The organism is Croceivirga sp. JEA036 (assembly GCF_011882165.1).
Lineage (GTDB): Bacteria > Bacteroidota > Bacteroidia > Flavobacteriales > Flavobacteriaceae > Croceivirga.
The window spans coordinates 519,044-576,714 of the sequence record NZ_JAATON010000001.1; the positions used below are offsets into that span (position 1 = coordinate 519,044).

Genomic DNA, 57,671 nt, shown 5'->3' on the forward strand with positions numbered 1-57,671 from the left:
GGATGCAGGGTTAGGCATAAAAGAATTAAACGTAGATTATAATTTTGCACCCCTTTCTAGGGTGCGGCTGTTTAACCAATCCTTTGCTTTTGAAGATATACAATTAACAGATGTAGCGGAGAACACAAAAGGCACACTAAATGGTACAATTAGCCATAAAGAATTTGCAGATTGGACTTTAGACCTAAACGTGGATACCAATGGTGACCGCCTACTGATTCTAAATACAGATTTTGAAGAAGACGCCTTGTATTACGGTACGGGTTTTGTAAATGGTAAAGGAAGTATTTACGGTCCTACCAATGCCTTAAATATTGAGTTTGATGGCGCTACCGCAAGAGGTACTGTTTTAAAAATTCCGTTGAGTGATGTCACAAGTGTTGGGGATTATTCCTTTATCAATTTTATAGAAGAAAATAATGGTAAACGGGTAGAGCAAGATAAGGCTATAAGTGATTTTCAGGGTATAGAAATGATGTTCGATTTGGCGGTGACACCAGATGCGGAAGTTGAAATTATTGTAGACCAACAAAATGGAAGTTTGCTAAGAGGTACAGGAGAAGGTCTTTTACTGATGGAGATTAACACCAATGGTAAATTTAATATGTATGGGGAATTTGTTGTGGTTACAGGTGAATATCATTACAAATATGGCGGACTCATAGATAAACGTTTTAGTGTGAAGCCTGGTGGGACCATTAGGTGGGAACAAGATCCCTTAGCTGCTGTATTGAGTTTAGAGGCAATTTATGCGTTAAATGCCAATCCAGCTCCTCTATTAGATGGAGCAGGGTATACACGTAACATACCTACGGAAGTTTTGGTAAGCCTAACGGGCGAGTTGGAGAATCCGAATATTGATTTTAATATTGATTTTCCTGGGACCAACTCCGTAGTAAAATCGGAATTGGAATATAAGTTGCAGGATCCAACAATTGAACGTAACAATGCTTTTTCTTTAATGGCACAAGGTTCTTTTGTGAACGAAAGTTTTGGCATAAATCAGCAAGCAGTAACAGGGAATCTAATACAGACAGCTTCGGGTATCTTAAATTCTGTTTTAGGGAGTAGTAATGATAAACTAAATTTTGGTTTGTCTTACGAGCAAGGTTATCAAGATATTAATGCGGGTATAGATACAGAAGATAGGATAGGGCTATCTGTAACTACAAAAATATCTGACCGTGTGTTGGTGAATGGTAAAGTTGGGGTGCCTGTAAGCGGTGTTTCAGAAACTGTAGTTGCTGGTAATGTGGAAGTTCAATTTTTGTTAAATGAAGAAGGAACGCTTAGTGCTAAGATATTTAATAGAGAAAACGAGATCTATCAGTTTCTATCAGATGTACAGGGCTATACACAGGGAGTTGGCTTGTCTTATCAGGTAGATTTTAATACGTTTAGAGAATTAATGCAAAAAATATTTCAGAAAAAACCAGAAGAAGCACCACAACCAGAACAACCAAATCAAGAAGGAACTTTGGGAGAAAATGGACTCATCAAATTCCGAACAAAATCGGCTGTTTCCAATAAATAATTCATAATAATTTTAAGAAAATGTGATTAATTTTCAACGAAATCGTTTGAAAAACATATTCTTGATAATTTAGGGTGGTTAGTCCTTTTTTACTTTATTGAAGTTTGCTAGTTTTGGTCTTTCAATTTTTAAAATGGCCGATAAAATCAACAAAATCGCTGTGCTTACTTCTGGTGGTGATTCCCCAGGTATGAATGCAGCAATCCGCTCCGTTGTAAGAACCTGCGCCTTCATGAAATTGGAATGCGTTGCAATTTACAGGGGGTATCAAGGAATGATAGAAGGGGATTTCAAAGAAATGAATGCCCGTAGTGTAAATAACATAATTAATAAAGGAGGAACCATCCTTAAATCTGCACGTTGTGAGGAGTTCCGTACCCCAGAGGGTAGAAAAAAAGCGCACGCCCAACTTATGAAAAACAACATAGATGCTGTTGTGGTTATTGGGGGTAATGGAAGCTTTACTGGGGCGCTAAAACTTAACGACGAATTTAATTTTCCGGTGATTGGTATTCCTGGAACCATAGATAATGATATTCTAGGAACTACATACACACTAGGCTTTGATACTGCTATTAATACCGTTGTAGAAGCTATAGATAAGATTAGAGACACTGCAAGTAGCCATAATCGCTTATTCTTTGTAGAAGTAATGGGTAGAGACGTGGGCCACATAGCCTTAAATGCTGGTGTAGGTGCTGGAGCAGAAGAAATCTTAATTCCTGAACAAAACTTAGGTTTAGAGCGTTTGTTAGAATCGCTTAAGCGTAGTAAGGCTTCTGGTAAATCTTCTAGTATTGTAATTGTTGCAGAAGGTGATAAGACAGGTAAAAATGTTTTTGAGCTTAAGGAGTATGTAGAAGAGCATTTACCTATTTATGATGTACGTGTTTCTGTATTAGGGCACATGCAACGTGGTGGTAATCCTACCTGTTTTGATAGGGTTTTGGCAAGTAGAATGGGGGTAAAGGCAGTAGAATCTCTTGTAGAAGGTAAAACCAATTATATGGTAGGTATCCGTGATAATAAGTTAATTTTAACTCCTATCAGCGAAGCAATTAAAGCACATACGGCAATAGACGAGGAACTTATACGAGTTTCTGATATAATGACAACATAATATAAATACATAAACATGGCAAAAGTTAAAATTGGTATAAACGGATTTGGTAGAATCGGTAGATTAGTTTTTAGAGCTACCGTTAAAAGAGGTGACATACAGGTTGTTGCAATCAACGATTTGTTAGATGTAGAGCACCTAGCCTATTTGTTGAAATATGACTCTGTTCACGGTAAATTTGACGGTGAAGTAGAAGTTAAAGATGGGAACTTAGTTGTAAACGGTAATACAATCAGAATTACAGCAGAGAAAGATCCTAAAGGGTTAAAGTGGGACGAGGCTGGTGCAGAAGTTGTTGCAGAATGTACAGGTATCTTTACCACCTTAGAAACTGCACAATACCATATAGATGGTGGTGCAAAAAAAGTAGTTATTTCTGCGCCTTCTAAAGATGCTCCTATGTTTGTAATGGGGGTTAACCATAAAGAGGTTAAAGCATCAGATAAGATTGTTTCTAATGCATCTTGTACTACAAACTGTTTAGCACCTTTAGCTAAGGTTGTAAATGATAACTTTGGTATAGAAGAGGCTTTGATGACTACTGTACACGCTACTACTGCTACGCAATTAACGGTAGATGGTCCTTCTAGAAAAGACTATAGAGGTGGTCGTTCCGCGTTGTTAAATATTATACCTGCTTCTACAGGTGCAGCAAAAGCGGTAGGTAAAGTAATTCCAGAATTAGATGGAAAGCTTACGGGTATGGCATTTAGGGTGCCAACGGCAGACGTTTCTGTAGTCGATTTAACCGTTAAAACGGTAAAAGAAACCTCTTACGAAGAAATTAAAAAGGCTTTTAAAGCAGCTTCTGAAGGAGAACTTAAAGGTATTTTAGGATATACAGAAGAAGATGTAGTGTCTCAAGATTTTGTTTCAGATATTCACACGAGTACGTTTGATGCTGGTGCGGGTATTGAGCTGAATTCAAAATTCTTCAAGTTGATTTCTTGGTACGACAACGAAGCTGGTTTCTCTAACAAGATGTGCGATTTAATGTTGCACGTAAACAGTTTATAAATTTAAACCTATTCCTAAAAACGGATTTTATCCGTTTTTAGGAATACTTTTTCTCATATGATACTAATTGTAGATAGTGGTGCAACCAAATCTGATTGGATTGCATTGGATAGCAATGGGGAACAACTGTTCATGACCCAAACATTAGGGCTTAGTCCAGAAGTGTTAACTAGAGAAGTAATTTGGGACCGTTTGGCTAATAATTTTGAATTGGCTAAGAACAGGGATAAGGTTACTCAGTTACATTTTTATGGTGCAGGTTGTGGAACAGAACGTATGAAGACCTTTTTAAGAGATATCTTTAAAGACTTCTTTCCGCAAGCAAAAGCAGATGTAAGAGAAGATACTTACGCAGCTATCTATGCTACTACAAAAATAGGGGAACAGGGTATTGTATGTATTCTAGGTACAGGTTCTAACTGTAGCTATTACGATGGTCACCAACTGTTCCAGAAAGTAACAGCTCTTGGTTATATATTAATGGACGATGGTAGTGGTAACTTTTTTGGCAGAAAGTTGTTGCGAGACTATTATTACCATAAAATGCCGCAAGATTTGGGCATAAAATTCGCTAAAGAATACAATTTAGAGGCGGATCATATTAAAGAGCATTTATACAAACAACCCAATCCAAATACCTACTTAGCAACATTTGCTCGTTTTATTATAGAAAACAAGGAGCATCCATACTGCAAAGGTGTTATAGATAAAGGACTGCAGCAGTTTGTAAATAACAATATTATGCAGTTTGAGTTGGCTACAAAAGTACCAATCCACTTTGTAGGTAGCATTTCGCACTTTTTAGAAGAAGAATTGACAACTGTTTTAGAGCGAAATGACCTAATTAAAGGCGTCGTTAGAAGACGCCCTATTGATGGCCTGGTGGAATTTCACCGCAGTACTATTTAACAGCAATCAAAGAAATCTCTACATTAACGAACTTGGGTAAGTTCGCTACCTCTACTGTTTCCCTTGCAGGAGCAGTATCTGGATTAAAGTAATTGCCATACACTTCATTAATTTGTGTAAATTGATGCATGTCTTTTATGAATATAGTGGCCTTTACTACATGCTCAAAAGTCATATCTGCAGCAGCAAGAATGGCTTTTAAATTTTCCATAGATTGTTTTGTTTCCGCCTGTATATCACCAGAAATCAATTCTCCAGTTTTAGGGTCAATAGGTATTTGTCCAGAAACGTAAAGCGTGTCTTTAATTAATGTAGCTTGGTTGTAAGGGCCTATAGGTGCTGGGGCATTGGGCGTATTGATAATTTTTTTCATGCTTTGTCATGTTGTATATTGCTATTAAAAGTAAGTACAACACATTGGAATAAAAAATTACCAGGTTAATTTTATTGTTGTGGTGTGCTACCTACGTAGCACGCGCTGGCTACGCTTATCATATTTAAGGTCGCTAAGGATAGAGCTACTAATACCAATAAAGAAATCCCATCGTTCATTACTGCCAAAAGGCACCCAATTAAACCTAAGATCAAAACTTTTTAATTGTCTAGAGAATCTAAATTGTGTTTGAGCAAATCCCTTGCCTACAAAGTCGTATCCAGAAGATACGCCTAAATCCCAGCGGGGAGCCAGCTGTACATTGCCACTAAACATTAAAGACGCAGTATTAAATTGATTTTGACGGTTTGAGTTTAAGTAACCCGCAGCAAATTGCAAACTAAAATCCCAAGGAATTTTAGTGCCATACACAGGATTTTCTATATCACCATCGGTTTCTTTTTGTTGGTACCTGCTTTGATCAAAACCAGCACCGAATAAATCATCTGTTCTACCACCACTGGCTGCACGGTAGTAATCGCTAGCTTCTTCTGCAGGGTCATCTTCGTCATCTTTTTTTCTATCCTTGCCAAACATATCACTACTTATAGAATAGCGCATATTTAATGAAGCGCGGGTAAGTCTAAATAAACTACCCCCATTTTTAACGTTTAAGGTATTTATCCTTCTTCCATTATTATCAATGGTATATGGGTCCAAGCTACCAGAAAAATTTAAGGTCAATTTTTTGTCTAAAAAAGAGGTGCCTCCATTAAGGCTCACCGGAGCTAATTTTAAACTATCGGCCTCAAAATTATAAGACGTAGAAAAATTTAAATTGCTAAGGATTGGAATTTTCTTGGGCTCTAATTTAGTACTGTCTTTATCTCTTACTTTAGCTTCTAAGGTATTCTGCAAAGAAAAAGTAACAGAGTTTGCTTTATTTAAACTGGGTGCACCATTTAATGTACCTTCAAATCTACTGTACAATACTTCTTCACCATTATTGTCGGTGTAAGAATCATAAAATTGTTCAAAAGATGGCGTATAGGCCCAACCAATCTGGGGTCTAACTACATGGCGAATGGCTTGTATTTTCTTGTCTTCGCCAAAATTGAAGGTGCCGTATAGTGTAGTTCCTACACTGGCAGATAAACCGTATCTGTTGTAACGGTCAAAACCAGAAATAGTATCCAGAACTACTTCTGTATTACTGTCAGGATTCTCTGGGTCTAAACCTCTTTGGTAGGTTTCTAGAGACCAAACATCTTCATAATTACCACCAACGGTAACGCTAAAGTACTTCGCTACTTTAAAGTTGGTGCTTATGGGTAGCGTGTGTCTTGCTCCAACCCGTGCATCATCAAACATTCCTGGTCTAAACATCAAGGAATCTGTTGTCCTAATTCGGTTCTCTGCTCTTACATTGTATTGAAAATTTACATTCTGTATAATCCCTTTTTTTATGCCATCGCGCTTCGCAAAAGGAAAAATACGTTCCATACTTGCTTGTAGGGTGGGTAAGGTTAAATTGACCTCTTGACTTCTGGTATTTTGATTGTGAGATGCCGTTAAATTTACATTTACAGAAGGATATTCTGGAAATGTCTTGCTATAAGTTATGGAAGAGGATAAATTGTTATTTTGAGTATTCTGTATATTGATTTGGTTAAAAGAATTGGTGTAATATTGACTACTACCTAGGTTTACAGAAGCTGAAAATCTGGAATTAGGATTGGCCTTTGCATCTTGTGAATGCGAAATTTGTAAATTGTATAAAGTACTCCGGCTATAATCACTAAACCCCTTTTGACTGGTAATTTGATTCTCAAATCTAAAATTTATATTTCCCCTAAACCGATATCTTTTGGCGTACATGGATTGCATGCGTATGCCATAACTACCATTAGTAAAGAAATCGCCCATCATGCTAATATCTGCATAATCGCTAATAGGCAAGTAATATCCTCCATTTTGTAAAGAGAAACCTCGGTTGGGGTCTTGTGTGAACGTAGGGAAAATTAAACCAGCAGAACGGCCACTCGTCAAGGGAAAATAAGCAAATGGTAATGCAATTGGTGTGGGTACATCTACCAGATACATGTTACTAAACCCTGCAATTATTTTTTTGCCAGGGACAAACTTTGCTTTACTAATTTTTATATAGTAATCTGGGTCAACAGTATCTTTAGCGGTTGTCATTTTACCATCTTTTAAAAAGTAAACAGAATCATTTTCTTTTTTAGTGATGGCTGCTAGTACTTTCATAGCATCGCTACCTATAGAACCCAGCCCCGCTTGCTGTTCGGTTCTAGAGTTCCAAATTAATGCTTTTTGGGTGTCAAAATTAAAACGGATAGAATCTGGAATAACTACGTTTTCTCCTTGCTTAAAATAGGGGTTTTGGGTGTAGACACCGGTGCTATCTTTAATTCTACCAGCATAAACTTCGTTTTTTATGTAATCCATTACAATAATACCAGCTTTTAATTCGGTGTCTTGGTAATAGATTTCAGCCTCATTATAGAGGTATATTTTTTGGTCTTTCTGACTCAGTTTTACGTAATCTTTTGCCTTGTACTCAATTACATCTAACAGTAAAGGCTTTTTATTGTTGGTAGAATCTAGGGCAAGCGTATCTACCACCAAAATAGAATCATTTAAAATATTAGGTGGTAATAAGGGGGCGGTAATAGAGTCTTGTGTACTCTTAATTGGTAAGGGTACAATAGGCAATTCCTGAGCCTTTGCAAAGATGCCGACAAACGCAAGCAGAATAAAGAAAAGTAGCGGGTGTTTATTTGTTTGCAAGATGATTAATCCTATTTTTGTCGAAGTTTGGCTTAATTTTTGGAAGTCAAACTTACATATATTTTTTATTCTGATGAGGAGGTGTTACCATAAATTTAACCTCTAAGGGATATTAAAAAACGAGTATTCTTATGAATAGAAACCGGTTAGTTTTTACCATAGTCTTCGGATTTGTTTTATTACTTTTTTCATTCCGCAAAAATAATACCGAAAAACAAAATGACGATAAGTTTATTATAGTTTTAGATGCGGGGCATGGAGGGCATGACCCTGGCAATCTTGGTAACGGATATTTGGAAAAAAATATAGCTTTAGATATTGTGTTAGAAACTGGGCGTATTCTCTCTCAGCATCCAGATATAAAGGTAATTTACACTAGGAAAGATGATACCTTTGTTAATTTATATGAACGAGGACAAATTGCAAATAGGGCAAATGCAGATTTATTTGTTTCTGTACATTGTGATTCTCATACATCAGACGCCCATGGTGCAGGTACCTTTGTCTTAGGATTGCATGCCAATAAGCAGAATTTTGAGGTAGCTAAAAAGGAGAACTCCGTAATCTATCTAGAAGATAATTATGAGCAAACCTATGATAAATACGATATTAATTCTCCCGAGTCTGTTATAGGTATGACTGTGATGCAAGAAGAATTTTTAGAACAAAGCATCGCGTTAGCTAAACTTTTACAAGACAATTTTGTAAATCAATTAAAACGTAAAGACAGAAAGGTGAAACAAGCTGGTTTTATTGTTTTGCACCAGACATTTATGCCAAGTGTTTTAGTAGAAACTGGATTTCTGACTAATAAAAGTGAAGGAGCTTTTTTAAATAGTGATAAGGGTAAAAAGTTGATGGGTAGTGCTATCGCCAAAGCCGTATTAAATTATAAAAATGGTGTGGATAGTAGTTTAGAAGAGGTTACCCCCATAATAGAACAACCTATAGAAAAAGCTAATGAGGAAATTGTAACAAGTACAAAACAACCAGAGGTTAATGAAATTACCCCGCCTAAAAAAGAAGTGGTGTCAACACCAAAGGAGCCAGAAGCGGTTGTAGATCAACCAAAGGCAACGGAAGAAGTTGCTGTAGAAGGGGTGACTTTTAAAGTGCAATTAATGGCCAGTTCTAAGGTAATTCCTCTAAAAGCCGAGAATTTTAAAGGTTTATCAGAATTATCTAAGGAACCAGTTAAAAACATGTATCGTTATATGTATGGTAGTACACCTTCTTACTTAAAGGCTAAATTGTTGAAATCCAATGCGGATGCTAAAGGCTACACCACATCTTATATTGTAGCTTATAAGAATGGTACACGTATAACCATGGCAGAAGCGTTAAAAACTGTGTCAAAAGAGTAGGTTATCCTTAAAAATTTATTGCTAATTTTGTTTAGAACCGAAAAAGATATCTTTTGAAATTATCTAGGGAAGTAAAGACGGGTATTTTAGTCCTTTTAGGAATTCTTGCCGTTGTAATGGGATTTAGCTACTTAAAATCCTCCTCAGTTTTTGATAATTCGCGCACTTTTTACGCCGTTTATGACCACGTAGGCGGTTTACAAAATGGAACTCAAGTTATGCTTAATGGCTTGGTAGTGGGTAGTGTTACCAATATTAAGTTTAAAGACGAAAGCGGTAAATTATTGGTAACTTTTAATGTTAACAATGATTTTGACTTCTCTAATAATAGTAAAGTAGAGCTTTTTGATACTGGTATTATAGGCGGTAAAGGCTTACAAATTATACCCACTTTTGATAATGCTCCACGCGCCAAATCTGGAGATACTTTAAACGCAGCCTCTAAACCTGGTTTAACAGAATTAGTACAGCAAAAATTAACCCCCTTACAGATGAAGGTAGAAGGAGCGGTCTCTGGAGCGGATTCTCTACTTACTAATATTAATGAAATTTTAGATGACCCTACCAAAAAACAATTGCAGCAAACTATTGTGGGTTTAAACCAATTGGTAGCATCTTTCCAAGGTAGTGCCAACAAATTAGATCAACTGCTAGACCAAAATAAAGGGCAGTTAGATAATTCTATTAAAAATATAGACCACATAACTAGCAACTTTTCCAAATTATCAGACTCACTTTCTAATGCAGGATTAGCAAAAACTGTTAAAGAATTGCAAAATACTGTCAAAAATTTAAATATATTGCTGGCCAATATTGAAAATGGAGAAGGAACTCTAGGCAAAATGGCAAAAAATGATGAGTTGTACAATAACTTATCTGATGCCTCTAGAGAACTGGACTTATTATTGCAGGATTTTCGTCTGAATCCAAAACGTTATGTAAATGTATCCGTTTTTGGAAAAAAGCAAAAAGAGTACGAGTTGCCAGAAGATGATCCTGCTGCAGAGAAGAAGAAGATTAACTAAACTATGCAGTACATACCTAATATTTTATTTGCCTTAGCCCTTGGTTTTGGGGTCTGGTTTTTCTACAACAATGTTCGTAAATTAATTAGAAACATTAAACTTGGTCACGACGCTGATGTAAGCGGGGATTCCGCGCAGCGTTGGAAGAACATGGCTCGGATAGCTCTAGGTCAAACCAAAATGGTGGTAAGACCAATAGCTGGTATTCTACATATAATTGTCTATGTAGGCTTTATTATCATTAATATAGAAGTTTTAGAAATCATCCTAGATGGTTTACTAGGTACACATAGGCTATTTGCTTTTTTGGGTGGTGCTTATGACTTTTTAATCGGGTCTTTTGAGATTTTAGCCTTTTTGGTCATTGTTGCGGTTGTAATTTTTTGGCTTAGACGAAACGTAATTCGTTTAAAAAGATTTTTAAAGCCAGAAATGGAAGGTTGGCCAAAAAAGGATGGTAACCTTATTCTATACATAGAATTGGTGTTAATGGTACTATTCTTAACCATGAATGGTGCAGACTACCAATTACAACAGATGGGTGCTGAACATTATGTAGAAGCTGGTTCATTTCCAATAAGTCAATTTTTAGCGCCTATATTTCAAGGAATGTCAGAAGGTACGCTAATAGCTATAGAACGTGGCGCTTGGTGGATACATATCCTAGGAATATTATTCTTTCTAAATTACCTTTATTATTCCAAGCATTTACACATTTTATTAGCCTTTCCAAATACTTTTTATGGTAGAGTAAAGCCACAAGGTCAGTTTGATAATTTAGAAGCAGTAACCAAGGAGGTAAAGTTAATGATGGATCCAAACGCAGACCCATTTGCAGCAGATGCTGGTGGTGACGATGCTGCTGAGCCTGGTAAATTTGGTGCCTCTGACGTGATGGATTTAAATTGGGTGCAATTAATGAACGCGTACACTTGTACGGAGTGTGGAAGGTGCACATCAGAATGCCCGGCAAATCAAACCGGAAAAAAATTAAGCCCAAGAAAAATAATGATGGATACCCGTGACCGTTTAGAAGAGGTGGGTAAAAATATAGATGCCAACAAAGGAACCTTTGTGCCAGATGGCAAACAATTGTTAGATGATTACATTACTAAAGAAGAACTTTGGGCATGTACTACGTGTAATGCCTGTGTACAAGCCTGCCCGGTAAGTATTGACCCGTTATCTATTATTGTAGAAATGCGTAGGTATCTGGTAATGGAACAATCTGCCGCACCTACGGAGCTGAATAATATGATGTCTAATATCGAGAACAACGGAGCTCCTTGGCCTTACAATCAAATGGACCGTTTAAATTGGGTAAACGAATAAATGTAGTATTATGAGTGAGCAGCTTAAGGTAAAAACCCTGGAACAATTCATGGCTGAAGGTAAACAGCCAGAGATTTTATTTTGGGTAGGTTCTGCCGGTAGTTATGATGATAGAGCCAAAAAAATAACAAGAGCATTTGTTAAGTTATTAAATAAAGCCGAGGTAGATTTCGCCGTTTTGGGCCCAGAAGAAAGTTCTACAGGAGATGTAGCTAAGCGTGCAGGGAACGAATTTTTGTTTCAAATGCAAGCCATGATGAATATTGAAGTATTAAATGGGTACGAGATAAAGCGAATTGTCACCTGTGATCCACATTCTTACAATACCTTTAAAAATGAATATCCTAGTCTAGGTGGGAAGTATGATGTTATCCATCATACGCAGTACCTAAAAGAGTTGATAGATAAGGGCCGTTTAACCATAACGGGGCAAGAATACAAAGGAAAACGTATTACTTTTCATGATCCTTGTTACTTAGGTAGGGCCAATCAAGTTTTTGATGCACCAAGAAGTGTATTAGGAAAAACCAACGCAGAGTTGGTAGAGATGAAGCGCAATAAAAATGGTGCTTTATGTTGTGGTGCTGGTGGTGCACAAATGTTCAAAGAACCAGAAAAAGGGGATATGGATATTAATGTGATGCGTACGAAGGATGCTTTAGAAACAAATCCTAATATTATTGCAACAGGTTGTCCTTATTGTAATACTATGATGACAGATGGTATTAAAGCACATGAAAAAGAAGACAGTGTTACGGTTTTAGACGTTGCAGAACTTTTAGCCAATTCGCTTTAGTATGTTAGTAGATTTTGAATCTTTGCCAGATGAGGCGCGAGTGTGGATTTATCAATGTAACCGGACGATAACAGACAACGAACTTTCTGAAATAAAGGCTAAAACCGAAGCTTTTTTAACGCAATGGACTGCACATGGTGCCGAATTGAAAGCTGGATTTACCATGCCTTATAATAGATTTATTGTTATTGGCCTTGACCAAGCCGCTAATGCTGCTTCTGGTTGTTCTATTGATGCATCTGTGCATTTTATACAAGCTTTAGAAAAAGAATATCAAATAGATTTGCTAGATAAGATGAACGTTTCTTACAAGCAAGGAGAATACATAGCCTACAAACCCTTAGCAGATTTTAGAAAAATGGCGAAGCAAAAAGCGGTTTCTAAAAATACGGTAGTATTTAACAATTTAGTGGCTACAAAGGCGGAATTTCTAGAACATTGGGAAGTGCCTGCATCAGAAAGTTGGCATGCACGTTTTATGTAGTATGCATTAATTTTTCATAAATTTTATCAGTTTTTCCTTAGTTTCATCGGTGAAATACAATAATTTTAATCGCTTTAAGTTCATTTCTTAAGACGATTTATGAAGCAGATTCTAGTATTTTATACCCTAACCCTTTTATATACTTACATTTCTTTTGCCCAAATAGACCCACTGTCGGCTAAAGATACGTTGGCACAAAAAGCATGGGTTAATACCAAGTATAATGCCATGAGTTTAGAAGAGCGCATAGGGCAGCTATTTATGGTTAGTGTAGCTTCTGACCAAAACAAGACCTCTACGGATAAAATAAAGCAACAGATAGAACAATATCATATTGGAGGTGTTATATTTTCTAAAGGAGGACCGGTACAACAAGCCATTCTTACCAATCAATATCAAGCAGCTTCTAATTTACCGCTACTCATTGGCCAAGATGCAGAGTGGGGTTTAGCTATGCGGTTAGATTCTACATTTGCGTACCCTTGGAACATGACCTTAGGTGCTATACAAAAAGATGATATAGTAGCCCAGGTAGGGAAACGTATTGGGGAACATGCCAAACGTTTAGGGGTGCACATTAATTTTGCTCCCGATTTAGATGTTAATATCAATCCTAAAAACCCCATCATAGGTAATCGTTCTTTTGGGGAACATCGGGTAAATGTAGTACGTAAGGCAGTTGCATTTAACAAAGGAATGGAGTCTGTTGGCGTACTGGCATCTGGCAAGCATTTTCCTGGTCACGGCGATACGGCTACAGATTCGCATAAATCACTTCCTTTTCTTGATTTTAGTAAAGAGCGTTTGGATAGTATTGAGTTGTATCCTTTTAAAAAAATGATAGATACTGGCATCAGCTCTATCATGGTTGCACACTTAAACATTCCAGCATTAGAACCCAAAGAGGGACTACCTTCTTCCTTATCAAAAAAAATAATTAAAGAATACCTTAAGGGAGCATTGCAATATAAAGGTTTGGTGTTTACAGATGCTTTGAATATGAAAGCGGTCTCTGAATTTGCACCTAAAGGCGAGGTAGAATTAAGTGCTTTTTTAGCTGGTAACGATATGCTTTTAATGCCGGTAGATGTGGCAAGTGCTCATGCTAAAATGGTGGAAGCTTACCATTCTGGTCGTATTTCTGAAGCGCGATTAGAAAGTTCTGTAAAAAAAATATTAAAAGCGAAGTATAAGGTAGGGTTAAATACGTATCGTCCTGTGGTTGTAGCAGGGTTAGTCAATGATTTGCATACCATTGAGGATGATTTGCTTTACGAGAAAGCGATAGAAAACGCCATTACGGTAGTGAAAAACAATTTTTCCATACTACCAGTTCGCCGATTGGATAATAAAAAAATTGCTTATGTTAAATTTGGTGATGCACCTGGAGATACGTTTTTAAATACCTTAAAAACATATGTAGACGTAGATGTGATACATGCCAAAGATATTGCGGAATATAGAGAGCAACTACGTAATTATAATCTAGTAGTAATAGGCTTTCATAAAAGTAATGCCAGTCCATGGAAAGCGTCTAAGTTTTCTGAAAACGAAAAGTATTGGGTTCAAGAAATAGCCAGAATGCGCTCAAATAATACCATTTTGAGTGTTTTTACCAAGCCCTATGCACTTTTAGATATACAAGACTGGTCTGCCATGGATGGTATTGTCATGGCCTATCAAAATAGTGCAATAGCTCAAGAAAAGGCGGCGGAAGTTATTTTTGGTGCTATTGGTGCCAAAGGTAAATTGCCTGTAACCGCCCATCCTTCGTTTAAAGTAGGAACAGGAATTAACACAAAACCTATTGCAAGATTGGGTTTTAGTATGCCAGAAAGAGTAGGTTTTGACCGTACCAAACTAAAAGAAGTGGATAAGTTGGTACAGGCAGGTTTAGACTCGTTAATGTATCCTGGAGCACAAGTGTTGATTGCTAGAAAAGGAAAAGTAATTTATAATAAAAGCTTTGGCAAACCCATTTATGAAACCAATGATAGTATTACCAATAACCATTTGTTTGATTTGGCTTCAGTAACTAAAATACTAGGCACACTGCCTTTGGTTATGAAAATGGAAGAAGAAGGTAAAATTGAATTGGATAATACTTTTCAAGAATTAATACCTGCCTACAAAGAGTCCGAATTAAAAGATGTTACCGTTCTAAAGGCGTTATCCCATTACGGTAGATTACCGGCATGGATAGCGTTCTATGTAAGTACATTGGATGATAACAGAAAACCTTCGGACTTTTTTTATAGAAGGGAACCTTCCCCAGACTATTCTACCAAAGTTTTTGATGGTATGTATTTGTCTAATGCGTATAAGGATTCCATTTACAACAGAATCGGTAGACAAGAATTAAAAAGTAATAAATACCGGTATAGTGACGTAGCTTATTACGTGATGAAACATTACATAGAAGACACTTATGGCGAGCGGTTAGATGCACTTCTAAATCGGTTTTTACTGAGACCTATAGGAGCAACACATATGGCTTATAATCCTATAGAACAGTTTCCTAGAGCTCAAATAGTACCGACAGAAGAAGACAATTACTACAGGTTTAAAAGAGTACAAGGCTATGTACACGATATGGGAGCGGCCATGCAAGGTGGTGTAGGTGGCCATGCAGGTTTATTTAGCAATGCTTTAGATGTGGCTAAGATTATGCAAATGTATTTGCAAGGCGGATACTACGGTGGTCATCGGTTTTTTAATGAGCGAACAGTAAAGAAATTTAATACCTGCTATTTCTGTGATGAAGATGTAAGAAGAGGAGTAGGGTTTGATAAACCACAATTAAAAAATAGTGGTCCTACCTGCGGATGTGTTTCTAGAGAAAGTTTTGGACATAGCGGATTTACAGGTACTTATACATGGGCAGACCCAGAAGAAGAACTCGTTTACGTCTTTCTGTCTAATAGAACCTACCCAACAATGACCAATAACCTATTGGTAAAATCTGGCTTACGCACACGTATACAGCAAGCTATTTATGATTCTCTTATCAATTAGGTTTTAAATAAAGACCTAATTTAGGCGCATGAAAATTGCAATAGTATGTTACCCTACCTTTGGGGGTAGTGGTGTAGTAGCCACGGAACTAGGTATAGCCTTGGCAGAAAGAGGACACGAGGTTCATTTTATCACCTATCAGCAACCCGTGCGTTTAGGACTTTTAAATAATAATATTCATTTTCATGAAGTTCACGTTCCCAAATATCCTTTGTTTCAATACCAACCGTACGAACTTGCTTTATCTAGCAAGTTGGTAGATACTATTAAACAATACGGAATAGAGCTTTTGCACGTGCACTACGCAATTCCACATGCATATGCTGGATATATGGCAAAAAAAATGCTGAAAGAAGAGGATATTTATATTCCAATGATAACCACTTTGCATGGTACTGATATTACTTTAGTAGGGAAGCATCCGTTTTATAAAACTGCAGTTACCTTTAGTATCAATAAATCTGATGTAGTAACCTCTGTATCTGAAGATTTAAAGCAAAAAACTTTAGCAATTTTTGATGTAGAAAACGATATTGAAGTAATTCCGAATTTCATCGATTCTAGCAAATACCATAATGGTTTTACAGATTGCCAACGGAGTTTAATGGCTAAGGACGATGAAAAAATAATCACCCACATTAGTAACTTTAGAGAGGTAAAACGTATACCAGATGTGGTAGATATATTTTACCGAGTACAGCAAAAATTGCCTGCCAAACTCATAATGGTAGGGGAAGGGCCAGCTAAGGAAAAAGCAGAACGCCAGTGCGAAAGATTGGGGATAGAGGACAAAGTATTGTTTTTAGGGAACAGCAATGAGATTGATAGAATTCTTTGTTTCTCAGACTTGTTTTTGCTTCCTTCAGAAACGGAAAGCTTTGGTTTAGCAGCTTTAGAAGCAATGGCTAATAAAGTGGCGGTTGTATCTAGCAACACAGGTGGTATTCCAGAAGTGAATGAACACGGTGTAACCGGGTTTTTAAGTGATGTAGGGAACGTAGAAGAAATGGCAAAGAATGCCCTTTATATTTTAGAAGACGATGCGCGTTTAGAAGAATTTAAAGAGAATGCTTTTAAAGTTTCTAAAAAGTTTCAAATACAGAATATATTACCGTTGTATGAGGAAGTTTACGAAAAAGCGTATAAGTCACGCTACCGCAATTCGTACTAAAACAAGCAGATAGTCGATAGAAAGCAAGCTTTAAAGGGAAATTTTATCCAGTTTGTTTAAAAAAATTAGATTTGCAGCGTAATCCCCAAGTTACACTATGATGAAAAATGTAAAAAATATAAGTCTTGCTTTAGTAATGGTAATGGTATCCACTTGTTTTGTGCAAGCACAAGAAGAAATACCTGTTCTTACCAAAAAAGATACTATCGTTTTAAGTTCTTGGATTGTTGGCGTTGGAATGAATGCTGTAGATGATGCTGGGTCCGAATTTAGTGATGTACTTAATTTTTCTGATAACTGGAATGTGGTACCACACCCGTCTCGTTTAAGTATTGGAAGATACTTCAAAAATGGTTTAGGATTAGAGGCTATTGGTAGTTATAATAAATACCAAGAAGGCAAAGTAGTAGATGGATTGGTAGTTACGGAAGAGTCAGATTATTATGCGGTTGACTTTAGAGTTAATTACGACTTAAATAAGATATTAGGAGAAACGGGTTTCTTTGACCCTTATGTAGGTATTGGCGCTGGTTATACAGAAGCTAATAACCAAGGTAGAGGAACGTACAACGCCAATGTAGGTTTCAGAACTTGGATTTCAGATAACTGGGGATTAGATTTTAGTTCTACTGGTAAATGGACCATGAATAAAGAAAATTCTACCAATCATATTCAACATGCAGCCGGAGTAGTTTATCGTTTTGGAATAGAAAAAGGTTTATCTCTTAAAGGAGAAGAGAAATTGGCCTTAATTAATGAAATGCAAGCGGAGCAACAGCGCCTTAATGATAGTATTGCTGCAGCAGAAAAAGCGAAGAGAGAAGCTAGAGAATTAGCAGAGCGTTTAAAAAGAGAAGAAGAACAAGCAAAACTTGCAGCTGCAGAAAAGGCAAAGCAAGATGCCTTACAAGCTAAAAAAGATGCTTTGCGTAATGCAATTGATGATTTAGGATTGGTCTATTTTAATTTGAATTCTTCCTATCTAAATAGCGAGTCTAAAAGAACTTTAGACAAGTTAGCGGTGCTATTACAAGAAAATCCTTCTTTGGTGCTAGAGGTGAGTTCGTATACCGATGCTCGCGGAACAGATACCTATAATCAATGGTTGTCAGAACGGAGAGTTAAACGTACTACAGATTACTTATTGGCTCAAGGTGTATCAAAAGCCAGTTTAAAAACTCAGGCGTTTGGAGAGCGCCAATTGACTAATGAATGTTCTGATGGTGTGTATTGCCCAGAAAGTAAACACAGAGAAAACAGACGTTCAGAATTTAAGATATTGGAGTTTTAAGTAGAATAAAACGAAAGCTCTTTTATTGATTCAATATAATAATTAGGGAGCTTTTCAGTATCTACATTTTCAAAATCATTGGTGTGGATGTTTTTGCCACTGTCTAAAATCATTATAGTGCACCAATTCAACAAATTAGGTGCTATAAAATCTTTTTTAATGTTATCTCCTACATAAACATATTTGGAAGCAGGTAAGTCTTGCATTATTTTCCTAAAATTGTCTAGATTTGGTTTTGTAGTGCCAATCTCTTGAGAAATGACAATCGAACTAAAAAAATCAGTAATTTTTAGTTGCAGTAATTTATTTCTTTGAGTTGTTGATCTACCATCTGTAATTAGAGCAATTTTCCCGTTTAATTTTTGGATAGATTTGAAAGCCTCCATGACCCCTGCAAATGGGACTATTTCAGGTAAATGATTTCTATATAACGCTAAACTTTTCTCTTTTGGAAATTTATAGTTTTCTTCCAAATAATGAAAAACATTTTCCCCTAGCCTATATTTAGAAAACATGGTTGCATAGATTTTTTTCCAATCGTTCAGATTTATTTTTTTAGAAATCTCTTTGTAGGCAGACCTAAGAAAATCTAGTTCATTGTATAACGTATCATCTAAATCAAAAACAATAACCGTGTCGGAGTTAATTTTTATATTCATGGACTAAAACTTCTGCATCATACCTTAGCATTAATAAATCTGCTTCCCAACAATCAAAAGAATCTGGAATATTTTTATTTAATAAATACTCATCAATAATCCAGCCAGAATAATTAGCTCCCGATAAATAGGAGAGGGGATAGCCACCTCCGAATCTAGGATTTATCTCGATACCATAAATTTTATTAGTATGCTTGTGCATAAAAAACTGAGCTGTAAGACAACCAATTGCTCCATCAACCTTTCTTAATGTATTTCTTAGAAAGATTACAAGCTCATTATTGCAGGTTTTACCTTTATTGACTTCTCCATCCCTCACTTCTATTCTTTTCCTAGGAACAACACATTTAAGTTCGTTAGATTTATCAAAATATAAATCACAAGTAAACTCATCAAATTCATTGTGATCTAAATATTCCAAGAACATGAGTTTGTCATTGTCTAAATGATATTCAGTTAAATCCTCTTCTTTTCTAATAAGATACGTATCTACACTTCTACTACCATCTATTGGTTTTATAAATATTGGTAGCTTAAAATTGTCTTTAGAAAATTCTTTGGCGACGGCTATGTCATGGTCTTCAAAGAACTCATGTATCCTTCTTTTATCGCGGCATTTTTCTATTAAGGCTTGGTCAGATATTATTGGTATGATTCCTTTTTCTTTAAAAAGGTTTTGATGCTTACTTAATAGTAATAATTCCGTATCGATAGTTGGTATTATTAAGCTGATTTTAAGTTCTATACATTTTTTGAGCAAAAAAGTAATATACTCTGAGTGATCTAAACGAGGAACTTTAAAATAGTCATCTGCAACTTGGCATGCAGCAGATAAAACCGGATTGGCATCAGCAGCATATACTTTACTGTTTAGTTGTCTTGTTTTAAGTTCTTTTTGAAAAGATTTTAGTAGAGACACTCGCCTTCCTGCAGATGTTATAAGTACGTTCATTTTTTTAAATTGTAAAAAAGTCTGAATAATTGGGTGAAGGGTATGATCAATTTTTTTCTATTAAAAATAAAAACTAAAAGTTTGTAATCCCATCCATTATAATCTTTACCTAAAAATTTTTTTAACGGGTAAGCATCTATTTTTTCAAACCTTTTTAATAAATCTGGAATTTTGGTAACTGCAATGTCTGATTTCATTAGACGAACTAGTAGAAAAAACACAAAAGATTGCTGTCTTGTTTTTAATCTACGATAAGCCTTGGAATAATTAGGGTGATCTGTAGGAAGTTTTTTTAACAAATCGTAAAAAACTTCTGCGGCATTTGCATTATCGTAAATAACTTTGTTGTAATGCTCAGGACTCTTATTCCGCATAGCCGACGTGGGCAAAATTCTATATCGATGTACATCTATATCCCAATAAGCTATTTTTTGGACGGTGGTAAATAGTTCAGCAGTAAGTATTGCATCCTCCATCCATTTACCTTCGATAAATCTAAAATTGTTGCTTAAAAGGAACTCTCTTTGTATTATGTACCACCAAATTTCATTTTGAAATTTAGACTCTCCAATAAAGGTGAGTCCATCTTTAACTTCTAATTTTTTCTTTATTTGACTTTTATTAGCAGATTCTGTAAGATTGTCATTATATACAGGAGTACTTTTAAAAGCTAAAATTTCCAAATTATAATGTTCTAATTGGGCCAATAGTAAGGGAAGTGTATTTATTGCCAAATAATCATCTGGATCTAAAAAATACACGTAAGTACCCCTCGCATGATCTAAACCAGAGTTTCTTGCAGCACCAACACCAGCATTTTTTTTATCAACTACGGATATATTGGGATGTTTTTGCGCGTAATTATTGGCAATTTGTAATGTTTTATCTTTAGACTCATCATTAACAATAATAATTTCGTAGTCTTCTGGTTTTAAAGATTGCTTTAATAAACTATCTACACATTTAGGTAAATAGATTTCCATATTGTAACATGGAATTACAAAACTAAGTTTCATTGGTTTGGTATGTTAGTTGCCTTCAAAAACTTCCATCGTTGCGCTGGTTGTTGAAGAGATGTCAGATCTTTTTATCACTTTTAATAGGGTCAACCACATAATTTTTATATCTAATTTAAGTGATACATTTTCTACATACCAAACGTCATAAATGAACTTTTGTTGCCAAGAAATAGCATTCCGTCCATTTACTTGCGCCCAGCCTGTTATGCCTGGTTTTACTCTATGTCGTTTTTTTTGTTCTGTGTTGTACAAAGGCAAATATGAGACTAATAAAGGCCGTGGCCCAATTAAACTCATATCTCCTTTTATCACATTAATTAGTTGTGGAATTTCATCTAAAGATGTTTTTCTTACAAAGGCACCAACTTTTGTAATCCTGTCTTCATCAGGAAGTAGATTTCCGCTATTGTCCGTTTTATTATTCATAGAACGGAACTTTATAATCTTAAAGATTTTCTCTTTGTAACCAGGTCGCTGTTGTGTAAAAAAAGGTTCTCCGTTGTTGGCTACAAGTAAAGCTAACGTAACAATTAAAAAAATAGGGCTAAGTAGTACAAAAGCTACAATAGCAATCGTAAAGTCAATAGCTCTTTTTAAAATGTGCTTGTACATTTTAGCAAGGTCTTTTATTAATCATGTCCATATATTTATTTTTTAGCGATGACCATACCCTTTCTTGGTTATAAGTATCTAAAATATAATTCCTAATATCTAGGTTTATTTTGTTAAAATCTGATTGTTTTTGTAAACATCGATTCATTTCATGAATTAGTGATTCTACATTTTTAGGTTCTATTAACCTTCCATTAAAATCTGGAACTATAATTTCATTGGCGCCACTTATATTTGACGCAATACTAAATTTTCCCATTGCACCCGCTTGCAGTAGAACATTAGGGAAACCTTCTCGGTAACTAGGTAAACAAAAAATATTGCATATAGATAAATAAGGACGAACATCATTCTGCCATCCGACCTCAATGATATTCATATTGTTCTTAATTTCCTTAATAGTAGGTTGTGCTATTGGATCAAGGTTATGTTCATAGGGTCCAACAAGTAATAAAGTTGTGTTTGAGTTTTTTGATTGAATATTTTTAAAAGCAGCAACCAATTCTTCTACTCCTTTATCTTTTACCAGTCTACCTACAAATAGAAAAATTAAGTTGTTCTTAGGTATATTCAATGTTTTTCTTAATTCATCATTTTTTGATTTAAACAATTGCGGATTAAAAAAAGTTCCGTCAATACCATTTATATTTCCGTTTGCAATTATTTCTAAGGTTTTATTGGTTACTTTATTTTTAATAAGGTCAGATTTAACACCTTCACCTTCTGGAAAAATATCTGTGGCTAGTTTACAAATTAAACGATCAAGATTCAATAATAAGAACTTTGAAAAACCTGTTTTATACGGAAAAACTAAACCTGTAAAGGTGTGGGCTCTATGGGGAACTCTTGCCAAATAAGCAGCCATCATGCTTAAAAGACCAGCCTTGGGAGTAATAGAATGAACAATACAAGGCTTTTCAGTTTTAAATTTATTATAGAGTTGAATTAAACTTTTTAAGTCTTTTAAAGGAGCAATTCTACGTTCTATTTCTACTACCTCACAACGAACTCCCTCGTATTTTCTAATTTCTTCTATTTGTGGCCCATCGGATGAGACTGTTAGAATATTAAATGACTTATTCAAGAATCTTAGTTGCCCTTTTAAGAGGACAGAAATAGATCCTGCCAATGCCGCTGTTCTTATAATTTTTGGTTTCATTAATAAGGCAATTTATATAACTAAACTCGTAAAACTACTCTTGTTTAAACACTCTTAATTATTTGCAGATATCTATCTATTATTTCTTCTTTTTTAAAATTTTGAATACGAACGGATGTATTTTCTTTGCATTTTTTTAAATAGTCTGGATTATCTAAAAAATAGTTTAATCCCTTTTGCATGAGCGCAACATCTTTTACTGGAGTTAAAATTCCGTATGGTGTAATCATTATATCTTTTTCCGTTTCCTCTTCTGGTAACAAAATTTCGTTTGGACCAGATTTACAGTTAGTTGTTAAAATGGGTAATTTACAAGCTAATGATTCCAACAAAACATTAGGAAAACCTTCATGATTTGAACCAAAAATGAATAAATCTGCTGCTTTTAAATATTTATATGGGTTTGAATCAAAACCTAATAGAAAAACTTGATTTTCTTGATTATTTTCTGCTATCTGCTGCTCTAGTTTTTCTCTTAGGTGGCCTTCACCAAGAATATATAGGCGAATGTGATTAAACTTTTTAATGGAAGATATTAATAGGGAATGATTTTTAACCTCTTGTAGCCTACCTACAGATATCAAATTTATATAATCCTTATTAAAAAAATCTGATATTGGTTTTATACTATTTATACGTTCTAAATCTATAGGGTTGTAAATAGTTTTTATTTTTGTTTTACTTACTCCATAATTATTGACTAAATCAGTACCACTTGCCTTAGCATTACAAATGATTAAATCTGCTTTTGGATATAACTTTTTAACCAACCATTTATTTATTTTACAAGGAAGATTACCATATCCATATTGCTCACTAATAAAATTTCTTTCACTTATTATTAGTTTGAACTTACGTCTACTAAAAATCCTAGATAAAACGTTTATATAGTTAGGTCTTGTTAATAAACTAAAAGAATGCGTGATTTTTAATGTTTTAAGTAATTTGGCATATTTGTAAGCGAGGTAGGGCAGTTTAAACAGTTTTAAAATACCATTTTCATTGGGATGTGAGTTTTCTATAAAATGCAGATTTACGCTTTTTGGTAATTCGTAATCTAAAGTATTATGCATTAATACTAGATGCACATTATAACCTTTAGACTGTATATACGGTACTAAATAGGAAACTACCCTTTCTGCTCCACCCCCACGCAGTGAATATATCAAGATTGAGAAATTCATTTAAGATTAATTTTTTTGATAAGGGTTATCCATCGTTCTCCTACATTATTAATTGAAAATTTTTCAACTGAATTTATAGCATTATAGCCTAATTCATCTCGCTTATCCTTATCTAGTAGAAGATTTTCTAGTTCAATTTTCATTTTCTTAATATTTTGATTCTCAACTAAAATACCAGTTCTACTATTTATAATTATGTCTGAAGGACCAGAAATACAATCATATGCTATACAGCACATGCCTTGAGAAGCAGCTTCAATTAATACCATCGGAAGACCCTCCCACCTAGAGGGTAGAATAAATATTGAGGCTTCTTTCATCAAGACATCTACATCATTCCTGAAACCTTTAAATTTGATTTGGCTTTTAATTTTACTATTTAAAATCATTTTATCTATGACCTCTTTTCCTTCCAAACCGTCACCAATAAAATGGAGTTCCCAAGTCGGATGTTTATCTAGAAGGTTATCCATAATTTTTATCAAATTATCAAAACCTTTATGATGATATTTATTTAAATCTCCGATGGCTAATATCACATCCTTTCTTTCGATTTTTTTTGAAGGAACTATTTTATCAAATGATGCCGGATTTGGCATGATTTCGACAATTTTATTTTTTGATTTAAAAAAATCCCAATCGTAATTTGTTAATATAGTTATGGCATCCGCTAAGGGGTAAAAGTTACGCCATAAGAAAGGTACTAAGGGAATATCTTTTGAAGCAATATGATTGTTGTGTTCAGATACAATGATTTTCATTCCATATAGTTTTGCTATCGGAATTGTTATCAAACCCATTTGATGTATATGAGAACTAATGATGTCTGGTCTGTTATATTTTTTCCTGTAAAATTTTAGAAGATTAACTAATCCTCTAGTTAAAGCTTTATTATAAAATGGAACGCTTTGATGTAAACGTATTCTTTTAACTTTAGGATTCAAATTGTAAGCATCTCCATTGGAGAAAGTTATAATCCTTACTTCATACTGCTTACTTACTAAGTAGTTTGCCAGAGTTGAGACCACTCTTTCAGCACCTCCCCCTCGAAGACTTCCAATTACAAAATCAATTTTCATTTTTCTTTTCTTTAATAGCTCTAATTTTTATTAGTAAAAAAATTGACAGAGTTATGGATTGATAGTTGAAAAAATAAGTGTGACTTGCAGACATGTTTAGTAAAATCACTAAACAAATGTAGAGTAATGTAGCTTCACTTTTGTAGCTTTTTAAACTCCAATATAATAAGTAGATATAAATGGAGATAAAAATTATAAAAGAGATAATGCCTCCTTCACCAAATACCATTAAATAACTATTGTGAGCTCCATGTCTTAAATGACTGAAAACCTGAAATGATTTATATCCGTGACCAAAAAATGGTTTTTCCATAATCAAATCATAATATTGAGCCCATGTTTCGGCTCTAGAATCGTGTTGGATAGTTTCAGTTTTCACGGGACCATCGTCAAAAAAACTTGTCAAAGCATCAAACCTATCACCGGCGAACCTTTTGCTATCTCCAAAGGTCAACATTAAAATAATACCTATTGAACCCAGAACCGGTAGTATGATATTTTTTTTATTTTGTTTTATTGAGAGAACTGTAATTAACAGCCAAATAATAATAAAAGTTCTCGATAAGGTTAACAATCCAGCTATGGTCAAAATAAGTTGCCCTGTAATTCGCCAAAAATCTGACTTTACTTTGTAAGATAAGGCAATACCTAAAAGACATACAATGCCAGCAGTATTGGGATTGATGAAAAATCCACTGTATCTACCTTTTATTAGTCCAAATATTTTATTGGTCTCAGGAAATATTAATCCATTAATTATAATGCTCAAGCCTCCAAGAAGTAATATGTAGAATAATTCTTTATACTTAGTATCGTGTAAAACTTCATTAACACAAAATAAGATTATAAAGAATCTAATTGTCTCCTTAATAAAACTAATTTCATCTTCTATAGTGTTATTTAATCCGGATATTATAAAATAGGTAATTGAAAAAATTAAAAATGGTATTGCTGGTTTACGCCAAGGTTTACTAATCAAAAAATAAACTAAAAGCATAGCAGATGTTAAATAGCTACTAATAGAGCCCATAGTTTCACCGAAATAAACTAAGAGAAATCCTGGTATATTGCACAGTAAAAATAAAAGTATGACGTTTTTTAAAATTTCTTTCAATAACATTACTCAATTCTTACGGTATTTAAATCAACTAACTCACCTAATTTATAATCCCATTCTCTAGGTATAATTGGTTGAGTACCACTATCATGATGAAAGGTGATTTCTCCAAAGTAAATTTTATCTGCTAAAGCGTACCAATCAATCCGTACATATGGAAACGGACTCGATAATTTATTTGAAAGTTCAATCATTAATTTCAAATTATTTGGTTTATCCAAATCATAATCAGCAGGTTTTGTAATATATCCTTCTTTTTTTGATGGCCAAAAAAAAGGACATCTTTTCCAGTCTGGGTAATACCAATTTCTATAATGGTTACAACTATCTCTATCTATGTCAACTTGTATCATATGAGCTTTCCCATTAAAACAATGTACCTTATAGTCCATCGGAATCTTATTCTCCTCAGTCAATAACAATTTTTCTACTAAAATGTTAGGAACTATGTTTTTGTATTGCCATTCTTTGTTTTCTCTGTAATAGTTTCTATTTAGTTTTATTCGTAGTTGTTTTTGGACTTGACTGAAATCTAAATCGGATTTAGAATGTACAATTACCACTCCGCCACTGTCATGATTAGTCTTTATTACACAAGGAAACTCTGGTAAATTATCATACGTTATTTCATTTGGAAATTTGGTGGAAAAAAGTAAAGGTATTAAGTGTTCTTTACCAATTTTACTGGATACGTAGTCTCTAACTGCTAATTTATCAGCACATAAAGTTTGAATTTCTCTACGGTCATATAATTTTAACCAGTTAATTTTTTCGTTTAGAGTTTTTGGATTTTTTAAATTTAATTTCTTACCAAATGATTTATAATAGTTATATCTAACAACCCAGGAATCTGGCCATAATCTATTTTTTATATTATGAAATACAAATATTAATGCATTCCCTAATAGAGTGTTATGATATATTTTTGATAAAATTCTTTGCATGAATTGCTAAATATTTTTGTGTAGTTTTTTTATGTATAAATAGATTAAAAGACTTTTGATAATAATTACAATGGTAGTACAAATTGCTATTCCATAAATACCGAAATACTTAATAAATATGTAATCTAATGCAACATTTAAAATTAATGCTATTAAAGAGACAAATGCCAGAAAGGAATTTTTGTTGATACTTGTTGCAAAATTAACCATTAACATTCCACAGATTTTGAATGGCAAGAAGGCTAAGAATATTTGTTGAATATAAGAAACAACAATTGAATCTTCTTTTGAAAATTTATTTCTTTCAAAAAGAACTTCTATTATAAATGGGGATAAAATTATAGCAATAGTTGATAAAATCATTACAATTAGGAAAGTCCACTTCAAATTTACAAGCAATTTCTCATAGGCTACAATTTTATCTTTTAAAACTTGCTTTGAAAAATATGGTAGAAGGACACTATTAATAGCCATAACTAGTAAAGAGGTTGCAAATGCAGGAATTTTCATTCCATAGTTTAAGGCTGCTACAGAACCAACAATTAATTGGGCTGCAAAGAATTGGTCGACGACATTGTTTAATGAAGTTAAAATACTTGAGCTGATTTTAACTGGTATTTGTTTTATTGTCAAAATTAAGTTTGGAGAAATTGAATCAGGTCTGCCAAGATTTAATGACTTTTTATATTTAGAAATTATTAATAAATAAGTTGCACTGAAGGCAGCTCCCACTAGGGTTGAGTATGCAAGAACAAAATCTGTAGAATTACTAAAATATGAAACACCAATGATTATCGATACTGGTGTGAAAATAGAGTTAAACGAGCTCCATCTATATTCTTCATGAGCATTTAAAATTCCATTAAGAATTGAACTTGTACCCCATAAAGGGATACAGGGTAATAAAATTAATGTTTGATTTTGTACAGATGAATAAAATGCATTTGATTTATTTGGAAATAAAATATTTAAGTAGAAATCAATTGTTAAAAAGGTTATTATTGAAAAAACGATGGCTAATGATAAGGTGATTAATAAGCTGTACGTCTGAAAGGATTTTATCGAATTGTTACTTTTCAATTCGATTATATAATTTGGTATGAATACACTATTGAAAGAACCTAGAAATACGGTATTAATTATACCTGGAATTAGAAGTGCAATAAAAAATGAGTCTAATTCTAACGATAGCCCAAAATTCGCAGCTACCATTGTCTCCTTTAAAAATCCTATACTACTAATTAATAAGGTGACAAGACTTACGTAGGCAAAATTCCTTAAAACCTTATTAGAAAAGTTCTTTTTAAACAGTTTAAGAATAGAAACTTTCATTATCTTATGGTAGAGGCATTTTCTATGATGTTAGTCCACTTTTTTGTGATATTTATTACATTAAGGTGCTCGACTGACTTCCTTGACGCCTCAGATAATCTATTGCAGGTCTCGGGATTTTCCATCATATGTTTAAGTTTATTATAGTATCCGTCAAAATCTCCCATTTCAATTAAATAACCATTGACATTTTCTTTTATTAATTCCGAGGGTCCTGTAGGACAATTAAAGCTAATGCAAGGTAATTTGAAATAAAGGGCTTCAGCCAGAGCATTTGGAAAACCCTCATAATGCGAACTAAAAGCGAAGATACCCGCTTTAGTATAATAATCTTCTACATTCTTTTTTTTACCAAGGAATAAAACATTATTCTCTATATTTAATTTTTTGGATAATTCTTTAAGCGAATTTAAAAGTTCACCTGAACCTATAATTACAAGTCTCCAGTTTAAATTATTTATTTTAGCAAATACTCTTAATAAAAATTCTTGATTTTTTTGTGGTGTTAGGCGTCCAACGGTAAGAATTGTCTTTTCTCTTTTATTTACTAATTCTTCATTAAATTCAGGATTTAGAGGGTTCTGAATTATAATTAGCTTTGAATTTTCTATTTTTTTTAGATAAAAATTTTTAATATCAACAGTTTGTACTACTAAGAAATTACACCAGGGATAAACAAAACGTTTAAGTATTTTCCAGAATTTATTCAATTTCTTAGCTTCTTCAAAGGGATTGTTTCTCTCACTAATAATTATTGGTATTTTACAAAATTTACTCGCAATAATAGATAGTATGTTTGTTTCAGTCATAAAACTTACACATACATCTATCTTATCTTTGTTTAATTGTTTAGTAATATTTTGAATAATTTTTCTATTATTAAAAATAGCAGTCATAATTGAATTACTTTGCTGTAATCCATCTTTTAATAGATTGATATATTTAACGTTTTTATTTAGCTTATAAAAGCTTTGCTTGTTGTCTAAACTATATAAAAAGACATTGTATTTATAAGTTAGGTTGTTCGCTAGAATGGATACTACCCTTTCTGCTCCACCAGGTGTCATTGAACTTATTATAAAAGCAATATTTTTCTTCATTTAATATTGGATTATTTTCTCTTAACGATTTTTAAAAAAAAGTAGTATAAAAAAAGGGACCATTTGCTAATGATCCCTTTTTTCTTTTACTGAAAGTATATTAATGTTTTGTAAGCAAGTAGAAGAAATGTTCTAAATTAGTATATCCATCCCCGTTCATATCTTCATTAGCATCATAAGAGTTATTTTTGTCTAAATTTAGTTGTTCTTCAAAACTATCAGGAATACCGTCCAAGTCTGTATCGTAATTTGACGGTCTAGTTTCTACAGAAGATAAATCGTATCCACCAACGCTAGATTCATTAGTAATGAGACCTCCAGTTTTATTTATAATATCATTTACAATTCTTTTATCGATATTGTCCCTATTTATAGAAGAACCAACATTTGGTAATAATGAATTGCGAATTGACCCTGCACCAAGGATATTCAATGAAGTTACGTTTAAAGCATAATTAAATAATTTAGATTTAGCCAATGGTTGGATGGAAATATCTCTGTTATCATCGATATTTCCATCAACATAAATTTTTGTTTTGAAAATATCTGTACCTATGCCCGTTTCAAGTCTTAAAGTTTCTAAAGACCTGGAGTTATTTGGCCCAGTTATATATTCATTATTAATTATGTCTACCTCATTTCCATAAGCAATCCATGTTCCTCTTTGTAACCCATAAAAAATATTATTTACCATTTCTATTTTTGCATCTTTCGAATTAATGGCAATATTTCTGGAGTTGCAATGTGCAACTACATTTTTTACAAAGGAAATATTGGATACATTTTTATACAGTAAAACACCATATCCTTTATCAATATTTTCGGATAAAATAGAATTTTGAATTGTTACGTTATTTACATAGCCAGAGTTGCCAGTACCTATTTCTAAAATTTCATCTCTAGCCCATGAGATTGAACAATGATCAATAATTACATTGTTAATTTCTGAACCATTCCATGCAACAATTCTCAATCCATCATCTGGTTCGTAGTTAGAACTCGATTCGTTTCCTGCACCCGGATTAAATGCGTGGTATCCAGGCCTAATTTTTAAATATCTTATAATGACATTGGAATCATGAATCCAAACGCTTGAACCTTTAATTGTTATCCCATTACCAGGTGCTGTTTGGCCAGCAATAGTAACATTTCCGTATCCATGTCGTATCTTTAAGGGTTCACTTATATTTATAATCCCACTCACATCAAACACGATAGTCCTATTACCTTGAATCCTTTCCATTGCATGTCTTAAACTACCTTCACCGTCATTGTCCAAATTAGTTACGTGAATTATTTCACCACCTCTACCTCCAGTAGTATTTTTGCCAAATCCTTCTGCACCAGGAAAAGCTAATAATTCACCCAAGTTTTCAATTGTCTCAGATTCAATAACATCACTAGTTTCTTCTTCTATATCTTCACTAATGGCATCATTGTCATTTGGTTGTGACAAATCACCATCACCTTCATTTTTATGATATGTTACTTCTAATTGTATTGAATTTTCTTTAGATTTTTCTTTAGAAGAAAAAGCAACGTCATTACCATTTATTTGTTTTAAAACAATAGTGGTTTCACTATTACTAAACTTCTCAATTGGTAATTCGATTTGATAATTTGAATCTTTGACGTATGTGTCAGAAATACTACCAAGTAATTCTTTTGTTACAAATTGGTTGTCATCTTTTAAATTTTCTTCTGTCCATCCATCTTTTTCAGAAGAGTACACTTCAATAAGCCCATTTCCTTCATCTGAATCTATTTTAAATTTTAAGTTTACGCTTAAAATACTATCAGGAATAATACTTAAATCGTATTTAAGGTATGCCACTCTGTTATCTGGTTCAACACGTATCAAATCAGAATTTTTGACTACGTCACCTTCTATATAAACATCATCAACTGGGAATAAAGAAATTTCACCTCTAATGTTTGAGTTGGATTCTTCCTGTTTGTTTTCCGTATTATTTTCATTTTCAAGATCCGTATCTGTAATTTGAACAATTTCTTCTTCTTCTTCTTCTAATACTGCTAGTAAAAGTTCATCGGGGTCTTCACTGCAAGACAGTAAAACCAAGGCAGATATAAACAAATACATCCGTTTTAATTTAGGGGCTTTAATTTGCATTTGGGGTGTAGATTAAGCTTTTTATTAATTAATTAAACTTGGTTACATAGCTTTGGGACGCTAATTTATTAATTGAGTTAAGATAATTCGGTAAAGAGCACAAATGTTTCGATGAAATGCTTTAATTTTTAACGTTTGTTAAAGATTCAATTGGATTATAACAGGTAAAATTAATTTAATGCTTAATAAATTATGTATGCATGTATATAGCTGTATACCTACTTAATTAATTGCCTATTAAAACTAAAATTTTCAATACTATTTTTAAAATTTTTGAACATACAAGGTTAGATAATAGGCTGAGATTTAACCACAGGATATTAGAATGTTTAGGATTTTTTCCACTAAATATTAGAATATAGTTTAATAAAAAACTGAAAATTAAAGACTTTAAAATATATTATTTCGTGGAAGATTTACAATATAACTATTAATATAATCCTGGTAGATTAAAGCATATAAACTAACAGAAAAATTAAATATTCTGTGGAATTGAAAATCATTATATTTTAACAAGAAAGCCGTTATTTAAACGGCTTTCTTGTTAAAAGGTTGTTACTTATAATAATTTTTATACCACTCAACAAAAGCCATAACGCCCTTGTCTAAGGAGGTGTTAGGTGCATAATCATAGTCTTGGATTAAGGCATCTACATTAGCCCATGTTTTATAAACATCTCCTGGTTGCATGGGCAGTAAGTTTTTTTCCGCAATTTTACCTGTATGCTTTTCTATGGCTTCTATAAAGTCCATTAGTTTCACTGCGTTATTGTTACCAATATTATACAGTTGGTAATTACTACTGTTCTTATCTATTGGTTTTTGTAATACTCTAAATATACCTTCTACAATGTCATCAATGTAGGTGAAATCCCTTTCCATTTTACCGTTATTAAAGACTTTTATAGGTTTATTATTTAAAATGGCATCTGTAAATAAAAATAAAGCCATATCTGGTCTTCCCCAAGGACCGTATACGGTAAAAAAGCGAAGCCCGGTAGTTTTAAAACCGTATAAATGGCTATAGGTGTGCGCCATTAGCTCATTACTTTTCTTACTTGCCGCATAGAGACTAATAGGGTTATCTACCCTGTCATCAACATCAAAAGGTATTTTGTCATTTAGACCGTAAACGCTAGAACTGCTAGCGTACACCAAATGCTCTATTTTATGATGTCTGCAACATTCTAAAATATTTAGAAAACCAACAATATTGCTGTCTACATAAGATTCTGGATTTTCTATACTATATCTGACCCCAGCTTGTGCAGCTAAATTACAGACCTGATCAAAATTCTCTTGTTCAAAAAGTTTTGGTAAAGCTTCGCGGTCTTCTAAATTAAGTCTTATAAATTTAAACAGGTTGTTATGTAGTGTACTAGTAGTGCAATTATTATAAGCTTCTGCTTCTAATTGTTCAATACCTAGTTCTTTTAATCTATCAAACTTAAGTTGTGGATTGTAATAATCATTTACGTTATCGAGACCCACAACAATATGTCCAGAGGCTATTAACTTTTTACTTAAATGATAGCCTATAAAGCCCGCTGCACCTGTTACTAATATTTTCACGCTTCACCTATTTTATAAAACTTAAACCCTGTTTCTTGCATTTTAGTGGCGTCTAGGATTCTTCTACCGTCAAATAAGAAGGCAGGTTTTAACATTTTATCGTAAACAGTTTTCCAATCGTAGTTTTTAAATTCATCCCACTCTGTTAAAATTGCTATAGCATGGGCATTTGCTGCCGCTTGCATTGGGTCATTAACTACGGTAACTAATTTACGGTTTTCTTCTTCGGTTCTTGTTCCTAGATAGTCTAAATCTGCATAGATTGTTTCTGCATTTACCTTAGGATCATAAATGACCAATTCTGCCTTTTCTTCTAATAAGGCATCTGCAACGTAAATGGCTGCAGATTCTCTTGTGTCATTAGTATCTTTTTTAAATGCCCAACCGTAAAATGCAATTTTCTTACCAGAAACGGTATTATAAAGTGTGCTGATAATGTTTTCTGCAAATCTTCTTTTTTGGTAATCATTCATTAGAATTACCTGTTCCCAATAATCTGCAACTTCTGGTAATCCAAAAGACTTAGCAATGTATACTAGATTTAAAATATCTTTTTGAAAACAAGATCCTCCAAAACCAACAGAAGCGTTGAGAAATTTTGATCCTATTCTACTGTCAAAGCCAATTGCTCTAGAAACCTCTGCCACGTTAGCATCTGTTTTTTCACATAATGCGGAGATAGAGTTAATAGAAGATACACGCTGAGCTAAAAATGCGTTTGCCACTAATTTGGATAATTCTGAGGACCAAACGTTTGTCTGTAAAATTTGCTCTTTAGGTAACCAATGTTCATAAACCCAACTTAAGGTATTTCTGGCTTCAATTCCTGACGGAGTTTCATCTCCACCAATTAAAACGCGATCAGCATTTATTAAATCTTCAATGGCTGTACCTTCTGCTAAGAATTCTGGATTAGATAGTATTTCAAATTTAACTCCGTTGCCTGTGTTGTCTAAAATACTTTTGATAGCCTCAGCCGTTCTTACAGGTAGGGTAGATTTTTCTACAACTATTTTATCTGATTTTGCGACTTTAGCTATATTTCTTGCACAAAGTTCTATATATTTTAAGTCAGCAGCTTGTCCTTTACCTTTACCGTAAGTTTTGGTAGGCGTGTTTACAGATATGAATATGATTTCAGCTTCATCAATGGCTTTATCAATTTCAGTTGAAAAAAATAGATTTCTACCTCTTGCTTCTGCCACAACTTCTTTAAGTCCAGGTTCGTAGATAGGTAGTTTGTCTAAATCTTCATGATTCCAAAGGTCAATTCTTTTTTGGTTTAAGTCTACAACAGTAACTTTAATTTCTGGGCACATTTTAGCAATTACGGACATGGTAGGTCCACCAACGTATCCAGCGCCAATACAACAAATGTTCTGTATTTTTTTCATGAATTGTTTTGTTTGGTTACAAATATTATACAAAACCATGAAATAAGGAATTAATTGTGGCAAAAGAAAAAAAAAACCGATTAAAGTATAACCTGACTAAATTGTTCTAATTTTGATACTTAATAAGGGTCGTTAATCGAAATATTAGATTCCTTACCGATAATTGTGCTAAGAGTTTACTGGCATCATATATTTTTGATGTATCAACTTAAACCCCAAACAGATTGAGCGCTAATACTAAAATATGGTTGTCTTCTCCACACATGGGAGGCAATGAAGAAAATTATGTTGCAGAAGCATTTAAAACTAATTGGATAGCCCCTTTGGGGCCTAATTTAACTGGATTTGAAGATTCAATAGAAGAATTTTTAGGGGAATCCAAGAGGGTTGCAGTGTTAAGTTCAGGTACGGCTGCTATTCATTTAGGATTAAAAATTTTAGGGGTTGGCGCTGGTGATGAAGTTATTTGCCAGAGTTTTACTTTTTCTGCTTCTGCTAATCCAATTACATATTTAGGGGCAATACCAATCTTTGTTGATAGCGAGAATTCTACATGGAATTTAGATCCAGAACTTTTAGAAGATTGTATTAAGGAAAGAATTAAATCTGGTAAGACTCCAAAAGCTATTATTGCTGTTGATTTGTATGGTATGCCGTTTATGGCAGATGAAATAAATGCGGTTGCTAATAAATATAACATACCTGTATTAGAGGACAGTGCAGAAGCATTAGGAAGTACATATAAAGGAAAAAAATGTGGAACCTTGACGTCTTTAGGAGTTTTATCTTTTAACGGTAATAAAATAATAACTACATCTGGGGGAGGAGCATTAATTACTGATTCTAAGGAAATTAAAGAAAAAGCTGTTTTTATTGCTTGCCAAGCAAGAGATGAAGCCCCGCACTATCAACATTCAGAGATTGGACATAACTATAGAATGAGTAATGTATTAGCAGGTATAGGGAGAGGGCAAATGGAGGTCTTGCCAGAAAGAGTGGCTGCCAGAAGAGCTAATTATGATTTTTACGTTAAAGAGTTAAGTGATAGCAAGCAAGTCAATTTTTTAGATGAACCAAAGGGTTTACGTTCTAATAGATGGTTAAGTTGTATCGTGCTGCCCAATTTTGAAGTTAGAGAGAAAATTAGGATTGCTCTCTTAAAAGAAAATATTGAGTCTAGACCGTTATGGAAACCTATGCATGAACAACCAGTTTTTAAAAAATCACCTAATTATTTAAATGGGGTATCTTCAGAATTATTTAAGAAAGGTCTTTGTCTTCCAAGTGGTTCTAATCTTAACAGAGAAGACTTAATAAGAATAACCAATATCATTAAAAATAACCTACACCAATGATACGAAACTATTTAAATCTTTTTAGTAAAAAGTACGCTTCTCAATGGATGGTCTTAGCTGTAGATTCTCTAATAGTTGGTTTTGCTTTTGTTTGTGCTTACATCATCAGATTTAATCTCACTTTTGATTTTGAAGTTGAAAATCTAATAATCCAACTGCCTTTAGTAATTGTAATGGGTGCAATTGGTTTTTTAATAACAGGATCTTACAGAGGATTTGTGAGGCATACTGGAATTAAAGATGTGTATAATATCTTCAATGCCATATGTCTGAGTAGTATTCTAACCATTTTTCTAGTGGTTTTTGTAAGAGAAATGGATTTAATGTCAGATTTTACAATTCCACTATCTATAATTATAATACATAGTCTAGTAGCATTTCTTGCACTAACTGCCGCTCGTTACGTTTTTAAGCATTTCTTTCACAATGTGGTTAACAAAATATCTTCTTATAAGAATATTTTAATTTACGGAGCTGGAGAGTCAGGAATTATAACCTATAATGCTATTTCCAATCATGTTTCTAGTCAAGTTAGAGTAGTGGGGTTTATAGATGATGACTATAAAAAAGTAAATAAAAGTATTAATGGTGTAAACGTTTTTCATCGCAAGGATATAAGTCAATCTTTTTTGGAATCTAGAGGTGTTACTGAAATAATTGTAGCAATTCACAAAATAGATAATAATATTCTAAGATTATTAGTAGAGAGCTTGGTGGATTATTCGGTGCAAGTTAAAATAATACCCCCAGTTCAGGACTGGATTAATGGAGAATTGAAGGTTTCTCAAATTAAAAAAGTTCAAATCGAAGATTTGTTAAATAGAGTTCCAATAGAAATAAAAAAATCAAAGGTTTCTAAAGAGTTAAATGATAAGGTAATCATGGTCACAGGGGGAGCTGGTTCAATTGGAAGTGAAATTGTACGCCAAATAGCACATTATGATTATCGGGCACTAATAGTGGTAGATCAAGCAGAGTCAGCTTTATATGATTTGCAACAAGAACTTAAACAAAACGGTCATCATAATTTTGTGCCAATAGTCGCAGATATTAGAGATAAAAATAGATTACAATTATTATTTCAAGAATATAAACCCAATGTCTTGTTTCATGCAGCTGCCTATAAGCATGTGCCATTAATGGAATACAATTCATATGAAGCTATTAAAATAAATGTGGCTGGAACAAAAAATTTGGCAGATTTGGCAATAGCGAATAATGTTGAAAAGTTTGTATTTGTCTCCACAGATAAGGCTGTAAATCCCACCAACGTTATGGGGGCAACAAAACGCATTGCAGAAATGTATATTAGCGCATGTCAGCATCAAGGTAAAACTAAGTTTATTACAACAAGATTTGGTAATGTGCTAGGTTCTAATGGTTCGGTAATTCCGTTATTTAAAAAACAAATTGAAAAGGGAGGTCCTTTAACAGTTACGCATAAAGACATTACTAGATTTTTCATGACAATACCAGAAGCATCTCAGCTAGTTTTGGAAGCAGGCGCTATGGGTAAAGGAGGTGAAATATTTATTTTCGATATGGGTGAGTCTGTAAAGATTTTTGATTTGGCTAAAAATATGATTAAGCTTTCCGGCTTAAATTATCCAGAAGATATAGATATAAAAATTACTGGATTAAGGCCTGGCGAAAAGCTTTATGAAGAACTGTTAGCTAATGGGGAAAATACGCTGCCTACGTATCATAAAAAAATAATGATAAGTAAGGCAAGAGAATTAGATTTTAAGTGGGTAAAATCTAAAATAGATGAACTGTGTATTTCTAACATTTTCTTTAAAGGCTCCGAGTCTATACAATTGATGAAAGAGATTGTTCCAGAATATATTTCTAATAACTCTGAACTTTGTAAATTTGACAAAAAAATTGAAACACCAAATAAAACAACTTCTAAGAATTCATTAATTTCTAGCAATAACTAACACTATTTAACCCTTTAAGGATGAAAAATTATCTTAACTACGTTGCCATAGCAATGGTAATTATTTTGGCCACTTCTTGCGCTACCAAAGAGAATATTGTATACTTTCAAAATTCTAAGAATTTTGAAACGCTCGTAAATGAAGATAGTTTCTCTCCTAAATTTAAAGTGGATGATTTGATTAGTATTCATGTGTCTACCTTAAATGCCGAGGCTAGTGCACCATTTAATTTATACAGAGGAGCTGCAGAGGGAGGCGTGAGACCTGAGCCCGTTGACTACCTCATAGATAAACAAGGAGAAATAGATTTTCCAGTGATAGGCAAGCTGAAAATTGCAGGTCTGTCCCCAGAAGAGGTAAGACTACTTTTACGGGATAAATTGAAAGACTACTTAAAAGATCCTATCATTAACATTAGATTAAATAACTTTACTATAACCGTTTTAGGTGAGGTAAATAGGCCAGGGACATATCCCGTGGAGGGGGAACGCATAACATTGTTAGAGGCTCTTGGTATGGCCGGTGATTTAAGAATTAAAGGAAGAAGGGATAACATTATGGTAATCCGAGATTTTGATGGTACTAAAGTGTATAATAAAGTGGACTTACGAGACAAAAATTTAATGAATTCCCCAGTTTATTATTTGACACAAAATGATGTGGTATATGTTGAGCCAAATAAATCTGCAATAACATCTTCTAATTTGGATCAAAGAGCAAGTTTATACGTATCCGTTGCATCATTATTAATAACTTCAACAGTATTAATTTTAACTAGATCAAACTAAACATATGACTTCCATTGGAAAAAATGCTCTTAAGGAAGAACTAAGACCATACTTAAAAAATTGGTACTGGTTTGTTCTGTCACTTTTGTTATTTATAACCTTAGGTTTTTTTGTAATTCGGTATACAACACCAAAATACAAAGCGCAAGCTAAAGTGCAGATTGTAGATGAGCAAGGTTCTGGTGGATTAGATTTGTTCAAAGAGTTAGATATTTTTTCTGGCTCAAAGAATAAGGTAGAGGATGAAATAGAAATAATAGCATCAAGGTCTAATTTAATTGCGGTTGTAGAAAAACTGAAGTTAAATACAGTAATACAATCACTAGGAAATATTAGAAATACTGAATTATATAAAGACCCGCCAATTAATTTAAATTTGGTTGCCCCAGATTCAATTGTCTCTAAATCACAATTAGAATTCTTTTTTCACTTTAAGAATAAAACAAAGTTTGAATATGCCTTGGAGGAGGGGCAAGCTTTTAAAACACATGCTTTTGGTGAAAAATTAGCAACCGCTATCGGTGATATTGTTGTAACTCCTAATATTTCAGATTTTGATGCTGTAAAGAAGAATGAATATAAAGTTTCTTTTAAGCCTGTTAACTTAGTTGCAGAAAACTATAAAAAGAAAATAAAATTAGGGGTTCCAAGGGAATATTCAAATATAATCACTCTTAGTTTGGAAGATCCAGTAAGAGAAAAGGCGCAAGATATTCTTAATGAATTAATTTTAACTTATAATAATAATGCTATCAAAGATAAACAAGAGATAGCGGATAAGACATCTGAGTTTATTAATGCTAGAATTACTGATATTTCTACAAACTTATCAGATGTTGATCAAAGTGCAGAAGATTTTAAAACTGGTAGGGGAGTTACTGATATATCTTCAGAAGCAAATATTAATTTGAATGTTGGAGCATCAAACAGGCAAGAGTTAGCTAGCGCACAGACGCAGTTGAACATAGCAAGCTCTATGAAGTCTTTAGTGGATCAACAAAATAATTTTGAAGTTTTACCAGCAAACCTGGGTTTGTCAGATGCAACTATTGCTAATACAACCCAACAGTACAATCAGTTGGTTCAAGAGCGCCAAAGATTATTAAAAAGCTCTAACGAGAAAAACCCTGTTATTGTTAACTTAGACCAACAATTGCAAGGTTTAAAAAGAACAATGCAAGCAAGTTTAAATAGCACAGTTAATAACTTGGGTATGCAGGTAAATACTTTGAGCGGACAACAGGCTATTATAAATTCAAAAATTTACTCAGCTCCCAAAAATGAGCGAGCACTAAGAGATATTACCAGAAGACAACAAACAACAGAATCACTTTACCTTTATCTATTGCAAAAAAGAGAAGAGTCGCAAATTGCAGTTGCATCTACAGCGCCAAAGTCCAAAGTTGTAGAGAGCGCATATTACAGTAATATACCAGTAGCTCCAAAAAAGAAAATAATATTTTTAGCTTTTGGAATTATGGGCTTGTTGTTGCCATTTGGGTTTATTTATACCAAGAATCTACTTTCAAATAAAGTAGAGAACATGAACAAGTTAGAAGGCTTAGTAAACAATATTCCTATAATAGGTGAATTGCCTAGAATAACTAAATCTGGTGAAAAATTAGTCAGCAAAAGTGATAGATCAGTTTTGGCTGAATCTTTGAGAATTATCAGAGCAAATCTAGATTATATTTTAAAATCAAAAAAAGGGAATAACAACTTGATTTTTATCTCTTCTGGTATATCCGGAGAAGGAAAAACATTTTTGTCTTTGAATCTTGCATTGACAATGGCGAATACCAATAAAAGAGTGCTATTAATTGGAGCAGATATAAGAAATCCAAAGTTTGAAGAAGTACTTGAGCTAAGGTCTACAGCAAGCTTAAAATCTGGAGGAGGAAATAAAGCTTATGGATTAACAGACTTTTTGAGTGACGAACAATTAGATATTAGAGATGTTATTTCTTCTTTATTAATAAAAGATTCCAAGTTAGATGTGGTTTTTTCTGGTAAGGTGCCACCTAATCCGACAGAACTTCTGATGAACTCTAGAATGGAACGTTTGTTAGAAGAAACCGCATATGCTTATGATTATGTAATTGTAGATACTGCTCCTTTAATGTTGGTGTCAGATACATTGCATTTGGCAAGACTTACAGAGAATTTTATCTATGTTGTAAGGTCTGGAATCACAGAAAAAGATACTATACAATTCCCTATCAAGCTCAAAGAAGAAGGGAAAATTAATGGACTAATGTTTGTTGTTAATGATGTGAAAGAGGCTAATTTAGGTTATGCAGGGAAGTATGGCTATGGTTATGGAGCAAACACTAAGCCCTGGTACAAATTCTGGTAAAGACGTTAAATTAATAATTTTTAAACCGTAGAGAATTTAGTAATAATTTCTTTACGGTTTTTTTTTGCTTAATTAATAAAGTGTCATACATCGATTATAAATTCTAGTTAGCCGAAAAGTCTTACAGCAAAACTATCTGCCGATTTCTTTATGATATCTTTGAATGTTGTAAAGAACTATATAATAATTGTTTATTAAAACCCCCGCCCTTAAAATTTAATAATTTACACTAAATGAAAAATTTTTACGAGAAGAACTATTTTCTAAGACTATTTGTTTTACTGGTGTTCTTTTGTACTAAGATTACCTTAGCACAAAACTGGGATCAAAGTGAATTGAACTTCAATGGTTTAACTGATGTGTCTAGTGGAGTAACGGCAATGGAGTTTGGTCCGGATAACAGGTTATACGTGGCAGAATATCCTGGGTTAATCAAAGTTATGACTATTGAGCGTCAAGATTCTAAGAATTACAATGTTATAGAGGTAGAGGTGTTAAATGGAGTTCAAACTATGGAGGACCATAATGATGATGGAACCATTTATAATAGTATAGAAAGAGAAACTACAGGGCTTACTGTCGGAGGTACGGCTGTGAATCCAGTAATTTACGTAGCTTCTAGTGATTTTAGAATAGGTGCAGGTTCTGGTGGTGGTAATGGCGATGTAGGCTTGGATACAAATTCTGGAGTTATAACAAGATTTACTTGGACGGGAACAGAGTGGAATGTAGTAGATTTAGTTAGAGGTTTACCTCGTTCAGAAGAAAATCATGCAACAAATGGTTTGGAGGTTGCAATCATAAATGGTGTTGAATATCTAATAGTTGCTCAAGGAGGCCATACTAATGGAGGTGCTCCTTCTGAAAACTTTGTTTTTACATGTGAATATGCATTGTCTGGGGCAATTTTAGCAATCAATTTGGATGAGCTAAACGGTATGCCAATTTTAAATGACAATGGTAGAAGTTATATCTATGATTTGCCTACGTTAGATGATCCAACAAGGCCAAATATTAACGGAATTACGGATCCAAATAGCCCAGGTTATGATGGAGTTGACGTAAATGATCCATTTGGAGGTAATGATGGACTTAATCAGGCAGTTGTTGTTCCCGGTGGGCCAGTACAAATTTTGTCGCCTGGATATCGAAATGCATACGATATTGTACTGACCGAAAGTGGGGCTTTATACGTAACTGATAATGGTGCTAATTTAGGGTGGGGTGGATTGCCAGAAGGAGAAGGTACTGCAAATGTTACCAATGCATATAATCCCTTAGAACCAGGAAGCAGTAGTCCTGTAGGAGGAGAAGTTATAGATAATCAGGACCATCTAACAATGATTACCAATAATATTCAAAGCTATTCTTTTAATAGTTTTTATGGGGGTCATCCAAATCCAACACGGGCTAATCCAAATGGAGCAGGTTTATTTACAGAAGACGGTGGAAATTCTGTTTTTAGGACTTTAACTTACGATCCAGATGGGAGTACACCTGGATCTACAACTGATGCTTCAATTGCACTGCCTGCAAATTGGCCACCAGTCACAACAACTAATAGTGTAGAAGGCGATTGGAGAGGACCTTCGGTTCCAAATAATGATGGACCAAATGATGTTTTAACTACTATCTGGGGTACAAACACTAACGCAATTGTAGAATATACCGCTACTAATTTTAATGGTGAGTTACAAGGAGATTTGTTAGCAGGTAGTAATAAAGGTCAGATTAGAAGAGTACAACTCAATAGCAGTGGAGGCTTAGAAAGCCTTGATGAAGTATTCCTCACAGGTTATACTGGTGATGCTTTAGCAATAGCTGCTAACGGGGATAATCAAGTGTTTCCAGGAACTATCTGGTTGGGAACTTTAGGAGGTACAAATACTTATAGTCCTAGTGGTGGCGGTATTTTGATTTATGAGCCATTAGACTTTATAGAATGTATAGCCGAGGGTGAGCCAGGTTATGATCCTTTAGCGGATGGTGATGCAGATGGATATACAAACCAAGATGAAATAGACAACGGCACTGGAGAATGTAATGGAGGATCACAACCAAGTGATTTTGATAAAGCTGCTGGAGCGCCATTCATCTCAAATTTGAATGATATGGATGACGATTCCGATGGTATCCCAGATGCTCAAGATCCATTTCAATTAGGCAATCCTACTCAAGGCGGTAGTGATGCCTTCACACTTCCTGTGTTTAACGATTTTTTTAATAATCAACAAGGTCTAGGAGGATATGCCGGTTTAGGTTTAACAGGATTGATGAATAATGGGGATGTAGGAGCAAATTGGCTTAATTGGATTGATATGGTAGGTCAAGGTCCAAACCCAAATGATGTTATAGGAGGTGCCCCTGGATTAATGACTTCTCATATGTCCTCAGGAACAGCAGCTGGTAATTTAAATACACAAACAAAAGGATACCAGTTAGGGGTACAAGTAGATAATACTACTGGAAAATTTACTGTAATTGGTAAAATGCAAGATTTTAATGAGCCTTTAGGGCTTTATCAGCATCCAGATGCTATAAATCCTGAATTAGGTTTTTATATTGGTGATGGTACACAAAGTAACTATATAGAATTTGTGGTAACTCGTGATGGTTTTAAAGCTTTTCAGGAACTGAACGATGTTATTCAACCGCCTATTACTAAATCAATTTTAGGTACACCTAATTCTGGTATTTTATTTTATTTTATTGTAGATCCTGCAACGGGAATAATTGATTTGGAGTATAAAATTGATGATAATCCAAGAGCCTATTTTACCACTATCACCGCAAGTGGTAGCATTTTAAATGCTATTACCTCAAACACGCAAGATTTAGCTATTGGTTTAATTGGTACTTCTGGTAATGTTGGGTCAGAGGTCATGGGTACTTGGGATTTTATAAATGTTCTAGGGTCTAATCCTATAGTTAAGTTGGATATTCCAAATTTGGATAGAATTGTAGATACGGCAAATGAAAGCATAGACTTACTTAATTATTTTGAGGATGATTTAGGTGCGCAGAATCTTTCTTTTTCAATAGAAAGTAATACTAATACTGCTGTGGGAGCAATTGTAAATGGTTCAAATTTAAATCTTTCTTATCCCTCAACCTCAGAAATTTCAGAAATTACAATAAGAGCTACGGATGTCGATGGTAATTTTGTTGAAGATTCTTTTGTGGTAAATGTGGTAGAATCGTATACCGTATTGTATAGAGTAAATGCAGGTGGTCCAGAAATAGCAGCAATTGACGGTAATATCAACTGGTCAGAAGATACGACTACCAATCCCTCTGAATATCTTTCTTCACTTGGTGGAAACTCTGTCTTTTCAGGTTCGGTAAATACACTAGATTCAAGTATTGATGCTGCTGCGGTTCCTATTCAATTGTTTAACTCAGAAAGGTTCGATAATGATGAAGCGGCTCCAGGATTAAGTTATTCATTTCCTGTCACTAATGCTGGTAATTATGAAGTAAGAATCTATTTAGGCAATGGGTTTTCGGGTACATCTGAACAAGGCGAAAGAGTATTTGATGTTAAAATTGAAGGAAAAGATTTTCCGCTATTAAAAGAATTAGACTTGTCAGGCACTTACGGTAATAACGTAGGTACAATGATTTCTCATATAGTTAAAGTTAATGATGGTAGTGTGGACTTGCAATTTCTGCATTCCATTATAGAAAACCCATTGGTAAATGCAATTGAAATAGTTGATGCCCCAGATACAGACACTCCAATTTATGTGTTTGATATAGATGACCAAATTAGTTTTGTAAATCAACAGTTGGGTGGAAGTTTAGGAGTACAGGCTGTCGGTGGGGATGGAAATCTCACTTACACCGCTACGGGATTCCCTAATGGTGTTTTTATAGAACCTACAAATGGACAGATTGGTGGTGAAATAGAAGAGTCAGCACTAGCTAATAGCCCGTTTAATGTAACTATAACAGTAAATGATTCTGATGGTTTAAATGGAGATGTCGTAACAACTTCGTTTGAATGGAATGTAATTGAGCCAAGTGGTTATAGAGTAAACGTTGGTGGAAGTCAACTTATGGCTTCGGATGATATAATTCCTTTTTGGGAGCCAAATAATGCAAGTGGCCTGTACAACGGTGGTAGTTATACGGTGAACACAGGAACTATTGCTAGCTGGGGAGGTATAGAATATGAGAATAGACATTCCTCCATACCAGCATATATAGATGAAAACACCTTTAATCAAATATTTAACTCTGAAAGATATGATCCTAGTAGTGGTGATGAAATGCAATTTAGTTTTCCGGTAGAAAACGGAGATTATGTTGTAAATCTTTATGTAGGGAATAGTTTTAACGAGGCAAATACAGTTGGGGCTAGAATTTTCGATATTGTTATTGAGGGCAACACAGTTCAAGAGAATTTTGATGTTGTCGACATTTTTGGCGCAGAAGTAGGAGGAATGCTTACTTATCCTATTTCTGTTACAGACAATGAGCTAAATATATTGTTAGAACATGTAGTTGAAAATCCATTATTAAATGCAATAGAAATTTTTAATGTTGATTCTAATTATCCTGAATTTTTATTAGATCCTATTACGAATCAATCAACAGAGATATTACAATCAGTAAATTTAAATAATGCAGTATCTGGTGGTAATCCAGGTGAGGTAGTTTATTACACTATATCAGGGCAACCAGAAGGTATTAGTATTGATAGCGAAACTGGAGTTGTTTCTGGTACTGTTAGTGCTTCAGCTACTGCCGGTGGTCCAAATGATGACGGCATTCATAATGTAATTGTCTCTGCTTTAAAAAAGGGTTCTGCTCCTGCTACAGTTACGTTTCAATGGACGATTACGGCAGATTTAGTTTGGATAGATAAAGATGAAAATGAAAACTACGAGCCAAGACATGAAAACTCTTTTGTACAAGCAGGAGATAAGTTTTTTGTAATGGGTGGTAGAGAAACGGCTAAAGATGTAGATATTTATGATTACACCAGCGATACCTGGATTAAATTGGAAGACTCTGCTCCGTTTGAATTAAACCACTTTCAAGCCGTTTCTTACAAAGGTTTAATTTGGGTCATTGGAGCTTTCCAGTCTAATGCCTTTCCTTCAGAAGTACCTGCTCAACATATTTGGATGTTTAATCCGAGTACCGAAGCATGGATTCAAGGTCCAGAGATTCCAGAAAGTAGAAGAAGAGGTTCTGCAGGCTTAGTAATGCATGAAGATAAGTTTTATGTTGTATGTGGTAATACCATTGGGCACAATGGTGGTTACACTGCTATGTTTGATGTTTATGATCCCATGACGGGAGAATGGACTGCTTTAACAGATGCACCCCACGCAAGAGACCATTTTGCTGCTGTATTAATAGATGATAAAATTTATGCAGCAGGTGGTAGATTATCTGGTGGCCCGGGTGGGGTATGGAATCCTACCATACCAGAAGTTGATGTTTATGATTTAAATACTAGTACGTGGGCAACTTTGCCAAGTAATCAAAATTTACCTACCCCTAGAGGAGGTGCCTCAGCGGTTAATTTTAATAACAAATTAATTGTTATAGGCGGAGAAGTAAAAGATGAAGTGGTAGACGGGGTGTTAACGGATGATGCTTTAAAGATAACAGAACAATATGATCCTATAGCGGCAATATGGAAAAGACTGCCAGATATGAATCACGATAGACATGGAACGCAAGCAATAGTTTCTGGTGGGGGTATTTATATTGCAGGTGGAGCTCAAAATAGAGGTGGAGGTAATCAGCTGAATATGGAGGTGTTAGGTGCAGATAGCCCAAGTGGCACACCTTTGGCCGCAAGTACATTAAGTGCTCCAAGTTCTGTGCTTTTTACTGCAAATACTACAGAATCTGTAGAAATAACGGTTGCAGATGGTAATACTGCTGTTTTTATTAAATCTATTGAAATTACAGGCACTAATGCAAATGATTTTAATTTTGATAATGCGGTAATAAATAATTCAATCTTAGATGCTAATACTGATTATTCTATCCCTATTACGTTTAATAGTGAGGAGGAAAATAGAAATGCATTATTAACAATTACCTATGATGATGGTCAGGTACTAACTACTGTTTTGACGAACAATCCAAATCTTGAATTTGGAGTTGAAAACCCAGGAAATCAATATAATTATGAAGGTGAAGATGTTACATTACAAATTGAAGCATCTAGTCAAAATGGATTGACTTTTAGTGCAACAGGTTTACCGCCAACATTGACTATTAATCCTAACACTGGCATTATAAGCGGAACTATTTCTGATGGTTCTGGTACTGGGTCAGGGTCAGATGCATTTGTAGAAGAAAACGGTTTGGTAATTATAGAGGCGGAAAATACGGATACAGCAGGTTGGGATATTACAAATCTAAATGGTAAAACAGGTATAATTGCAAATACAAATAGTTTTGGTTCACAAAATGGAAGTACCATTGATTATGATATACAAATTAGTACTCCTGGAGTTTATCGATTTAATTGGCATAGTTTTTATACAGGAGAAATTGCATCTGAAGAAAACGATAACTGGCTCAAATTCCCTAATAATAGTAACGTTTGGTTCTTTGGTATAGACGATACATTCGGGAATCCTGGAAGTGAAGCAGACATTATAGCAAACATACAGGGAGCTCAAAATGGAATCGTATTTCCTGGGGGTAGTACTAGGGTAAGTGCAGCCACAACACCAGCAGGTTCTAGTACTAATGGATTTTTTAAAATTTTTAGAAGTGGCGGTGCTTCTCAGCAGTATGATTGGCAAGCAAGAACAAGTGATAATGATTCACATGCCGTATATGTTTATTTCGTGAATCCAGGAACCTATACTATGCAAATTTCAGAACGTTCCGCAGGGCATGCCATTGACCGTATTGCATTGTATAAAGTGGATACGTATGGCTACAATTACAATGCAGATTTACTAACCAATGTACCTGAGTCCAATCAAGGAAGTCAGGGGCCTGGAGCAGCTGATAATAGTCCATATAATGTAGTAATAACTGTAGAAGAATCTGGTAACCCTAACCCAGAAACCATTGATTTTGAATGGATAGTTGGTAATCAAGGTGATTTAATTGCAGTTCCAGAGGCAAATGTTACAGAAGGGTTTGTGCCGCTAACGGTTCAGTTTACTGCCGAAAATTCTAAATCAGGAGGCAATATTACAAATTACCTATGGAATTTTGGAGACGGAAATACTTCCGAAGAAATAACAACTAGTCATACATTCACTGCATTAGGTCAGTATACTGTGAGTTTAACGGTAGAAGATGAAAACAACAACACAGATACTCAAATGCTAACTATTTCAGTAACGGGTACGGGTATTGCTCCTAACGCCATTGCAGCTACAGATATAATTTTAGGAGAATCTCCTCTAGAAGTTCAATTTGATGCAAGTGCCTCGACAGATGATTTAGGCATTGCCTCCTATAGCTGGGATTTTAAAGATGGAATATTGAGTGAAGAAGTAAATCCATTGCACACATTTACAGAAATAGGGATTTACGACGTAGAATTAACCGTTACTGATGTAGAAGGGTTAACTGCAACAACTAATATTTCGGTAACGGTAGATCAGAATCCTACCGCTATTTTAGAAAGTAATATATTATCTGGTACTGCTCCCTTAGAGATTTTATTTACTGGAGATGCTTCTACCGATAATGGTAGTATAACATCTTACATATGGGACTTTGGAGATGGAAATACTTCTATAGAACCAAACCCAAACCACATTTATACGGAGACAGGAGAATACACTGTAACTTTAATTATTACGGATAACGTAGGATTGCAAAACAGTGCAACCACTGTAATTTCAGTTGTGGAAGAAGGAGAAAATTTACCACCAGTTGCTGTAATTACTGCTAATCCTACTTCTGGCCAGGCGCCGTTACCTGTAATATTTAATGCAAACAATTCTACAGATGAGGATGGATTAATTGTTGCGTACGCTTGGGAATTCGGAGATGGTAGAACCTCTACAGAAAGTAATCCAGTTATTACATATAACATACCAGGTAGCTACCAAGTGTCGCTTACAGTTACAGATGATGAAGGAAAACAAAACACGTCTACTATAGAAATTGAAGTGACAGAAGCTATTAATTTAAACCCGATAGCGGATATATCTATTAATACACAGGTTGGTAACGCACCATTAGAAATAGTTTTGTCTGGTGAAGGTTCTACAGATGATAATGATGATATCGTTGGTTATGTGTGGGACTTTGGAGATGGTAATACGGCAACGGGTGTAAATGTAGCTTATACATACCCGCAGGTAGGGGAGTATACTATAACATTAACTGTTGAAGATAGAGCCGGACTAACTGGTACAGCTCAAATAAATGTGGAAGTGCTGCCAGAAGGAGCCAATTTACCTCCAGTAGCTATTATAGAAACCAGCGTTAGCCAAGGAGAAACACCGTTAATCGTAGATTTATCAGCTTTAATGTCTACGGATGATGAAGAAATTGTGAACTATACTTGGAATTTTGGGGATGACTCTACCGGCACTGGGGCAGAGACTACACATACATATAATATTCCAGGAGAATATACGGTAACTTTAACGGTGGAAGATAACCAAGGTTTAACGGCACAAGCAACGGTCTTAATAGTAGTCAATGCACCAACAATGGTAGAACCTGTTGCAGTTATCACATCTAATATATTATCTGGTAGTACACCGTTAACTGTAGAGTTATCTGGTAATTCATCTTCTGATGCAGATGGGGAAATTATAAGCTACACTTGGGATTTTGGTGATGGCAGCGAGCTTGTTCAAGGGACTGAAGTCATGTATACATATACGTTAGCAGGTACCTATACTGTGACCTTAACCGTTACAGATGACGAAGGTTTAACAGGTATAGCAACTGTAATTATAAACGTGAGCCCTGGTTTAGAATCCCTTTCTCTAGACAATCAAGCAGCTATAATACCAAATCCGGCAACAGATGGGTTTACCAATATAGCTTTGGATTTGGATAATGGTAAAAGGGTAACCAAAATCCACATTCACGATTCTTCAGGAAGATTGCAAAAATCTTTGGATGCGAATAATTTAGAATTGAGTCCAGATTTTGTAGGCTATAGAATACCGGTAGATTATTTAAGGGACGAGTTATATTTTGTAACTATAGAGTTTACAATAGGTGACCCTATTTCACTACAATTGCTAGTAAAAAATTAAATAGCTAATCCACATTAATTCTGATAAAAAAAGGAACGATACTTTAAGTGTTGTTCCTTTTTTTATAGTATAATCTTGTTATTAAACACGACAGTAGCCATTCTTTTGTAGAAAACTTCTGTATAGTATTAAAGCTATTAGTGGAATTGGATTAAAATTAAAACAGCCTTATAGATACGTTGTTTATTTGTAAGGCAAGAGGTTATTCCTTAAGATAGCTATAAAGCAAGTAGAATTGCACAAAAAAATAGTATAGAATTTATGTTAACATATCTATACGCTATAGTTTTTTGTGATTGTTTTTATCGTAAGTTTAGATAGTAGATAAAATATGCTAGGAAAGAAAAGATAGATTGCTATCTTCTATTATAAAAACAATTCAATATTATTAGTAATAATTACACTTAATTTATCCACGTATTTTTTAGGAATAACTATTTTCTTTAGTGTTTCTAAGTGTCTACTGTGGTGTAAATCAGAACCTAAAAAGTCTATCAAATTGTGGTCAAGAAGGTAATAGGCTATTTTCTGAATATCTTTGCCATAATACCCCTGTAAAGACAACATGTTCAATTGTAATGCTACCCCCTTATTTTTTATGGTTTGGTAAATTGCTGGTGTTTTATGGTAATATAAATATCGTTCTGGGTGTGCTAAAACAGGAGTATACTGCTTTTGTAAAAGTTGTAAAATAGCATCGTCAAAATTTATACTGGGTTGTAGGTAAGACATTTCTATCAAAACATGTTTTTGGCCTAGTGATAGCACTTCATTTTTACTTAAAAGTGCTTCAAAATTATCATCAATCATGTGCTCAGCGGCAAAAGAAACCTTAGGAGCTTTTTTAATGCCTGCCAAGGCTTTGGTTAAAATTTCATGTGCTTTGGCAATACTATTTTTGTCATTATCATGGTAGTTATGCATAATATGTGGTGTACAGATAAAGTGCCCCACACCAAACTCTTGCATGCCCTTTAAAAGTCTAATAGATTCTTCTACATTTTGTGCACCATCATCAATCCCAGGCAAAATATGGTTGTGTATATCTACAAACCCTTTAAGATAATCTACTAAAAAATATTTTTTTGTAAATAGGTGTATCATAAAAACTACATCTACTACAAAGGTAGTTGTTCTTATGACAAATTAATTTAGAAGTAAAATTACTTTTCTCCTGTTAGCTTCGCATAAAGCAATTGAGTATATAACTTTTGATTTTCGGCTATTATTTCTGAGGTAGATTTATCTAGTGGTATCACATTATCCACGACCCTTTTCTCTAAAGGTTGATTTTTATACCCATTAGCCTTACTTTTAAAATAAGGAGATAACATATTATAATACTGCTCCAAACTTAAAAGTTTTGGTCTTCTCTTAAGTGCTAGGGGGGAGCTAAAAAAGCTTAGTACACTCATCATCATCATTTTTTGTTAGTAAATAACGTTGAGATTAGTGTTTAAGTATTTAAATGATAAGAAAAATCTTACAATTGGTCGTTAGGTCTTTATTTTAAATTGATAAACAAGTTAAGTTAAATTTATGAAACATATAAAATAGCGTTAGTTTTTTATCATATTTATTATTTTCAGTTTAAAAATAACATCTAAATTTCCAGATTAGTAATTAATGCTATAATTTACCATTTCCCCCGACAACCTACATAGTTTAGAATTTTATGACAAAACAATGGTTTATTCTTGTAGTCAAGACAAGAAACGAGATAAAGGTAGCAGAACAGTTAGCTGCTGGGGGATTCACGGTTTACTGCCCTACTAAGAAGGAAGTAAAGTTGTGGAGTGACCGTAAAAAAACAGTAACAACTCCTCTTTTTTCTTCTTATGTTTTTGTACAACTCAAAGAGAAAGAACGGAGTAATGTCTTTACAGTTCCAGGTATTTTGCGCTATTTATTTTGGTTAGGAAAACCTGCTGTGGTACAAGATGCAGAAATGGATTACTTGCAAAAATGGTTGGCAAACGATGCCATAGATGAAGTAAGCGTGGCCAAATTGCATCCGGGAGAAAATATTACTATAAAGCATGGTGTTTTAAAAGATAAAAAAGCTGTGATACAGCAGATTAGCGGTAAAAGAGTTAAACTGGCAATCCAAGGTTTGGGTATTGTGGTCAATATCAAAATGAGAGAATTAGTTAAGTGATGGTATGTAGCACAACTTACCTTTACAGCTCAAGAGATGTCATTTTATTAATTATGAAACTCATAATTTCCACAAGAGAAGTATTATCAAATTAAGAACACCTTCTTTAAAAATGTATTCAATTCATAAAAATTTACAATGTGTTTCTTTTCATTTAGGTTAGTAGATTAGGACGCATTATGTTTGTACTAGAATAGTATCATTTTATTCATCAATACTTAGACCATTTTCTTCTCTCTGTGAGCAACATTACTGTGACTCGCTCTGCGGAGCACGTGGTTCAAAATTAAAATCCCTCACCTTTTTTAATCTTTAAATAACTGTTTATCAAAGCGTAAAAGCTTGTGGTGAATACTGCATAATCCATTAACACTATCAATTATGAAAGTAGCCTTAATTACAGGTGTAACCGGCCAAGACGGTGCCTACTTAAGTGAGTTTTTATTAAAAAAAGGATATCAAGTTCACGGTATCAAAAGAAGAACTTCATTATTTAATACAGATCGTATAGATCACTTGTATCAAGATCCACACGTAGATGATCAAAATTTCTTTCTGCACTATGGGGATATGACGGATTCTACCAACCTTATTCGTCTTATACAAGAAATTCAGCCAGATGAAATTTATAATTTGGCAGCAATGAGTCATGTAAGAGTGTCTTTTGAAATTCCAGAATATACGGGTAATGCAGATGGTTTAGGTACCTTGCGTATTTTGGATGCTGTACGTTTATTGGGCTTAGAGAAAAAGACAAGAATTTATCAAGCTTCCACTTCAGAATTGTACGGTAAGGTGCAAGAGGTACCACAATCAGAAACTACGCCTTTTTATCCACGTAGTCCCTACGCCGTAGCAAAAATGTATGCCTATTGGATTACCGTAAATTATAGAGAAGCTTACGGTATGTACGCGTGTAATGGTATTTTGTTTAATCATGAATCCCCAATTAGAGGGGAAACTTTTGTAACCCGTAAAATTACCAGAGCTGCTGCAAGAATAGGTTTAGGTTTACAAGAAAAATTATACCTAGGGAACCTAGATGCCAAAAGAGACTGGGGGCACGCTAAAGATTACGTACGTATGATGTGGATGATCCTACAAGCAGAAGAAGCAGAAGATTGGGTAATTGCTACCGGTAAGACTACTACAGTTAGGGATTTTGTACGTTTAGCTTTTGGAGAGATTGGCGTGGAGTTAGAATTTAAAGGAGAGGGTATTAATGAAAAAGGCTATGTAGTTTCTTGTAGTAATCCTGAGTTTCAAATAGAAATAGGTAAAGAAGTACTCTCAATAGACCCTAAGTATTTTAGACCAACAGAAGTAGAATTGTTGATAGGTGATGCTACCAAGGCAAACACTAAACTAGGATGGACTCCAGAGTACGAGTTAAAGGATTTAGTAAAAGATATGATGCAAAGTGATGTACGATTAATGCAAAAAGATCAACACTTGCAACATGGCGGGTATGATACTTTTAATTACTACGAATAGAAACAAACAGTCATAATTATTAAAATTTAGCCAATGGATAAGTCAGCCAAGATATATGTAGCTGGGCACCGTGGCCTTGTTGGGAGCGCCATTGTAAAGAATTTGCAAGCAAAAGGCTATACTAATTTAGTATACCGTACGCATGCAGAATTGGACCTTACAGATACAACAGCAGTTGCACAATTCTTTGCTTTAGAAAAGCCTGCCTATGTCATCTTGGCTGCGGCTAAAGTAGGGGGTATCGTAGCTAATAATACCTATAGAGCAGATTTTATACATCAGAACTTGATGATACAGAATAATGTAATACATCAAAGTTATGTGCATGGGGTGCATAAATTATTGTTTTTGGGAAGTACATGCATTTACCCCAAAGCATGTCCGCAACCCATGAAAGAGGATTACCTGCTTACCGATGTTTTAGAATATACCAACGAGCCTTATGCCATTGCAAAGATTGCGGGAATAAAAATGTGCGAGAGTTACAACTTACAATACGGCACTAATTTTATATCGGTGATGCCTACTAATTTATACGGACCAAATGATAATTTTGATTTGGAAAAATCGCACGTATTGCCTGCTTTGATTCGTAAAATGCATTTGGGTAAGGCATTAGAAGAGGGCAATTGGGAAGCCATCCGTGCAGACCTGGATAATTTGCCTATAGAAGGTCTTAACGGTAGTGCGGAAGGGAACGAAATTTTGTCCATCTTAGACAAGTATGGAATCCAAAAAGAAGGGGGGCAAGTGCGTATAGAAATATGGGGCTCTGGCACCCCTATGCGGGAGTTTTTATGGAGTGAGGATATGGCAGATGCTTGTGTTTTTTTAATGGAGCAAAGAGATTTTAAAGATTGCTATCCACCAGATACTAAAGAAATAAGAAATACCCATATTAATATTGGTACAGGTGTAGATATCAGTATTAAAGACTTGGCGTATTTGGTCAAAGAAAAAGTAGGTTTTACAGGAGAACTGTTTTTCAATACAGAAAAACCAGACGGTACCCTTAAAAAGTTGACAGACGTTTCTAAACTGCATGCCTTAGGGTGGCAGCATACTGTTGCCCTAGCGCAGGGGATAGAACAAATATATACCTGGTATAATCCAATACCTGTAGATTAAATAGGAGCAACCCCATTTTTTTAGCAATCAAAAAGTTCTCAAGAACTTTAAGTTTCTTTACGTGAGAAAATCATACTTTATAATTCCGCTCTCTTTTATTGTGCACCTAGGGATTATCAATAGTGTCTTGTATTTATGTACTCCGGATACCTTTAGGCATGGGTACAGCGTGCTGTATTACAATATCGCTTGGCTTTTGGTTACCTATGGTATTAATTTTTATAAGAACGCAAGAAAAAAGGGACTACTCAATAATTTTAAAAATTATGTAAGGCTCTTTTTGGTGTACGGCTTGGTGTTTTTTGCTTCATTTACCTTTTTAGGAGCAAATACATATGCTAATTTTTATTTGTTCTCGGTATATCTTATTATTTGCCTTTTTTTAGTCATATTTAATATCATTTTTTACTTCGCTAGAAAGGCTTACCGCAAAAAAGCAGCTCCCAACAAACGGGTTGTGGTGATAGGTTGGGATAAAAACTTAAAGAAGATTCGTAGAATTTTTGATAACCCAGAGCATGATTATGAATATGTGGGTTTCTTTGATAATAAAGACTCTCAAAGCCCTACCTACTTGGGTAAAATTGCTACCTGTTACGATTATATTTTTAAAGAAAATATAGATGAGCTGTATTGTATTGCTTCGCAATTGTCTAAAGATGAGATTCAGCACATCATGAATATTGCAGACAATACCATGAAACGGGTACGGATTATCCCGGATAACAAAGAATTATTTTCTAGAGCTATGAGTATTGAGTTGTATGATAATGTGCCTGTTCTCAATCTAAGGGCATCCCCTCTAGAACTAGAATATGCCAACTTGGTAAAACGCGTGTTCGATGTTGTTTTTTCCCTTTTTGTTATCGTATGTGTCTTTAGTTGGTTGCTTCCTATTGTAGCCCTCTTAATTAAATTAGATTCTAAAGGGCCTGTTTTCTTTAAACAGTTGCGTCATGGTGTAAACACAGAAACTTTCTGGTGTTTAAAGTTTAGGTCTATGGCTAAGAATAAGGAGAGTGATGCTAAAATGGCATCTAAGAACGATATGCGCATTACCAAGGTGGGGCGCATTCTTAGAAAAACAAGTATAGACGAGCTACCGCAATTTTTTAATGTGTTGATGGGCGATATGAGTGTGGTAGGCCCACGCCCGCATATGGTGGTACAAACAGAAGAATATCAAAAATCAGTAGATAAGTATTTGGTGCGTCACTTTTTAAAACCAGGGATTACTGGCCTAGCGCAGGTAAAAGGCTATAGGGGAGAGGTGATTCAAAAGTCGGATATATTAAACAGAGTCCGGTATGATATTTTTTATATGGAAAAATGGTCTTTAAAGTTAGACCTTCGGATTATATTTTTCACCGTTTTTAATGCCCTAAAAGGCGAAGAAAAAGCGTATTGAGGATCCATGACACAATCTTTGACCAAACAAAAACGTAAGATGTCTTTAGGGAAATGGCTCACCCTATTATTTTTGGTAGTTTCTGTAGGATTTGTTTGTTTTCTGAGTTGGAAAAAGGACCCTGATTTAGGAACGCTTTCATGGATGCCTAGTTTTATAGCAGAATGGGGAGATTTAAGTGAAAATGACACCTTACGTACAGGTGTTCCCTTTATAGGTATGGCGGTAGTTATTGGTATATATTTACTGCGCTACGATAATTTCACCGTTTTTAATGTAGTATTAGCTTGGTTGGCTATGGTGTTACTCATCATTTTTGTAGAACTGGTGCAATATTTTATCCCTACACGCTATTCTGATTTCAGAGATGTTTTGTGGGCTGGCGCTGGTGCTGCTTTTGGATTCCTAATCATCACAATTTTTAAAAATATAATTCCAAATAGACCATAGTTTAAGATTGTATCAAGTGCCGAAGGAAAGAATCTTATATATTGATAGATTAAGGGGAGTTAATATACTATTAGTTGTTATGGGGCACGTGATAACGAATAATGTAATTGACAGTAGTTCTAATTCACTATTGGTTTGGGGGTCTACATTTAGAATGCCTTTGTTTATGTTTTTATGTGGCTACGTGGCATTTAAAATTATAACGCCTAAAATTTTTGAGAATTATTTAAATTTTATAGGTAAAAAAGCAAGGACGCTATTGTTGCCATTTTTAGCATGGCCATTTTTGGTAGAACCATTTTTTTTTAGCGATATAACTGCGGTGGATTTTAAAACTATTCTAGTAGATATAATTTCTGGTGGCGGCCTTTGGTTTTTGTGGTATTTGTTTTGGATAACGCTTATCTATTCCTTTTGGTTATATATAACATCTAAGGCAACCTTAGTGCCGCGTTCCTACGGAGATATGCTCATGTTTATTGGGGTTGTTACTATCTTACTAGGAATATGGACTTATTTTAAAAATCCAGCGTTTAAGCAGTTTATTTTTTACCTATGTTTTTATTTTTTTGGTGTGTTTACTGCTAAATATAAGTACGTTTCTTCCTTGTTATTAAAACCAAGTTCATTTACGGTGGGTATTCTTGTGTTTGTATTGTTGGTAGATAGATATCAATATGGAGCGTCATTTCCACTAAATACGGCGATTAGGCTAGTTTGTGCGTTTTCTGGAATAGCCATTTTTTATTTCGCTATTCGGAAATTGAAATTTTCAGAAAAAGTGGATGAGTATATAAGAGGTTGGGGCGTTAAATCTTTAGCAATCTATGTTACACATAGCTATACGGTGTCAATTATAGGGTATCCGTTTATAAGCAAC

At 34.3% G+C, this 57,671-nt stretch carries 41 protein-coding genes (2 of these 41 running past the window's edge); 23 read left to right on the plus strand and 18 right to left on the minus strand.

Translation table 11 applies throughout. The annotated features are described in order from the left end of the window. The 4 genes from HCO57_RS01955 to HCO57_RS01970 all read left to right on the plus strand — a co-directional run. Window positions 1-1,534, plus strand: the end of a protein-coding gene (locus tag HCO57_RS01955; RefSeq protein WP_167987607.1) for a translocation/assembly module TamB domain-containing protein. Its footprint begins 2,897 nt before the window's first position; only the last 1,534 of its 4,431 coding nucleotides appear in the window; its start codon lies beyond the left edge, outside the window; it ends in the stop codon at window positions 1,532-1,534. 133 nt (window positions 1,535-1,667) lie between these two features. Next, on the plus strand, window positions 1,668-2,654 hold the full coding sequence (gene pfkA, locus HCO57_RS01960; RefSeq protein WP_136951808.1) for a 6-phosphofructokinase: 987 nt from the start codon (window positions 1,668-1,670) through the stop codon (window positions 2,652-2,654). Between the two features lie 15 nt (window positions 2,655-2,669). Continuing rightward, a complete protein-coding gene (gene gap / locus HCO57_RS01965; RefSeq protein WP_167987608.1) occupies window positions 2,670-3,671 on the plus strand; it encodes a type I glyceraldehyde-3-phosphate dehydrogenase in 1,002 nt (333 codons plus the stop codon). 57 nt (window positions 3,672-3,728) lie between these two features. Continuing rightward, entirely contained in the window at window positions 3,729-4,580 is an 852-nt protein-coding gene (locus HCO57_RS01970; protein WP_136951806.1) for an N-acetylglucosamine kinase, read from the plus strand. Here the strand turns inward: HCO57_RS01970 and HCO57_RS01975 are convergent. Both HCO57_RS01975 and HCO57_RS01980 read right to left on the minus strand, forming a co-directional pair. Continuing rightward, window positions 4,573-4,953, minus strand: coding sequence for a RidA family protein (locus HCO57_RS01975; RefSeq protein ID WP_167987609.1), 381 nt, complete (start codon window positions 4,951-4,953; stop codon window positions 4,573-4,575). The genes HCO57_RS01970 and HCO57_RS01975 overlap by 8 nt on opposite strands. An 87-nt stretch (window positions 4,954-5,040) precedes the next feature. After that, window positions 5,041-7,764 (minus strand): putative LPS assembly protein LptD, encoded by a 2,724-nt coding sequence (locus tag HCO57_RS01980; protein WP_167987610.1) that lies wholly within the window; start codon window positions 7,762-7,764, stop codon window positions 5,041-5,043. A 131-nt stretch (window positions 7,765-7,895) separates the two neighbouring features. On the opposite strand from HCO57_RS01980, the gene HCO57_RS01985 reads away from it, so the two are divergent. The 8 genes from HCO57_RS01985 (at window position 7,896) to HCO57_RS02020 (ending at window position 18,242) form a co-directional block, all read left to right on the plus strand. After that, a complete protein-coding gene (locus HCO57_RS01985; protein ID WP_167987611.1) occupies window positions 7,896-9,128 on the plus strand; it encodes an N-acetylmuramoyl-L-alanine amidase in 1,233 nt (410 codons plus the stop codon). A gap of 53 nt (window positions 9,129-9,181) precedes the next feature. Beyond that, window positions 9,182-10,153 (plus strand): MlaD family protein, encoded by a 972-nt coding sequence (locus HCO57_RS01990; RefSeq protein WP_167987612.1) that lies wholly within the window; start codon window positions 9,182-9,184, stop codon window positions 10,151-10,153. A gap of 3 nt (window positions 10,154-10,156) precedes the next feature. Further along, entirely contained in the window at window positions 10,157-11,485 is a 1,329-nt protein-coding gene (locus HCO57_RS01995) for a (Fe-S)-binding protein (RefSeq protein WP_167987613.1), read from the plus strand. 10 nt (window positions 11,486-11,495) lie between these two features. Further along, on the plus strand, window positions 11,496-12,281 hold the full coding sequence (locus HCO57_RS02000) for a (Fe-S)-binding protein (protein WP_167987614.1): 786 nt from the start codon (window positions 11,496-11,498) through the stop codon (window positions 12,279-12,281). A 1-nt stretch (window position 12,282) separates the two neighbouring features. Next, window positions 12,283-12,765: an ABC transporter ATPase gene (locus HCO57_RS02005; RefSeq protein ID WP_167987615.1), complete on the plus strand. Its 483-nt coding sequence runs from the start codon at window positions 12,283-12,285 to the stop codon at window positions 12,763-12,765. A gap of 99 nt (window positions 12,766-12,864) precedes the next feature. Continuing rightward, complete coding sequence (locus HCO57_RS02010; protein WP_167987616.1) at window positions 12,865-15,780, plus strand: glycoside hydrolase family 3 N-terminal domain-containing protein; 2,916 nt, start codon at window positions 12,865-12,867, stop codon at window positions 15,778-15,780. Between the two features lie 28 nt (window positions 15,781-15,808). Then, window positions 15,809-16,951 carry an N-acetyl-alpha-D-glucosaminyl L-malate synthase BshA gene (bshA, locus tag HCO57_RS02015; protein ID WP_167987617.1) on the plus strand — a complete coding sequence of 381 codons (1,143 nt, stop codon included), beginning with the start codon at window positions 15,809-15,811 and terminating at the stop codon, window positions 16,949-16,951. A 100-nt stretch (window positions 16,952-17,051) separates the two neighbouring features. Then, the gene (locus HCO57_RS02020) at window positions 17,052-18,242 is read left to right on the plus strand and encodes an OmpA family protein (protein ID WP_167988108.1); all 1,191 of its coding nucleotides are present in this window, start codon (window positions 17,052-17,054) and stop codon (window positions 18,240-18,242) included. Here the strand turns inward: HCO57_RS02020 and HCO57_RS02025 are convergent. From HCO57_RS02025 to HCO57_RS02090, 14 genes are all read right to left on the minus strand, one after another. Continuing rightward, complete coding sequence (locus tag HCO57_RS02025) at window positions 18,239-18,901, minus strand: HAD family hydrolase (protein WP_167987618.1); 663 nt, start codon at window positions 18,899-18,901, stop codon at window positions 18,239-18,241. The two genes, HCO57_RS02020 and HCO57_RS02025, sit on opposite strands and share 4 nt — an antisense overlap. Then, window positions 18,885-19,853: an ATP-grasp domain-containing protein gene (locus tag HCO57_RS02030; protein WP_167987619.1), complete on the minus strand. Its 969-nt coding sequence runs from the start codon at window positions 19,851-19,853 to the stop codon at window positions 18,885-18,887. The genes HCO57_RS02025 and HCO57_RS02030 overlap by 17 nt, the downstream gene beginning before the upstream one ends. Next, window positions 19,850-20,869, minus strand: a complete 1,020-nt coding sequence (locus HCO57_RS02035; RefSeq protein ID WP_167987620.1) for a glycosyltransferase — start codon at window positions 20,867-20,869, stop codon at window positions 19,850-19,852. Before HCO57_RS02035 ends, HCO57_RS02030 begins: the two co-directional genes overlap by 4 nt. A 12-nt stretch (window positions 20,870-20,881) precedes the next feature. After that, window positions 20,882-21,484, minus strand: a complete 603-nt coding sequence (locus tag HCO57_RS02040) for a sugar transferase (RefSeq protein WP_167987621.1) — start codon at window positions 21,482-21,484, stop codon at window positions 20,882-20,884. Between the two features lies 1 nt (window position 21,485). Continuing rightward, window positions 21,486-22,643, minus strand: coding sequence for a glycosyltransferase family 4 protein (locus HCO57_RS02045; RefSeq protein ID WP_167987622.1), 1,158 nt, complete (start codon window positions 22,641-22,643; stop codon window positions 21,486-21,488). Between the two features lie 44 nt (window positions 22,644-22,687). Beyond that, window positions 22,688-23,827, minus strand: a complete 1,140-nt coding sequence (locus HCO57_RS02050) for a glycosyltransferase (RefSeq protein ID WP_167987623.1) — start codon at window positions 23,825-23,827, stop codon at window positions 22,688-22,690. Next, window positions 23,824-24,906: a glycosyltransferase family 4 protein gene (locus HCO57_RS02055; protein WP_167987624.1), complete on the minus strand. Its 1,083-nt coding sequence runs from the start codon at window positions 24,904-24,906 to the stop codon at window positions 23,824-23,826. Before HCO57_RS02055 ends, HCO57_RS02050 begins: the two co-directional genes overlap by 4 nt. Continuing rightward, a complete protein-coding gene (locus tag HCO57_RS02060) occupies window positions 24,896-26,026 on the minus strand; it encodes an O-antigen ligase family protein (protein ID WP_167987625.1) in 1,131 nt (376 codons plus the stop codon). Before HCO57_RS02060 ends, HCO57_RS02055 begins: the two co-directional genes overlap by 11 nt. Then, entirely contained in the window at window positions 26,026-26,967 is a 942-nt protein-coding gene (locus HCO57_RS02065) for an ATP-grasp fold amidoligase family protein (RefSeq protein ID WP_167987626.1), read from the minus strand. Before HCO57_RS02065 ends, HCO57_RS02060 begins: the two co-directional genes overlap by 1 nt. Window positions 26,968-26,973: 6 nt before the next feature. After that, the gene (gene murJ / locus HCO57_RS02070; protein ID WP_167987627.1) at window positions 26,974-28,299 is read right to left on the minus strand and encodes a murein biosynthesis integral membrane protein MurJ; all 1,326 of its coding nucleotides are present in this window, start codon (window positions 28,297-28,299) and stop codon (window positions 26,974-26,976) included. Next, a complete protein-coding gene (locus tag HCO57_RS02075) occupies window positions 28,299-29,399 on the minus strand; it encodes a glycosyltransferase family 4 protein (RefSeq protein ID WP_167987628.1) in 1,101 nt (366 codons plus the stop codon). Before HCO57_RS02075 ends, murJ begins: the two co-directional genes overlap by 1 nt. 100 nt (window positions 29,400-29,499) lie before the next feature. After that, a complete protein-coding gene (locus HCO57_RS02080; protein WP_167987629.1) occupies window positions 29,500-31,530 on the minus strand; it encodes a hypothetical protein in 2,031 nt (676 codons plus the stop codon). A gap of 555 nt (window positions 31,531-32,085) precedes the next feature. Then, window positions 32,086-33,102 carry an NAD-dependent epimerase gene (locus HCO57_RS02085; protein WP_167987630.1) on the minus strand — a complete coding sequence of 339 codons (1,017 nt, stop codon included), beginning with the start codon at window positions 33,100-33,102 and terminating at the stop codon, window positions 32,086-32,088. Continuing rightward, complete coding sequence (locus HCO57_RS02090) at window positions 33,099-34,496, minus strand: nucleotide sugar dehydrogenase (protein WP_167987631.1); 1,398 nt, start codon at window positions 34,494-34,496, stop codon at window positions 33,099-33,101. Before HCO57_RS02090 ends, HCO57_RS02085 begins: the two co-directional genes overlap by 4 nt. A 263-nt stretch (window positions 34,497-34,759) precedes the next feature. On the opposite strand from HCO57_RS02090, the gene HCO57_RS02095 reads away from it, so the two are divergent. From HCO57_RS02095 to HCO57_RS02115, 5 genes are all read left to right on the plus strand, one after another. Beyond that, complete coding sequence (locus tag HCO57_RS02095; RefSeq protein ID WP_167988109.1) at window positions 34,760-35,851, plus strand: aminotransferase class I/II-fold pyridoxal phosphate-dependent enzyme; 1,092 nt, start codon at window positions 34,760-34,762, stop codon at window positions 35,849-35,851. Further along, a complete protein-coding gene (locus tag HCO57_RS02100; RefSeq protein ID WP_167987632.1) occupies window positions 35,848-37,791 on the plus strand; it encodes a polysaccharide biosynthesis protein in 1,944 nt (647 codons plus the stop codon). The genes HCO57_RS02095 and HCO57_RS02100 overlap by 4 nt, the downstream gene beginning before the upstream one ends. 20 nt (window positions 37,792-37,811) lie before the next feature. Further along, a complete protein-coding gene (locus tag HCO57_RS02105) occupies window positions 37,812-38,579 on the plus strand; it encodes a polysaccharide biosynthesis/export family protein (protein WP_167987633.1) in 768 nt (255 codons plus the stop codon). A gap of 4 nt (window positions 38,580-38,583) precedes the next feature. Beyond that, the gene (locus tag HCO57_RS02110; protein WP_167987634.1) at window positions 38,584-40,935 is read left to right on the plus strand and encodes a GumC family protein; all 2,352 of its coding nucleotides are present in this window, start codon (window positions 38,584-38,586) and stop codon (window positions 40,933-40,935) included. Window positions 40,936-41,168: 233 nt separating this feature from the next. Then, complete coding sequence (locus tag HCO57_RS02115) at window positions 41,169-50,153, plus strand: PKD domain-containing protein (protein ID WP_167987635.1); 8,985 nt, start codon at window positions 41,169-41,171, stop codon at window positions 50,151-50,153. Between the two features lie 366 nt (window positions 50,154-50,519). Here the strand turns inward: HCO57_RS02115 and HCO57_RS02120 are convergent, their stop codons facing one another. Both HCO57_RS02120 and HCO57_RS02125 read right to left on the minus strand, forming a co-directional pair. Then, window positions 50,520-51,257 (minus strand): tyrosine-protein phosphatase, encoded by a 738-nt coding sequence (locus HCO57_RS02120; protein WP_167987636.1) that lies wholly within the window; start codon window positions 51,255-51,257, stop codon window positions 50,520-50,522. Between the two features lie 59 nt (window positions 51,258-51,316). Continuing rightward, on the minus strand, window positions 51,317-51,568 hold the full coding sequence (locus tag HCO57_RS02125; protein ID WP_167987637.1) for a hypothetical protein: 252 nt from the start codon (window positions 51,566-51,568) through the stop codon (window positions 51,317-51,319). Window positions 51,569-51,828: 260 nt separating this feature from the next. Between HCO57_RS02125 and HCO57_RS02130 the strand changes: the two genes are divergently transcribed. The 6 genes from HCO57_RS02130 to HCO57_RS02155 all read left to right on the plus strand — a co-directional run. Next, window positions 51,829-52,311, plus strand: coding sequence for a UpxY family transcription antiterminator (locus HCO57_RS02130; RefSeq protein ID WP_167987638.1), 483 nt, complete (start codon window positions 51,829-51,831; stop codon window positions 52,309-52,311). A gap of 381 nt (window positions 52,312-52,692) precedes the next feature. Next, complete coding sequence (gene gmd, locus HCO57_RS02135) at window positions 52,693-53,805, plus strand: GDP-mannose 4,6-dehydratase (RefSeq protein ID WP_167987639.1); 1,113 nt, start codon at window positions 52,693-52,695, stop codon at window positions 53,803-53,805. 33 nt (window positions 53,806-53,838) lie between these two features. After that, window positions 53,839-54,933 (plus strand): GDP-L-fucose synthase family protein, encoded by a 1,095-nt coding sequence (locus HCO57_RS02140; protein WP_136950156.1) that lies wholly within the window; start codon window positions 53,839-53,841, stop codon window positions 54,931-54,933. Window positions 54,934-54,994: 61 nt separating this feature from the next. Next, window positions 54,995-56,341 carry an undecaprenyl-phosphate glucose phosphotransferase gene (locus HCO57_RS02145; protein WP_167987640.1) on the plus strand — a complete coding sequence of 449 codons (1,347 nt, stop codon included), beginning with the start codon at window positions 54,995-54,997 and terminating at the stop codon, window positions 56,339-56,341. A 39-nt stretch (window positions 56,342-56,380) separates the two neighbouring features. Then, window positions 56,381-56,791, plus strand: coding sequence for a VanZ family protein (locus HCO57_RS02150; protein WP_209065954.1), 411 nt, complete (start codon window positions 56,381-56,383; stop codon window positions 56,789-56,791). 16 nt (window positions 56,792-56,807) lie between these two features. Beyond that, window positions 56,808-57,671: the 5' portion of an acyltransferase family protein gene (locus tag HCO57_RS02155; RefSeq protein ID WP_167987642.1), read on the plus strand. The gene runs 135 nt beyond the window's last position; only the first 864 of its 999 coding nucleotides appear in the window; its start codon is at window positions 56,808-56,810; its stop codon lies beyond the right edge, outside the window.

Excerpts from the sequence above, each read along its gene's own strand:
- HCO57_RS02000 (WP_167987614.1), top strand. The coding sequence starts at position 11,496 with ATGAGTGAGCAGCTTAAGGTAAAAACCCTGGAACAATTCATGGCTGAA.
- HCO57_RS02045 (WP_167987622.1), bottom strand. The coding sequence starts at position 22,643 with ATGAAACCAAAAATTATAAGAACAGCGGCATTGGCAGGATCTATTTCT.
- HCO57_RS02025 (WP_167987618.1), bottom strand. The coding sequence starts at position 18,901 with ATGAATATAAAAATTAACTCCGACACGGTTATTGTTTTTGATTTAGAT.
- HCO57_RS01975 (WP_167987609.1), bottom strand. The coding sequence starts at position 4,953 with ATGAAAAAAATTATCAATACGCCCAATGCCCCAGCACCTATAGGCCCT.
- HCO57_RS01970 (WP_136951806.1), top strand. The coding sequence starts at position 3,729 with ATGATACTAATTGTAGATAGTGGTGCAACCAAATCTGATTGGATTGCA.
- HCO57_RS02105 (WP_167987633.1), top strand. The coding sequence starts at position 37,812 with ATGAAAAATTATCTTAACTACGTTGCCATAGCAATGGTAATTATTTTG.
- HCO57_RS02065 (WP_167987626.1), bottom strand. The coding sequence starts at position 26,967 with ATGCAAAGAATTTTATCAAAAATATATCATAACACTCTATTAGGGAAT.
- HCO57_RS02115 (WP_167987635.1), top strand. The coding sequence starts at position 41,169 with ATGAAAAATTTTTACGAGAAGAACTATTTTCTAAGACTATTTGTTTTA.
- HCO57_RS02020 (WP_167988108.1), top strand. The coding sequence starts at position 17,052 with ATGAAAAATGTAAAAAATATAAGTCTTGCTTTAGTAATGGTAATGGTA.
- HCO57_RS02060 (WP_167987625.1), bottom strand. The coding sequence starts at position 26,026 with ATGTTATTGAAAGAAATTTTAAAAAACGTCATACTTTTATTTTTACTG.
- HCO57_RS02140 (WP_136950156.1), top strand. The coding sequence starts at position 53,839 with ATGGATAAGTCAGCCAAGATATATGTAGCTGGGCACCGTGGCCTTGTT.
- murJ (WP_167987627.1), bottom strand. The coding sequence starts at position 28,299 with ATGAAAGTTTCTATTCTTAAACTGTTTAAAAAGAACTTTTCTAATAAG.
- HCO57_RS02090 (WP_167987631.1), bottom strand. The coding sequence starts at position 34,496 with ATGAAAAAAATACAGAACATTTGTTGTATTGGCGCTGGATACGTTGGT.
- HCO57_RS02055 (WP_167987624.1), bottom strand. The coding sequence starts at position 24,906 with ATGAAAATTGATTTTGTAATTGGAAGTCTTCGAGGGGGAGGTGCTGAA.
- HCO57_RS02040 (WP_167987621.1), bottom strand. The coding sequence starts at position 21,484 with ATGTACAAGCACATTTTAAAAAGAGCTATTGACTTTACGATTGCTATT.
- HCO57_RS02150 (WP_209065954.1), top strand. The coding sequence starts at position 56,381 with ATGTCTTTAGGGAAATGGCTCACCCTATTATTTTTGGTAGTTTCTGTA.
- HCO57_RS02110 (WP_167987634.1), top strand. The coding sequence starts at position 38,584 with ATGACTTCCATTGGAAAAAATGCTCTTAAGGAAGAACTAAGACCATAC.
- HCO57_RS02010 (WP_167987616.1), top strand. The coding sequence starts at position 12,865 with ATGAAGCAGATTCTAGTATTTTATACCCTAACCCTTTTATATACTTAC.
- bshA (WP_167987617.1), top strand. The coding sequence starts at position 15,809 with ATGAAAATTGCAATAGTATGTTACCCTACCTTTGGGGGTAGTGGTGTA.
- HCO57_RS02030 (WP_167987619.1), bottom strand. The coding sequence starts at position 19,853 with ATGAACGTACTTATAACATCTGCAGGAAGGCGAGTGTCTCTACTAAAA.
- HCO57_RS02120 (WP_167987636.1), bottom strand. The coding sequence starts at position 51,257 with ATGATACACCTATTTACAAAAAAATATTTTTTAGTAGATTATCTTAAA.
- HCO57_RS02005 (WP_167987615.1), top strand. The coding sequence starts at position 12,283 with ATGTTAGTAGATTTTGAATCTTTGCCAGATGAGGCGCGAGTGTGGATT.
- HCO57_RS02100 (WP_167987632.1), top strand. The coding sequence starts at position 35,848 with ATGATACGAAACTATTTAAATCTTTTTAGTAAAAAGTACGCTTCTCAA.
- gmd (WP_167987639.1), top strand. The coding sequence starts at position 52,693 with ATGAAAGTAGCCTTAATTACAGGTGTAACCGGCCAAGACGGTGCCTAC.
- HCO57_RS02130 (WP_167987638.1), top strand. The coding sequence starts at position 51,829 with ATGACAAAACAATGGTTTATTCTTGTAGTCAAGACAAGAAACGAGATA.
- HCO57_RS02075 (WP_167987628.1), bottom strand. The coding sequence starts at position 29,399 with ATGAAGAAAAATATTGCTTTTATAATAAGTTCAATGACACCTGGTGGA.
- HCO57_RS02095 (WP_167988109.1), top strand. The coding sequence starts at position 34,760 with ATGGGAGGCAATGAAGAAAATTATGTTGCAGAAGCATTTAAAACTAAT.
- gap (WP_167987608.1), top strand. The coding sequence starts at position 2,670 with ATGGCAAAAGTTAAAATTGGTATAAACGGATTTGGTAGAATCGGTAGA.
- HCO57_RS02125 (WP_167987637.1), bottom strand. The coding sequence starts at position 51,568 with ATGAGTGTACTAAGCTTTTTTAGCTCCCCCCTAGCACTTAAGAGAAGA.
- HCO57_RS02035 (WP_167987620.1), bottom strand. The coding sequence starts at position 20,869 with ATGAAACTTAGTTTTGTAATTCCATGTTACAATATGGAAATCTATTTA.
- HCO57_RS01985 (WP_167987611.1), top strand. The coding sequence starts at position 7,896 with ATGAATAGAAACCGGTTAGTTTTTACCATAGTCTTCGGATTTGTTTTA.
- HCO57_RS02050 (WP_167987623.1), bottom strand. The coding sequence starts at position 23,827 with ATGAATTTCTCAATCTTGATATATTCACTGCGTGGGGGTGGAGCAGAA.
- HCO57_RS02080 (WP_167987629.1), bottom strand. The coding sequence starts at position 31,530 with ATGCAAATTAAAGCCCCTAAATTAAAACGGATGTATTTGTTTATATCT.
- pfkA (WP_136951808.1), top strand. The coding sequence starts at position 1,668 with ATGGCCGATAAAATCAACAAAATCGCTGTGCTTACTTCTGGTGGTGAT.
- HCO57_RS01995 (WP_167987613.1), top strand. The coding sequence starts at position 10,157 with ATGCAGTACATACCTAATATTTTATTTGCCTTAGCCCTTGGTTTTGGG.